Origin of the sequence: Marinovum sp. 2_MG-2023, assembly GCF_030548265.1 — a bacterium.
In the GTDB taxonomy this organism is placed as follows: domain Bacteria; phylum Pseudomonadota; class Alphaproteobacteria; order Rhodobacterales; family Rhodobacteraceae; genus Marinovum.
In genome coordinates this window covers 1-57106 of record NZ_JAUOSD010000016.1, presented here as the reverse complement: position 1 = coordinate 57106, position 57106 = coordinate 1, and the positions used below count along the sequence as shown (strand labels likewise).

Sequence of the window (57106 nt, the reverse complement as noted above, 5' to 3'; positions counted from 1 at the left end):
ACGCGGGCGGATGCGTTGCCGGCGATCGGGTCGCAGAAACTCTGGCTTGATGTGAATGGCACCCGCCGACAGGAGGCCGTCCTGGATGACATGATCCACGGCGTGGCGGGAATCATCACGCATTTGTCGGGCTATTATCATCTGGGGCCGGGGGATGTGATTCTGACCGGGACACCGGCCGGTGTCGGCCCGGTGGTGGCCGGTGATGTTCTCGACGGCGGGATCGAGGGGCTTGCCCCGGTGCATCTGACGGTCGCGCCCGCGCAATAGATCCGATCTGGATCTTGGGGGCAGGCCCGGCATCATATGTGCCGGGCCTGTCTCTAACGTATTGATATTTCATATAACTATTTGACGCAGGTCTGCCGGATACTTGGGAATTGCCGCTTGTTAGTTACAAAAGCGACTGCCAGACTGGCTGCCAAGACATAACAAACGGTCGATCCATGTTCCTTGGAGAGGGGAAAACATTCGCTGGACGGAGTTAGTTATGATGTATATCTATTTGAGCAAGACACGGCGACCGCACAGAGGAGAGCGGGCAGCCGCGGCGTGAATGATGCGCTCTGGGGGGCGGGTTTTTGATCGGACCATGGTCTTGGCCAAGAATCCGAACAGCTGAATTGTTTTGCTGTGAATCCCACATTGCGACAGAGTTGCGCCAAAAAGAACGCGATTGATCAACGGGAGGAAACTATGATCAACAAGCAAAAACTGACCAAACTTGCCAGCGGAACTGCGCTGGCGATTGTGCTGGCTTCGGGGGCGGCAGTGGCCCAGGAGGTGACACTGCGGATGCATTCATTCCTGCCAGAGCAGGCCAATGTGCCCCAGAACCTTTTGATCCCCTGGGCCGAAAAGGTTGAGGCAGAGTCGGATGGGCGGATCGACATTCAATTGTTCCACGGCATGGCCTTGGGGGGCACACCGCCGCAGCTGATGGATCAGATGATGGATGGCGTTGCGGATATCGTCTGGACGCTGCCGGGCTATACACCGGGCCGCTTTCCCCGCACCGAAGTGTTCGAATTGCCCTTCACCATGACCACCGCAGAAGCGGCCAGCCGGGCCTATTGGAAGCTGGCGGAAGAAACGATGATGGATGCCGATTTCAAGGATATCCATCCCATCGCGCTGCATGTGCATGGCCCCGGCGTGATCCATTCCAAAGACCCGGTTGAGGCTCTGGAAGATCTGAATGGTGTCAAATTGCGTGCACCGACGCGTGTCACAAACATGATGTTTGGCGCGCTGGGCGCAACGCCCATCGGGATGCCGGTTCCCGCCGTTCCCGAGGCCCTGTCCAAGGGCGTGATCGACGCAACCGTGATCCCGTGGGAGGTGACAGGCGCGCTGAAAGTGCCGGAGCTGGTGACCAACCACACCGAATTTGGCGGCGATACCGCGCTTTACACCGCCACCTTTGTCTTTGGCATGAACAAGGCCAAATATGACGCGCTGCCGGATGATCTGAAAGCGGTGATCGACGCGAATTCCGGGCTGGAAACCTCTGCCTGGTTCGGGCGTCAAATGCAGGAAGATGATGCCCCGGAGCGCGAGACCGCTCTGGATCTTGGCAACAATGTCATCACCCTGACAGATGCCCAGACAGACAGCTGGAAGGCCGCAGCCCAAGGCACGATTGATGCCTGGATCGCTGAAATGGACGAAAAAGGCCTGGATGGCACGGCTGTGCGCGCCCGCGCGCTGGAGCTTATTGCCGAAGGCGCAATGTAACGCGCATTTTCCCGGCGGCCCTGCGTCGCCGGGATTTTCGCGACGACATTCCCCTCTGGTCACATACTGGAAATTGACATGCTGAAGAACATGGACCGACTCGCCCGGTTGATGGCGATTATTGGTGGGCTGGTGATGACGTTTCTTGTGCTCTTGACCTGCGTTAGCGTGCTGGGTCGGGGCCTGAATACGCTTGGCCATTCCGGGGCCATTGGCGAGGCGCTTGGCCAGGCGCTGATCAATGCCGGGGTCGGCCCGGTGGCGGGCGATTTCGAAGTGGTCGAAGCCGGGATCGCATTCGCGATCTTTTCTTTCCTGCCGTACTGCCAGCTGCACAGTGGCCATGCCACGGTCGACATCTTTACCCAAGGATTGCCGGCAAAAACCAATCAATGGCTGATCGCTTTCTGGGAGGTGATCCTGACGCTGGCGATCTTGTTGATCACCGTGCGGCTGTTTGCCGGGACGGTCAGCAAATACCAAAACGGCGAAATCACCTTTTTGCTGCAATTTCCGGCCTGGTGGGCCTATGCGGCCAGTTTCATTGCGGCCTGTGTCGCGTCGATCATCGCGCTTTATTGCGCTTTTGGCCGTGTCGCCGGTGCCGTGACGGGCCGTCGCTATATGCCCGATACCGAAGGAGCGATCCATTGAGCTTGCTAGAACTGGGCTATCTGTCCTTTCCCGTCTTGTTGGTGATGATCTTTTTGCGGGCGCCGATCGGGCTGGCGATGTTGCTCTGTGGGATTGGCGGGCTGTGGCTGGCCACGGACGGCACCACGGTGTTCATGGCCAAACTGAAGAGCGAGACCTATTCGACCTTCTCCAGCTATTCGTTGTCGATTATCCCGTTGTTTCTGTTGATGGGGCAGTTTGCCACCCTGTCGGGCATGTCATCGGCACTGTTCAAGGCGGCAGAAAGCTTTCTCGGGCACCGCAAGGGCGGGGTGGCGATGGCATCGGTCGGGGCCTGTGCCGGGTTCGGGGCGATTTGCGGCTCGTCCCTGGCAACCGCGGCCACCATGTCACGCGTCGCTTTGCCAGAGCTGAAACGCTATGGCTATTCCGGTGGCTTTTCGACCGCGACATTGGCGGCGGGCGGCACATTGGGCATTTTGATCCCACCCAGCGTCATTCTGGTGATCTATGCCATTCTGACCGAGCAAAACATTGCGAAACTGTTCCTGGCGGCCTTTGTGCCCGGTATTCTGGCGGCGATCGGCTATATCATCACGATCTCGATCTATGTCCGGGTCAACCCGGATGCGGCGGGGGTGCGCCCGCCGGTGCCGATGGCCGAACGCATTCGCAATTTCCTTGACGTCTGGCCGGTGGTGCTGGTGTTCGGTTTGGTTGTGGGTGGCATCTATGGCGGCTGGTTCACCCCGACCGAAGGCGCGGCGGTGGGCGCGGCGGGCACCGGGATCATCGCATTTGTCGGCGGCAACATGTCCTGGGCTGTCTTCAAGGAGGCAATCCTGTCGACGGCATCCTCGACCGCAATGATCTTTTTCATCGTGTTGGGCGCGGGATTTTACAACGGCTTTCTGGCGCTCAGCCAGGTGCCGCAGGAATTGTCGTCCTGGGTTGTCGGTCAGGGTTTCAGCGCCTGGACGGTGCTGGCGATGGTCCTGGTGTTCTATCTGGTTTTTGGCTGCCTGATGGACAGCCTGTCGATGATCCTGTTGACCATTCCGATCTTCTTTCCGGTGATTTCGTCGATGGATTTCGGATTTGTCGATTTGGCGGTGATGCAGGCCGATGCCGCGCGCGATGTGCTGGCCTCTGGCGTGCCCGAAGGCATGGCCGCGGACATGTTGGAGGGCATTCGAACCGCGATGGCAACCGGGGTCGAGCTGACGCGCGAACAGATGCAGGCGCTGGGTATTCGCGTGACCGAAGGCATGGCCAACCGCATCGAAGCCGAACAGGTGGCGATCTGGTTTGGTATCCTTGTGCTGATCGTGGTCGAGGTCGGGTTGATCACCCCACCGGTCGGGATGAACCTGTTTATCATCAATACGATGGACCGAAGCACCCCGATGATCGAAACCTACAAGGCGGTGATCTGGTTTGTGACATCGGACCTGATCCGGGTTGTGTTGCTGGTGCTGTTTCCGTCAATCACCCTGTTTGTGCTCAGCCTGTGATCGCGGCTTGATCCGGCACGAAATTCAACGCCCGGCTTCCTGTATGGGGTCGGGCGTTGTGCGTTTTGCAGGGCAGGTGGGGGGCGATCCGAGGCTTGTGTGAAAAATAGATATGAGATATAACTATATTCAGGAATTGGGGGGATTCGTCTTATGAAGATCAAAGGACAGGCCGCCATTGTCACCGGCGGTGGCAGCGGGCTTGGCGCGGCAACCGCGCGCCATCTGGCGGCTTTGGGTGCGCGGGTGGCCATTCTCGATTTTGATGCGGCGCGCAGTGATGCCGTGGCTGCGGAAATCGGTGGCGCGGCGTTCAAGGTTGATGTCAGTGACGCGGCCGCAGTTGATGCGGCGATTGAACAGGCGGCCGACCAATTCGGCACGGTGGCCCGAATTGCGGTGAATTGCGCCGGTGTCGGGTTGGCCGCCAAGGTCGTGAACCGCGACGGCGCGCCGACGTTTGATGTGTTTGACAAGACGATCAAGGTCAATCTCTACGGCACCTATAACGTGATGAGCCATGCGGCGCGGCGCATGTTGACGCTTGACCCGCTGGACGACGGGGAACGTGGCGTGGTGATCAACACCGCCTCTGTCGCTTATGAAGATGGCCAGATGGGACAGGCGGCTTATGCGGCCTCCAAAGGGGCGATTGCCGCGATGAGCCTGCCGGCCGCGCGGGATTTTGCCCGCTCCGGCATTCGGGTGATGGCGGTTGCGCCGGGGCTGTTTCATACCCCGATGATGGAAGGTCTGCCCGAGGAGGTGACCGCCAAGATCACCGCCAATATCCCTTTTCCCGCGCGGCTGGGTCGCCCGGAAGAATATGCGCAGCTTGTCGGTGACATCATCGGCAATCCCTATTTGAACGGATCGGTGATCCGACTGGATGGCGCGGTGCGCCTGCCGCCCCGCTGAGGATGATGTAAATTGATGAAATTGCCGCAATATCTGAATATCGAGATCAAGGATGGCGTCGCCACTTTGACAATGAATCGCCCCGACAAACGCAATGCGATGTGCGACGCCCTTCTGGCCGAAATCGACGCGTTTTTTGCACTGCCGCCGGACGAGGTGAAGGTGGTGGTGCTGACCGGCACCGAAGGACATTTCTGTTCCGGGCTGGATCTTTCGGAACATGAACAACGCGATGCCGAAGGCACGATGCGCCATTCGCGTGGCTGGCATCAGGTGATGGACCGCATTCAATATGGCGGCCTGCCGGTGGTGTCGGCGATGTATGGTGCGGTGATCGGCGGCGGATTGGAAATTGCGGCGGCCACCCATGTGCGGATTGCCGAACCTTCGACAATCTTCCAATTGCCCGAGGGGCGGCGCGGGATCTTTGTCGGTGGCGGGGCCTCGGTTCGGATTGGCCGCATTCTGGGCGCGGATCGGATGATTGAAATGATGCTGACCGGGCGCAAATTCGGCGCAGAAGAGGGTCTCGCGCTGGGGTTGGCACATTACAGCGTTGGCACCGGCGAAGCATTGGCCAAGGCTCAGGAACTGGCCGCGCGGATCGCAACCAATGCGCCGCTGTCAAACTACATCATGATCCAGGGCCTGAGCCGGATAGAGGACATGTCGAAACAGGATGGCCTGTTTACCGAGAGCCTCTGTGCTGCCCTGACCCAGACAAGCCCGGATGCGATCGAGGGGCTGAAAGCCTTTCTCGAAAAGCGCGATCCGAAGTTCCGGTAACGCCATGGTTGATCCTGTTGAAACACGCGGCCCGGCGCAACCGCGCGCAGATGATGTGCTGAACGAGCTTCTGGGCTATCATATCAAACGCGCGCAAAGCGCCATTCAGGCCGATCTTCATGCCACGTTGAAACCGCTGGATCTGCGGATGCTGACCTTTTCGGCGCTTGCGGTTGTGGTGTCTTCGCCGGGGTTGCGTCAGGCGCAATTGGCGGATGCACTGGACATTGAACGGCCCAATCTGGTGGTCATTCTGGATGAGCTGGAACGCCGTGGGCTGATCCTGCGCGATCGGGTGCCCACCGACAAACGTGCCTATGCGCTAAAGGCGACTTTGCAGGGTGTGGCGCTTTATGATGATGCGCGCGCAAGGGTGCAGGCGCATGAGGCGCGCCTGTTCGCCGGTATTTCGCAAGAAGATCGCAACCGTATACAGACGCTGATGGGGGCGATCTGGCGTGCAGGTACGGGGGAGGCCCCATGAAACGCACGACGAATTTCAGACCACATGAGGTCACGCATCAAGTGCGTGGCGACGGTTCGATCCTCTATCGCTCGGCCTATGACCTTGGCCCGGTGGTGGCACGTACCGGCGATTGGCTGCACCAATGGGCGGATGCCACGCCGGATGCGATTTTCATTGCGGAACGCTCCGGGCCGGGATGGCGGGAAGAAAGTTACGCCAGCACGCTGGAAAAGGTGCGCGGCATCGCCAGCGCGTTGCTGGCGCGGGGCATGGACCAGACGACGCCGATCCTGATCATGTCGGGCAATGGTGTCGATCACGGGCTTTTGGCGCTGGGCGCGCAATATGCCGGTGTGCCGATTGTGCCTGTCGCCGAGCAATATTCGTTGATTGCGGGCGCACATGGCCGGTTGCGCCACGCGGTCGAACTGGTGCGGCCCAAAATGGCCTATGTGGTCAATGCCGCGCAATATGGCGCGGCGCTGGACATGGCGTGTTTTGAGGGCATCGAAGTGGTGGCCAGCCAGGTGGCGGATCGCCCCGGCGTGACCGATTTTGACAGCCTGCTCCGGGGCGACGCCTGCATTGATCTGGAGGCCGCATATGCCCAGGTCGGCCCCGATACGGTGGCCAAGATCCTGATGACATCGGGGTCGACCTCGGCCCCCAAGGGGGTGATGACCACCCATCGGATGATGTGCACCAATCAGACGATGCTGGCCGACAGCATGCCGTTCCTGAAGGACCGCAGACCGGTGGTGGTCGATTGGCTGCCCTGGAACCATGTCTTTGGCGGGTCGCATAATTTCAACATGATGCTGGCCAATGGCGGGGCGTATTACGTCGATGATGGCAAGCCGGTAAAAGGCCAGTTTGATCGCACGCTGGAAAACCTGAACCTCCAGACCGGCACGCTCAGCTTCAACGTGCCGGTGGGATATGCCATGCTGGTCAAGGCGTTGGAGGATGATGCCGACCTGCGCCACCGCTTCTTTGCCGATCTCGATCTGATGTTCTATGCCGGCGCCTCACTGCCCCAGGATGTGTGGCAGGGATTGGAAACCATGGCGTATGAGGTCAAAGGCGAAGTGCCGTTGATGACCTCGTCCTGGGGGCTGACGGAAACGGCGCCCTCTGCGATGATGCAACAGGAACCGACCGACCGCTCCGGCGTGGTGGGGGTGCCCCTGACCGGGGTGACCGTCAAACTGATCCCGGATGACGACATGCGCTGTGAGGTGCGGGTCAAGGGCGCGAATGTCATGACATCCTATTTCGAAGCGCCAGAGAAAACCCGAGACGCGTTTGACGACGAAGGGTTCTTTATCACCGGGGATGCGATGAAATTTGTCGATCCCGGAGATTACAGCCGGGGTATGCGGTTTGACGGGCGGATATCAGAAGACTTCAAGCTGCTGACGGGAACCTGGGTGCGCGCCGCGCAACTGCGGCTCGACATGTTGAGCGGTCTGTTGCCCCTGGCTGCGGATCTGGTGGTGACCGGGGCTGATCGAAACGAAATCGGTGTCATGGTTTTCCCCGCGCTGGCCGAGCTTGAGCGCGCCGGATATGGGCTGAGCGACAAGGATGGCGCATTGAATGATGCCGCGCTTTTGGCCGAGGTTCACAAACGCCTGACCGAACGGGCCGCGCAGCAGTCCGGTTCATCGACACGGGTGGCGCGGGCGATTTTGGTGGCTGAACCGGCCTCGATGCCCGCAGGCGAAATGACCGCCAAGGGCAACTTGAATTTCCGCAAGATACTGGAACGGCGCAAGGATCTGTTGGACCGGCTTTATGCCGATGATGATCCGGCGGTTGTCACGCTTTGAAACCGGCCCGCTTATCCGGCCCGCTTATCCGGCCCTGACGGCCCGTCTGCGCGCAGGGCATCCCACCGACAAGGAGACCGAATTGATTGATATTTCCAAGGTCCGTGCAATCGACATCCATACCCATGCCGAGGAACCCTGTGGCTGTCACAGCGATGATGGCTATGACGATCTGCAATCCACGATGGCGAAGTATTTTCGCGCGCCTTGGGAACATCCGCCGACGATCCCGGAAACCGCCGCGCATTTTCGCGCCCAGAACATTGCGGCGGTGATCTTTCCCGTCGATGCCGAACGTGAGACCGGCTATCGCCGGTACAGCAACGATGAAGTGGCCGAATTGGTTGCGCAGAATTCGGACGTGTTGATCCAATTCGCCAGCGTCGACCCCTGGAAGGGCAAGATGGGCGTGCGCGAGGCCCGCCGTCTTATCCGCGACTATGGTGTCAAAGGATTCAAGTTCCATCCCACCATGCAGGGGTTTTTCGCCAATGACCGCATGGCCTATCCCTTGTACGAGGTGCTTCAGGAAGAGGGCGTTGTTGCCCTGTTTCACACCGGTCAAACCGGGGTCGGATCGGGCATGCGGGGCGGCAATGGCATGCGGCTGAAATATTCCAATCCGATGTATATGGACGATGTGGCGGTTGATTTCCCGGATCTGAAAATCGTCCTCGCGCATCCATCCTTTCCCTGGCAGGAAGAGGCGCTGGCCGTCGCGCAACACAAACCCAATGTCTATATCGACCTGTCCGGTTGGTCGCCGCGCTATTTCCCGGATATCCTGGTGCGGTATTGCAATACGATCCTGCGCAAGAAGGTGCTGTTCGGGTCGGATTGGCCGATGATCACCCCGGAACGCTGGCTGTCTGATTTCGAAGGTATCGCGATCAAGGACGCGTTGCGGGAAGACATCACCAAGAACAATGCCGCGCGCTTGCTTGGGTTGATGTAGGGGCATTCGTTCCGGGGGGGGTGCGAATTTGCCGCTGATTTCCCCGGACGGATTTGCCCAGACGAATTTGCCAGCCTGCGGCGGGCCGTGGGGTTGGCCGGAATATGTAGATAAAAGCGGTGGATTTGCCCGTGACCCCCTTCAAAGCACCATTGGATGACATCCTTTTCAGCCTGAACCATGTTGCCATGGCGGGATCGGTCACCGGATTTGACCCGACCCTGACCGCAGAGATCGCCCACCATTTTGCGGCCTTCGCCGAGGGCGAGATCGCGCCACTGGATGCCCCCGGTGATGCACAGGGATGCCGGTTGGAAAACGGGCGTGTCCACATGCCGGAAGGTTTTGCCGCGGTCTATCGGGCCTATGCCGATCAGGGCTGGCCGGGGTTGACCGTGCCTGAGGAATACGGCGGTCAAGGCATGGATGCGCTGTTGCTGGCGGTCACTTCCGAGGTGTTTTCCGGCGCAAACCACAGCCTGCAAATGATTACCGGTCTGGTGCCCGGCGCGGCTGGTGTGTTGAACCGGTTCGGCACCGAGGCCCAAAAGGCAAAATATCTGCCCGAATTGGCCTCTGGGGCGGCGCTGGCCACGATGGCATTGACGGAACCGGGGGCCGGGTCGGATTTGTCGCGCATCCGGTGTCGTGCACATGATGAGGGCGGTTGGCACATCAGCGGTGAGAAGAGCTTTATCTCGGGCGGGGATCAGGATCTGAGCGCAGAGATCCTGCATCTGGTTCTGGCACGGACATCAGACGCTGGCGTCAAGGGGTTGTCGCTGTTTCTATGTCCCAGCACCCGAAGTGATGGTAGCCGAAATGGGGTACAGGTCAGCCGGATCGAGGAAAAGATGGGGCTTCATGCCTCGCCGACCTGCCACGTGGTCTTTGATGGGGCGGAGGCAGAGTTGATTGGGGGTGAGGGCCAGGGGCTGGCGGCGATGTTTACCATGATGAACCATGCGCGTTGTGACGTCGCGCTTCAGGGGGTCGCCCATGCGGCCCGTGCCTGGGATATTGCGCGCCGCTATGGCGACGAGCGCACACAGGGGCGTCGCGCGGATGGCGGGGCTGCGGTCCTGTCTGATCATGCCGATGTGGCCCGGATGATTGATGGGATGGATGCCATGGCTCTGGGCGGTCGGGGCATTGCCCATTTGTGTTTCGTGGCCATGACGCGCGGCGACACCTCCGATCTGGTGGCGTTCCTGACGCCCGTGGCCAAGGTGCATTGCACCGAGGCCGGGGTGCGGGCGGCGGAACTGGGGATGCAGGTTTTGGGGGGCTACGGGTATTTGACGGAATACCGAGTTGAACAGACCTATCGCGATGCCCGCATCACGCAGATCTATGAAGGGGCAAATGGCATACATGAGCGGGCCCTGGTCACGCGGTTGCTTGGTGGCGCGCCGGGGGCGGCGTTTGAGGCGTTTCTGACCCAAGAAGGCGTGGATGGAACGCTTTGGCAGATGTCGCGTGCCACGGTTTTGGACGCGTTCGATCCGTCCCCCCTGGCGCATGATTTCATGTGTCTGACGCGCGAGATCCTGTTGCAGGTGGTGTGGGGCCGCGTGCTGGCGGGGGCGGAATATCATGGAGACCCGGAGCGGATCCGGCGCGTTGCGGGATGGGCGCGTCAGGAATCCGACGTGCACATGAAGGCCGCAGCGGCGCTTCTGGCCCTGCGGGCCGGGAAGTAAGAGCGCCACCCGGCGCATGTCCTGCATTGCGGCGGGCGATAATGGGGGCTTTGCCCCCAAACCCCCAGGATATTTGTGAACAGAAGAAGACGGGGGGGCTTTGGCGGGGCGGTTAGGGTCCTGACCTTAGCCTGCCTTGGGGTGCGCCCGGTCATAGACTTCGAGCAGGCGTGCGGTATCAATTCCGGTGTAGCCTTGGGTTGTGGAAAGCGACGCATGGCCGAGCAATTCCTGGATCGCGCGCAGATCACCGCCGGCGTTCAGCAGATGGGTTGCGAAACTGTGGCGCATGGCGTGTGGCGTGGCGGTGGCAGGAAGGCCGAGTTGCATCCGCGCCTGTTCCATCGCCTTTTGGACCAGCCGCGCATTCAGCCGTTTGCCGCGCGCCCCGAGAAACAGCGGCGTATCGCCATCGCCTGCAAAGGGGCAGAGCGCCAGATAGCTGTCTACGGCGCGGGCGGCGGCCGGGATCACCGGGACAATGCGTTCCTTGTCGCCCTTGCCGAAAATCCGCAGGCTGTCGCCCAATGGCGCGGCACGGCGGTTGAGGCCAAGCGCCTCGGAAATGCGCAAGCCGCAGCCGTACAGCAGGGTCACCACGGCGGCATCGCGGGCCGCTATCCAATTGGTCTGGCTTTGTAATTCCACCGTGTCGATCATCGCCCGCGCGGCATCTTCGGCAAGGGGGCGGGGCAGTTTGCGGGTGTATTTCGGCGCGCGGGTCGACAGAACGGCGGTGGGTTCAAACCCTTCGCGTTCGGCCAGCCAGCGGTAAAAGCTTTTGACGGCGGAAAGCTTGCGCGCCATGCTGCGCGAGCCGACATCGGGGCTGCGTGTGGCGGCCATCCAGGCGCGCATGTCACGCAATCCGATGCGGCTGAGCGGGGTCAACCCCTGAGCGCCCCCATGGTAGTTGGTCATGAAGGCGAGAAATCCCAGTACGTCGGCACGATAGGCGTCTATCGTGGCCTCGGCCTGACCACTGAGCGCGCGGCAATGCGTCAGCCAGGTTTCCAGCGCATCACGCGCTGCGGGGGAAATGAATGTCGTGCTGGCGCTCACGCCAGCCAGCGGCGCATGGTGCGTTCGAAAACGCCCCCGAAAAACGCCATCAAGTCAGTGCCTTGCTGCGGGGTGAACAAATGCGGGTCTTCTGCGCCGAGGACCAGCATGCCGGGCAGGCGTTTTTCGCCAAAGTTCAGGGCCAAACAGGCCTCGGAACGGATGTCGTCGGCTTTGTCCCCGAAAATGGCCCTGTCCCCGGCCGCCAGTTGGCGCAGGGTTACCGGGCGCAGACCGCCCATGCGCCCCTCGGTCAGGTATTGCGACACATATCCGGGTTCCGCGACCATAAGCACATCGCCAAGTTTGCGGATCGCCGGATCGTCATCCGCGCGTTCGTTGCTTTCCAGCACCAGCCGCACGCTGTCGACACGCAGGATATCGGCCACTTCGCCGCCCAGTCCGTGCAGGAAATCCTCAAAATTCAGCGGGTCCAGCATGCGCATGATCGCGCGGTGCACCTGATTTGTGCCCGCTAGATTTTCATAAGCGGCCGCAATCACGCTGCGGTGGGTGTCTTCTAGCCGGTCCAGACGGCGTTCCAGCCGTTCCATCGCAATGCCGCGCAGATCAACGATATTGGTGCCCATCGCCTTTTCATTGGCAGCGATCAGGGCGTGCATCACGTCCTTATCGTCGAGAATGACAGAAGGGCGCGAAATGATGCGGGCGCGGAGGTCGTCGTCGATCTTGAGGCTGGAGGTCATGCGATTCCCTTTGATTTCGGCCAGACTTTAGCAGGTCACCAAGCTCATTTCGTCAATTTATTGAGCATGTTTCGCGTGTTTCTTTAAGTTGTGCCTCAGAGTCAACAATTCAGTTATCCACAGGGGCTGGGGCCGCGGAAGGTGCGCAGATCGTTCCAATCTTAAGCAAATTTTAACTTTGGATGGAATGGGGATAAACCTGTTGATAAAGTGTCTGGGCCGTATCCCGGAAAATAACACATTGAAATCAAAAGAATTTGATTGAAATTCAATGGAATGTCGCGGCCTGTCCTGGCCATCTGTCATGTCGGTTTTGTGCGCGCTGTTTTTGAAGGCCGCTGCCATCTTGGCTTTTGTTTGGCGCTGACATACCTCAGGTTGGATCGGGATCGGATCAGGCAAAGGGATGGGTCACACCAAAATGAGTCGCAGCTATTTTGATGAGGGCGACCGTCTTGGGGTCCTGATTACTCAGGCGATGGGCGACCGCTCTGGTGTGTTGGATTACCTCGCGCCGGAAGGCGGGTGCCATCTGGGCGCCTTTGTCGAGGTGCCTTTGGGGCCGCGGCGGATGCTGGGCGTGGTCTGGGGCGAAGGTGAGGGCAGCTTTGATCGTGCCAAACTGCGTCAGGTGCAGCGTGTGCTGGACAGCGCGCCGATGCGTGCCGGGATGCGCGATTTTCTGACCCGCGCCGGGGCCTATACGCTGACACCGTTGCCCGCGATGTTGCGGCTGGCGACACGTGCGCCGGGGTTGGGGGACACGCCCGGCATGCGCAAGATCTATCGCCGGGGTGTGGGGCTGCCGGATCGCGACACCAAGGCGCGCCGGGCCGTATTGGCCACGCTGGAGGAATACGGCGATCTGGCCTTCACGCTCAAGGAACTGGCGGAAATGGCCGGGGTCTCGACCTCGGTCATCAAGGGGCTGGCGACACAGGGGGTGGTGCGCGAAGAAGAAGCGCCGCGCGACGTGGCATATCGCACTTTGGACCCGGAGATGTCGGGAGAATCCCTGACCGATGATCAGGCCAAAGCGGCGGCGCATCTGCAACAGGCCGGCGACAAAGGCTATTCCACCACGCTTCTGCGCGGGGTCACCGGATCGGGCAAGACCGAAGTCTATCTGGAGGCGGTGGCCGATACCCTGCGCCGGGGGCGACAGGCGCTGGTGCTTTTGCCAGAGATCGCCCTGACCCAGGAATTTCTGACCCGGGTCGAGGCGCGGTTTGGTGCGAAACCTGCTGAATGGCATTCCGGCATCACCCAGACCGAACGGCGGCGCTGTTGGAAAATGGTGGGCGAGGGCGGTGCACAGATGGTTGTCGGCGCGCGGTCGTCGCTGTTCCTGCCGTTCCGCGACCTTGGTCTGATCGTGGTCGATGAGGAACATGATACCTCCTACAAACAGGGCGATGGCGTGCTCTATAATGCGCGCGACATGGCGGTTTTGCGGGCTTCGATCGAAGGCGCGCAGGTGGTGCTGGCCTCTGCCACACCCAGTCTGGAAAGCTGGGCCAATGCCGAGGCGGGCAAATATACCCGGCTGGAGCTGACATCGCGATTTGGCGCGGCGGTCCTGCCAGAGATGCGCGCCATCGACATGCGCAACGAAACCCTGCCGTCGCATCGCTGGATCTCGCCAAGCTTGCAATCGGCGGTCACGGCCCGGCTGGCCCGTGGCGAGCAATCGCTGTTGTTCATCAACCGGCGTGGCTATGCGCCGATCACATTGTGCCGCGCCTGTGGCAGCCAGATTGAATGTGACCAATGTGATGCCCGCATGGTCGAGCACCGGTTCCTCAAGCGGCTGGTTTGCCATCAATGCGGCGAGACCAAGCCAATGCCGACGGTCTGCCCGTCCTGCCAGGCCGAAGATCGACTGGCCGCTGTTGGCCCGGGGGTAGAGCGGCTGACGGAAGAAGCGGTGGCGCTGTTCCCCGATGCGCGGGTGGCGACATTGTCGTCGGACATGTACGGGTCTGCCCGCGCGCTGAAGGATCAGATCGCGGCCATTGCCGGGGGCGAGGCTGATATCATCATCGGCACCCAATTGGTGGCCAAGGGCCATAACTTTCCACTGCTGACGCTTGTCGGGGTGATCGACGCCGATCTGGGCCTGCATGGGTCCGATCTTCGCGCGGCAGAGCGGACCTTTCAATTGGTGCGTCAGGTGGCCGGTCGGGCAGGGCGATCCGACAAACCGGGCATGGCCTTGATCCAGACGCATCAACCCGAGCACCCGGTGATCCGCGCGATTCTGGCCGGGGATGAAGAAGACTTCTGGCGCGCCGAGGCGGATCAACGGCGTCAGGCCGGCGTGCCCCCCTATGGCCGGCTGGCGGGCATCATCCTGTCGTCCACCGACGCCCAGGAGGTGTTTGACCTTGGCAATGCGTTGGCGCGCAATGATGCGCCGCTGCGCCGGGTCGGGGCCCAGGTCTTTGGCCCGGCGCCGGCCCCCATCGCACGGGTCCGGGGGCGGCATCGCGTGCGGCTGTTGGTCAAGGCAGACAAAAGCGTGGCGTTGCAAGGGGCACTGGCACAATGGGTGGCGCAATTCCCGTTAAAAGGAAATCTGCGGCTGGCGGTCGATATAGATCCGCAGAGCTTTTATTGACCCCATCATCGCCGTCACCGGCCGCATGCGCAGGCCCACGGGGCCGGTGACATGCGCCGTTGTGCTGCCGTGATCCTTTGAACTTTGACGCGTAAAAGCCTAAGCTGCTGTCATTCCTTGATTCCACGTGGGCCATTGATATGTCATTTTTTCGCGTCTTGCTTTGTTCGATCCCGGCCATAGGGTTTGCAGCCGCCGTTGCGGCGCAATCGGTGATCACCTTGGATGATTTTGATCTGGGGGGACCGACCGAGGCGCCGCAAGCGTCCGAAACTGTGGGCGGTGGTGCGATGGAACGTTGTCTGCGCGACCGGGCCAATTGCCCGGAGAACGGCGGTGTCGACTTTACCATCGACGATGTGGTGAACTTGGGCATTGTTGATCGCGAAGACGTCGATGTCACACCGGCCTCGGTGACCGGCGACGATACATCCGCTGCGGCAGAACCTTTGCCCTCTGTCGATCTGGAGGTTTTGTTCGACTATAATTCCTCGGATATCCGTCCCGATCAAATGCGCCAGCTTCTGGATCTGGCCAATGTGCTGCGCAGCGATGATTTTTCGCGCTACATCCTTATTTTCATGGGCCATTCCGATGCCAAAGGGGCGGCGGAATATAATGAACGTCTGTCACTGTCGCGCGCGCAGAGCGTTGCCAATTTCGTGGCCGCCGCCGCCGATGTCCCTGCCTCGCGGATCGAAGCTGTCGGGTTTGGTTTCCAGCGGTTGGCGGATCCCGCCAACCCGCTAAGCGCGCGCAACCGGCGGGTCCAACTGGTACTTGCCCCGGCGTCTTAACGTTTCGCAATCGCCTGATCCCAAAGATCCATAGGCAGCTGACAGAGTTACGTGCCCCGGCGTTCAAAGCCCCCGCAGGCCCGATCAAAGCGCCGTTCAGATACCCGCGCCAGCACCCCCGAGGGCGCTGCGCCAAAAGGGCGTCATGAATGCGCTCCTGCGGCGCGCCTATTCGATCTCAAACGGGCGGATCTGGAACCGGGCGCTGGCCCCCATCGCGCTGACTTCGCCGTCTTCAACGCCGTTCTGCGCCGCCTGAACACCCTCACGCAGCAGCGCCTTGAGCACCGTCTGATCCGTGCCGGACGGTGGTTCGCACATATAGCCAATCAGGTTGGTGCCCTTTTCGTCCTCCGGCAAAACCTTGAGCCCATAGCGTGAGCCCGGCGAAATCTCGTACCGGGTCTGACCCGAGGCCAGCGCGAAGGTCCGAAAGAACTTGCGCGGGATGGGCGTAAACTTCGCCGAAGGGGACAGCGCGAAAAAGAACGGTGTGCAGGCGGCCGGAAGATCGGCGATCATCGCGACCTCGTCGTCGACGGCCACCCGCAGTGGATACACCGACAGGATCGGATCGGGCGTATTGAGCCGTGGCGCCGGATCATCCGCCGCGCCATTGAAATAGAATTCGCGTTGCATCTGGCTCAGCTGCTGTGGGCGCTGGGTGCCATCGGTCTCCTGCATGACATCGGCGGTGACCCGCTTCATCATCACCGAAACCTCGACGTCAGGGGTCGAGATATGGCGGGCAAGGGCGCGGGCAAAAGGCGAATTGCCAGCGGTGCCATCGCTGGCCACGGTGTCGGGCAGGGTGGCAAAGGCCACCAATTGATCGCCCTCCGCCTGCACCACCGCCAACCCCCGGCTGACGGCTGCGCTGCGCCCTTCGGCGCGGGCCTGGGCCAAAAGCTGCTCGGCAAAGGGGTTGTTGCGACATGCATCCAGAAAGATCAGCGACACCGGCACCGGTGTCAGCGCCTGCATGATCTGATCCAGCGACAGGCCCTCGCGCGGGATGGCGGCAGCGCTGCGCAGATTGGCATCCACCGGCATCAAATAATTCACCCGCTGATATTGCACACCGTGCCCCGCAAAATAGACCGCCGCCACATCCGCGCTTTGCGCGTCTTCGGCAAATCGATCCAGCGCCAGCCCCATTGCATCTTCGTCCAGATCGGTCAGCACCGTCACGTCAAAGCCGGTCGCGCGCAAACTATCGGAAATCAGCCGGGCATCATGGGTGGCATTGGCCAACTTGCCTATCCGCGCATAGTCGGAATTGCCAATCACCAGTGCAATCCGGTTTTCGGCCCAGACGGGCAGGGCCCAGAAGATCAGCGCAATCAGGGATATGAGACGCATTTTGTTCAGCTTTCCTATCATGATCTTGCCGCCATGGTGGCGTGAAACAGCCCCATAGGCAAGCCGCGGGGCAAGTGTGAACATGACCTGAAAAGCGCTGCCTTGCCCTTCATCTGACCCAAAATATCCCGGGGGTGAGGCCAAAGGCCGAGGGGGCTGGCCCCCTTTTTTTTACGCAGACGGCGTGGCGGTCAGGGGCTATTTGCCGAACAAATCGCTCTGCCCCGGCGCGCGCGGCGGGGCAATTCCCAGATGCGTCCAGGCCTTTTGCGCCAGCATGCGCCCGCGTGGGGTGCGTTGGATCAATCCCTGTTGCAACAAAAAGGGTTCGATCACCTCTTCCAGCGCATCCCGGCTTTCGCTGAGAGCGGCAGACAGCGTTTCAATCCCCACGGGTCCGCCGGCATAATTTTCGGCGATCAGGCCCAGATACCGGCGGTCCGCGCCATCCAGCCCCAGATGATCTACCCCCAACCGGGTCAGCGCATTGTCCGCCAGCGCGCGGGTGATATGGCCGTTGCCTTCGACCACGGCAAAATCAACAACCCGGCGCAGCAACCGTCCGGCGATCCGGGGGGTGCCACGGGCGCGCCGGGCAATTTCGCGCGCACCGTCGCTGTCGGCGGGCACGCCCAGTTTGGTGGCGTTGCGGCTGACAATTTCATGCAACTCATCAACAGTATAGAACTGCAACCGTGTCGGAATGCCAAAACGATCCCGCAACGGCGTGGTCAAAAGCCCCAACCGCGTGGTCGCCCCAACCAGGGTAAACGGCTGCAATTCGATCCGCACCGTGCGCGCCGCCGGGCCTTCGCCAATCACCAGATCCAGTTCGAAATCTTCCAGCGCGGGATACAAAATCTCCTCGACCACCGGGTTCAGCCGGTGAATTTCGTCGATGAACAGCACATCCCGTGCCTCTAGATTGGTCAGGATCGCCGCAAGATCACCCGCCTTGGCCAGAACCGGGCCCGAGGTCATGCGAAAATTGACCCCCAATTCGCGCGCCATGATCTGGGCCAGCGTGGTTTTGCCCAGCCCCGGCGGGCCATGAAACAGCGTGTGATCCATGGCTTCGCCGCGTTGGCGGGCGGATTGAATGAAAATACGCAGATTGGCCCGGGCTGCGGCCTGACCGATGAAATCCGACAATTGCTGCGGCCGCAGCGCGCGGTCGGCATCCTCGGGGCGCGGTTCGGGGCGCAGGGTGGGGTCCGGTTCGCTCATCCCGTGTTCACCCTATCCCTTTGGGGCCAGAAGTTTCAGCGCCGCGCGGATCAGCGCCGCCGTGTCGGCCTCTGGCGTCTCGCCGGCGGCCTGGGCCACCGCGCCGGCGGCCTCGCCGGGGGCATAGCCAAGATTGCCAAGCGCCGAAAGCGCCTCGGCCTGGGCGTTGTTGGCTTTGGGCGCCGGTTTGGCCGCTGATTTGGCTGCGGGGCGGGGCTCCGGCACCGGGGTCGCGTCCTCAATGACCGAGTCGTCGACCTCTGCGGCCTGTGCGCCGCCCATGGCCATCACCGCCGGGGCTTTGTCCTTCAACTCGTGCACCACACGTTGTGCCGTCTTCGGGCCGATACCCTTGGCCGCTTTGATTGCGTTGATGTCGCCCAGGGCAATTGCCCGGCTGACGCCATCCGGGCCAAGTGTGCCCTGAATCGCCAGGGCGGCTTTTGCGCCGATACCCTGCACCGTCAGCAACAGGCGGTGCCATTCCTTTTCCACCAGCGACGGAAAGCCATAGAGCTGCAAGAGATCTTCGCGCACCGTCAGATCGGTATAAAGCGCCACGGCCTCGCCAACGGCGGGCAGGCCGGCCAGCGTTCGGTCCGAGCAATAGACGACATAGCCAACACCACGCACATCCAGCAGGATGTGATCCTCGCCCCGGTAATCAATCCGCCCCGAAAGCTTGCCAATCATTGTGCCCGCACCTCTCGCAATGCGCGCCCGGATGCTGCCCCGGGTGCGCGCACATAAAACGCATGTGTCATGGCAATCGCCAGCGCATCCGCCGCATCCGGCCCGGCCAATACGACCCCCGGCAATTGCATCTTCACCATATGTGCGATCTGGGTCTTGTCGGCATGTCCGACGCCGACCACACATTTCTTTACCTTGTTGGGGGCATATTCGCCAACAGTCAAACCCGCCTGCGCCGGAACAAGCAAGGCAATGCCGCGCGCCTGACCCAGTTTCAGGGTGGCGACCGCATCTTTGTTGACAAAGGTTTGTTCCACCGCCGCGGTGGTGGGGGCATAGCGTTGCAGGACATCGGTCAACTGCCGGTGCAGCGACATCAGCCGCAGCGCGAGGTCCGTCCCCTCTGAATGGCAGATCCCATTGGCCACATGGCGCAATTTGCTGCCTGAAACGTCGATCACGCCCCACCCGAGGTTGCGCAAACCCGGATCGATGCCCAGAACCCGCATGACTGCCCTGACTTTGTTGCTTTTTTGTTTCGCTAGCACGAAACGAGAACAAACGCCAAGAGAAACCTTTGGGGCGCTGCAATGAGTCGGTTTTGCCTTGTCAAGTCGTCGACCTGCGGCGGAATGGCCTGTGCCGTGGGCCGCAGGATTTGTGTTTCGGTAATTTATTAATCTAAATCAGTGGCTTAGTGGCGGTCTGAGCAATGACGGGAATGCAAGGGGGCTATGCAGAGACTGCACTTGTTTGCGGCGCTGTTGCCCATTAATTGCGCGGTATGAAAACTTGCGCCCGAATGGCGCCGTAGCCAGGAGTGCCCGAGATGGCCGTTTATGAAGAAAATTCCGCCCAAATCGCAGTTGCCGGATTTGGGGATCGCATTGGTCGCAGCGTGTCGATCATGATCAACCGCATCCAGGAATGGAAAGATGCACGTGCGACCCGCACCTTGCTCTCCAGCCTCAGCGACGCCGAGTTGAACGATATTGGTCTGTCGCGCGCCGACATCGACCGCGTTGCACGGCAACCAAACTTCTAAGACTTCTTTAAAGTCGAAAAAAAGGCCGCGACCTGGCAACAGGCGCGGTCTTTTTGCATGGGGCGATTGGCTGTGGGTTTCGGCCGGGTCCGCCTTTTGGCTTGGGGAAGCGGCGGACCCGGAACCACCTGAGGCGTTTGGCGACCTCAGGTGAAAGGCTCAGACAATGGCGCTTAGCAGGCCTGCGAACCACATGGCCACAGGGTCGACCTGCATGACCCAAGCGGCGCCTTGTTCGAAAATGCTACCGGCCGCCAGCAGGTCAAGCCGGTCTTCGTATTGCACAACGCCCTGATGGGCGATCAGCAAACCTTTGAATGCAAAGAAACAAAACGCGATGATCATCAACCCGCGAATGGGCAGGGCGGTCAGTTTGCGCGTGGGACGCTGGCGGATCACGCCGGTGCCGTCGATGAAATTCGTATGACCGCGCGCCAGTTTGCGATTTTTCTTGGCAATCCGCCTGACGCGCTTGTCGAAATGGAACAATGTCTCCGACATGGCAGCCTCTACATCTAATCCGGCCCCCACCAGATATGGCACCCTTTTTGGGCGTCAAATGTGGCAATTCCGGGGCAGATGTCGAAATTTAGCGGCAAATGCCGCTAAAATCAGAGAGCTTTTTGCAGGGTCAGGGTGGTCCATTCAACAATCTCTTCGCGGTGAAGGAGATTGATGCCATTGGCGGCATAAACGGCGATCACTTCGTCCGCCTGTTCATTCAGAATACCAGAGAGAATCGCATATCCACCCGGTTGCAAATGGCGGGCCATGTCCGGTGCAAGTGAAATGAGCGGCGCTTTCAAGATATTGGCAAACACCAAATCAAACGGGGCCATCGCCGCAATGTCGCTATGGTCGAACCCCATCGCCACACGACAGGCCACACGCCCGTCCAATCCATTGGCGCGGACATTGGCCTCGGCGACCTCGACGGCGACCTCGTCAATGTCAGAGGCCAGTACAGTTTCGGGCCAGATCCGGGCTGCACCCATCGCCAGAACCGCCGTGCCACAGCCGATGTCGGCAACCGATTTGCCATGAAATCCGCCCGTCGCCAGCCGGTCAAGCGCCCGCAGACAGCCAAGTGTGGTGCCGTGGTGGCCGGTGCCAAAGGCCATGGCGGCCTCGATCAACAGGGGTTCGCAATCGGCGGGCACCTTGTCGGCATCATGGCTGCCATAGACAAAGAAACGCCCCGCCGCCACCGGCGACAATTCGCGTTTCACCTTGGCCACCCAATCTGTTTCCGGCAGTTCGGAAATCGCAAACTCCTTGGCGCCAAATGCCGCCGCAAGGACCGCAAGGGCGGCTTCGTCCGGGGCTTCGGTGAAATAGCCGCCGATTTCCCACAGGCCAGAGCCATCCTCCATCTCGAACACGCCGACGCCGGTTGGTTCGGGCACCAGATGTTCCATGGCCGCGCCAAGCGTTTCAGCCTGAGGCTTGCCGGGCAGGGTGGTGAGGGCGGTGAATGTGGGCATGTGTGGCACTCTCTGACGGTTTCACGTCTCTTAGGACCTTTGCGGCGGGTTTGAAACCTCTGCCCGTCACATTGGGTCATCACCCGGCGGTTTTGCGCGGCGTTCCACGCAGAAACATCACATCTCCACTATGCGCAGATCGCGGCTATTCCGCAGGGGCGGGGACAATCGGGCGTTGAAACACGGTTTCATATCCCGGCACCGGATGGCGGGGGATCAGCAAGGCCAGCACAAATGATGCGGTCGCAATACCGGCTGCGGCAAAAAACACCGATCCGGGCGAAACCAGCCAGAGATACCCCAGGCCCGCAGGCAGAAACACCGCCGCGATATGGTTGATGGTAAAGGCCACCGCCGCCGTCGGGGCGATGTCGCCGGGATCGGCAATTTTCTGGAAATAGGTTTTCAGCGCCAGTGCGAGGCCAAAGAACAGGTGATCAATCAGATAAAGCGCCGCCGCGATCACCACTCCCCAGCCAAAGAAATAGATCCCGCCATAGGCCAGAAACACCATGATCAGACCGGCATATTCAAACAGCAGTGTCGCGCGTTCGCCAAAGCGGGCAACGGCGCGGCCCATGAGCGGGGCAAACAGCATATTGGCCACCAGATTGGCGAGGAACAGCGCCGTAACCTCGTGCACTGCGAAGCCAAACCGTTCGACCATCATGAAACCGGCAAACACCACAAAGATCTGGCGGCGCGCACCGGCCAGAAATTGCAGCACATAATAGAGCCAGTAACGCCGCCGCAGGATCAGCTTCTTGACCTGCGGGTTGGGCGCGTCGAACCGGGGATAGGCCAGCATGGAAAACACCGCCAGCACAGCGGTGACGCCGCCCGCTATCAGGTAGACATGGGTATAGCTCAGCCCCAAAGTCTCCCATGTCAGGACAATCGCGCCATAGGCCAGCAGCGTGGCCGCCGATCCCGCCGCCATCAACAGGCCCAGCACCTGCGGCGCGCGGTCCTTGGGCAGCCATTGCAGCTGAAGCGATTGGTTCACGGTTTCGAAATAGTGGAACCCGATAGAGGACAGCATCGTGATCGTCAAAATCCCCGCCATGTCGGGGAAATAGGCGGTCACCGCCGTCGCCACGCCCAACAACAACAATGCGATCAGCGCCAGAACCTGTTCGTGCATGAAAACGATCAAGGCAATCACGCCCACCGCCAGAAATCCGGGGATCTCGCGCACCGTGTGCAACCAGCCAATGTCAGACCCGTCGAACCCCGCGACCTCGATCACGAAATTGTTCAGCAGGGCGGTCCAAGTGGCAAAGGCGATGGGCATCGCCGCTGCCATCACAAACAGCAATGTTGTCGGGCGGCGCCAGACCGGCAGATCGCGCGCAAGCGCCAGGGGCAGGGTTTTGCTCATGCTTGCGATGTACGGCGGTTGCAAAAAAAAGGCGAGTATACTTTTTGCGCAGTCACCCCTGCACAGATGCACATTCCATCGCATCGGCTGTGGAATTGTGTTGAAATAGCACCTTGTGGCATCACTGCCCCGGGTTGGCCGGCAGGATTTGACCGCAGTCTTTGATTTTGGCTTTGATTTCGGGCAGCGTCGGGACAGGGCCGGTATGTGTGATGTGTTGTAGGAAACGAGAGATGAACGCCATTGAAATCGAACCGCTTTTTACCCGTTCTGACGGGGCGTATCACTTTGCCCGGTGGGGGCGTCCGATTGCGCCGATTGTCTTTGGCGTGACCGAAGGCACCTTGCCGGTGATCAAAGGCGCGCTGGAGGCCGTGGTCGCAATGGCCGGTCACCATATCGCCGAAACCGACCCGGAATTGGGCAGCAATTGCATGTTCTTTTTCTTTCGGGATTGGGACGAACTGCCGGACGTGCCTGATCTGGACAAGCTTGTGCCGGATTTGGTGGCCCTGGTCGGGCGGTTGAAATCGGCAGATGCCAATCAATACCGGGTGTTCCGGTTTGACGATGCGGGCGCGATCAAAGCCTGTTTCGTGTTCCTGCGCATGGACGACGCGCTTGGCGCGATGCCGGCCGAAACATTGGCGTTGGGCCAGATCGTCAGGGTGATGTTGCTGTGGTCTGATGCGGCATTTGCCGAGGTGTCGCCGCTGGCGATTGCCGGCGACCAGACAATTCTGCGCCCCGAGATCGGTGCCGTGATCCGGGCCGGGTATGATCCGGTGATGCCGGCCGTGTCACAGGATCCGGTCCACGCCATGCGACTGGCGGCGCGGGTTGGCCTGGCGCAATAGGCCTGACTTTCTGAACGCATATGCACCGGTATCGGCCTGCGTGCCGCATCTTCTGGTGTTTGCGCTATATCAATGTCGGTTTCTGCGCGCGGTCTATCATGGTGTCATCCAGAGGAGGCAACCATGTACAATCATATCCTGATCCCGGTCGCTCCGGGCCACTACGAAGAATACACCAACGCGCTGACCGTGACGCGGAAACTGTCCAATACGGGGGCAAAGGTTTCGATCCTCTCAGTGGTTGAGGACGTCCCGATATATGTCGAAACCTATTTGCCAAACGATCAGGTCGAACAGGCCAAGGTGGAAATCGCAAACGAATTGAAAGCCCAATTTGCCAAGGACGAGGTCGAGATCCATGTGATTGATGCCCATCCAGCCAATGGTATTCTGGATTGGGCGACGCAAAACGCGGTCGATTGTATCGTTGTGACCTCACATCGACCGGGGATCTCGGACTATTTTATCGGCTCGACCGCCGCCCGCGTTGTGCGTCACGCACAATGTCCGGTTGTTGTCCTGCGCTAGGGCGACTTGGCCGCGGGGCCCAAAAATTGCCCCGCCAAAGCCCTGGCAAGAGCGGTGGTCGCTTTGCCGCCGCTCAAACCGGTCGATGCGCGCCAGACCGTCAGATCAGGTCGTCAGATCGGGCCGTCAGATCAGGCCGTCAGGCCGGTCGGTGCCTGAAGCCCATTTGCCCGGCTGCACGCGGTTACGGTATTGGCCAGCAGACAGGCGATTGTCATCGGGCCGACACCGCCCGGCACCGGGGTGATCGCCCCGGCGACCGCGGCGCAGCTTTCGAAATCGCAATCGCCAACCAACCGGGTCTTGCCCTCACCCTTTTCGGGCGCGGGAATGCGGTTGATGCCCACATCAATGACCGTCGCGCCGGGTTTGATCCAATCGCCCGGCACCATTTCGGGCCGGCCCACCGCCGCAACAACGATGTCGGCACGACGCACGACATCGGCAATGTCCTTGGTGCGGGAATGGGCAATGGTGACAGTACAGCTGTCACCCAGCAGCAATTGCGCCATTGGTTTGCCGACAATATTGGACCGGCCAATCACCACGGCATTCAGCCCGGACAACGATCCATGGTGGTCGCGCAGCATCATCAGACAGCCCAGCGGCGTGCAGGGCACCATCGACTTTTGACCCGTGCCCAACAGGCCGACATTGGAAATGTGGAACCCATCGACATCCTTGTCGGGGCTGATCGCATTGATCACCAGATCTTCGTCAAGATGATCGGGCAGGGGCAGTTGCACCAGAATACCATGTACCAGCGGATCATTGTTCAGCTGGTCAATCAGCGCCAGCAGCTCATCCTGGGAAATCGTGGCGTCGCGTTTGAATTCATAGGAATTCATGCCGACCTCAACCGTCTGTTTGCCCTTGGACCGGACATAGACCTGGCTTGCCGGATCTTCGCCCACCAAAACCACCGCAAGGCCCGGTGTGATGTCATGCTCTTCCTTGAGCCGGGCCACGTGGGTCGCCACCTCGGCGCGTACCTTGGCGGCAAAGGCCTTGCCGTCGATGATCTGGGCTGTCATGTCTTGTCCCTTTCGTCGGGTGTCGTGGTCAGTCGCGGTCGATATGGCGCGCCTCGCGCGTGATCGACCATTCTATCAATTCGCGCCAAAGCGCCTCGGCCAGATCCGGGTCCAGACCACGCCTGGCGGCGCCTGCGCGGGTCTTGTTCACCACATCCTCGACGCGGGACGGGATATTGGCCGGCCAGCCCAGCGCGGTTTTCAATTCAACCGCCCGATCGATGTATCCGGCACGGGCCGCCAGAAGGTCAATCAGCTTTCCGTCCAACATGTCAATCTGACGGCGCAATTCTGCCATATCCGCACAATTTTCCGGCGGGGTCAGATCGGTCATATTGTCTCTCCTGCGGGCAAGGGCACTTGTGCCCGCAGAAATCGCAAATTCGTGCCTAGAACAACCCTTCTATTTGGCCATCGGCGTTCATTCGGATGTTTTCCGACGCAGGTTTTGAGGGCAGGCCCGGCATGGTCATGATCTCGCCGCAGATCACCACCACAAATCCGGCCCCCGCCGCCAGTCGCACCTCGCGCACTGGCACCGAATGGCCCAACGGTGCGCCGCGCAGATTGGGGTCGGTGGAAAACGAATATTGTGTCTTGGCCATACAGACGGGCAGGTGGCCATATCCCGCATTCTCCCATTCGCGCAGCTGGTTGCGGATCTTGCCATCGGCCAGCACCTCATCCGCGCGATAGATCGACTTGGCAATGGTTTCGATTTTCTCAAACAGCGGCAGGTCATCATCGTAAAGCGGGGCGAATTGCGCCTGTCCGCTGTCGGCAATCGCCGCGACGCGGGTTGCCAGCGCCTCGGTGCCTTCGGAGCCTTTTTCCCAATGCTGGCACAGGATTGCCTCAGACCCCTGGGTCTCGACATAGGCCTTGACCGCCGCGACCTCGTCTTCGGTGTCCGTGACAAAATGGTTGATCGCGACCACCACCGGCACGCCAAAGCTTTTGACGTTCTGGATGTGGCGGCCCAGATTTGCACAGCCCTTGTTGATGGCGGCGACGTTTTCCGCACCAAGATCGGATTTCGCCACGCCGCCATTCATCTTCATCGCGCGACAGGTGGCCACCAACACCACGCAATCGGGGGCCAGGCCCGCCTTGCGGCATTTGATGTTCATGAATTTTTCGGCCCCGAGGTCGGCACCAAAGCCGGCTTCTGTCACCACATAATCCGCCACTTTCAACGCGGTAGAGGTCGCCATGACCGAATTGCACCCATGGGCGATATTGGCAAAGGGGCCGCCATGCACAAAGGCCGGGTTGTTTTCCAGCGTTTGCACCAGATTGGGCTGCATCGCATCTTTCAACAAAACGGTCATCGCGCCATCCGCCTGAATATCGCGGCAGGTGATCGGCCTGCGGTCGCGGGTATAGGCCACGATGATGTCACCCAAACGGCGTTCCAGATCCGCAAGCGAGGTCGCAAGGCACAGGATCGCCATGACCTCTGATGCGACGGTGATGTCGAACCCGGTCTGGCGGGGAAAGCCATTGGCCACGCCGCCAAGCGAGGTCACAACGTCCCGCAAGGCCCGGTCGTTCATGTCCATCACCCGGCGCCAGACCACGCGGCGCGGATCAATCTCCAGCGCGTTTCCCCAATAGATATGGTTGTCGATCATCGCCGACAGCAGGTTGTGTGCGGTGGTGATGGCGTGGAAATCGCCGGTGAAGTGGAGGTTCATGTCCTCCATCGGCACCACCTGGGCATAGCCGCCCCCCGCCGCGCCGCCCTTCATGCCGAAATTCGGCCCGAGGCTGGCCTCGCGGATACAGATCGCGGCCTTCTTGCCGATACGGTTCAACCCGTCGCCAAGGCCCACGGTTGTCGTGGTCTTGCCTTCGCCCGCCGGGGTCGGGTTGATCGCGGTGACAAGGATCAGCTTGCCATTTTTGTTGCCCTGGACGCTGTTGATGAAATCCTGGCTGACTTTGGCCTTGTCGTGGCCAAAAGGCACCAGATGTTGAGGGCTGATACCCAGCTTGGCGCCGATCTCCTGGATTGGTTTCTTGTCAGCCTCGCGGGCGATTTCGATGTCGGAAAGATATGACATTGGGCCACTCCTGTCGGGGTTTTCCCAATTGATACCGCGCCAGACAAGCATTGATCACGGCGTTTCCGACATTTTGTCGAATGTGAGCGGCGGGATGGGCACGGTGTTTCGTCGATCGGAAACCAGAAGCGTGCAAAAAGGCGGGGGATCGTCCCGGACCTGCTCCGGGACTTCACCGGGGATTGGTCGGGCGCAGTTGGGGCAGATAAAGAGGCCCCGGATCACGTCCGGGGCGCGATATCGCCCGACGGCCAAGCAGCGAACAACCAAACACTGAACAGCCAAGCACCGAACAGCCAAGCACTGGGCAAAGAAAAACCCCCGAAGTCCGCGACCTCGGGGGCTTAAATCACTTCCGGTTTGGTTTCGGCTTATGCCGAAGGTTCCGGTTCCAAGTCACTCGATGGTTTGTTCTTGGGCTTGGTCTTTGGGATCGCGGTGACCGAAGGTGCATTGCCGGCATCTGGCGTGTCGTCTTCGTCATCGCCGATTTGCGGCGGATCACCTTTCATCACACGCTTGATTTCTTCGCCGGTCAGGGTCTCATATTCCAGCAATCCCTGTGCCAGACGTTCCCATTCCTCATTCTTGTCGGTCAGGATCTGGAACGCACGGTCATAGGCTTCCTGAATGAAGCGTTTGACCTCGGCTTCGATCAATTCCTTGGTATTGGCCGACACCGAAAGACCCGCAGTCTTGCCGTTATAGCCTTCATGCGCTTCGGAATAGTCGATATTGCCAACCTTGTCCGACATCCCCCAGCGCAGCACCATCGCACGCGCCAGCGCGCTGGCCTGTTGAATGTCGCCAGAGGGGCCGTTGGACACATTGTCCGCGCCGTATTTGATGATCTCGGCCGCTTTGCCCGCCATGGTCATCGCCAGGTTTTCTTCGCATTCCGACCGGTGCCAATTCAGGCGGTCAATCTCTGGCAGCGACACAACCATGCCCAAGGCGCCGCCGCGCGGAATGATCGTGGCCTTATAGACCGGGTCACATTTCGGCAGGGTCAGCCCGACCACAGCATGGCCAGCTTCGTGATAGGCGGTTTTTTCCTTCTGCTCTTCGGTCAGCACCATCGAGCGGCGTTCCGCGCCCATCATCACCTTGTCCTTGGCGCTTTCGAAATCCTGCATCGTCACGAATCGGCGGCCGATACGCGCGGCGGTCAATGCCGCTTCGTTCACCAGGTTCGCCAGATCAGCGCCGGAAAAGCCCGGTGTCCCCCGCGCGATGATGCGCATGTCGGAATCGGGGCCAAGCGGGATCTTGCGTGCATGCACGTTGAGGATCTTTTCGCGGCCCTTGATGTCGGGGTTCATCACGGTGACCTGACGGTCGAACCGACCGGGACGCAGCAACGCGGGGTCCAGCACATCCTTGCGGTTGGTGGCGGCGATGATGATCACGCCTTCGTTGGCCTCAAAGCCATCCATTTCCACCAGCAACTGGTTCAGCGTCTGTTCGCGTTCGTCATTGCCACCGCCATAACCGGCACCACGGGCGCGGCCCACGGCGTCAATTTCGTCGATGAACACAATGCAAGGCGCGTTTTTCTTGGCCTGTTCGAACATGTCGCGCACACGCGATGCACCAACACCCACAAACATCTCGACAAAGTCGGAACCCGAGATGGTAAAGAACGGCACACCAGCCTCGCCCGCAATCGCACGCGCCAAAAGCGTCTTACCGGTGCCCGGAGGGCCCACCAGAAGCGCACCTTTGGGGATCTGCCCACCAAGACGCGAGAATTTCTGCGGGTTGCGCAGGAATTCAACGATTTCTTCCAGCTCTTCTTTGGCCTCATCAATGCCTGCCACGTCATCAAACGTCACACGGCCCGATTTTTCGGTCAACATCTTGGCCTTGGATTTGCCAAAGCCCATGGCGCCGCCTTTGCCGCCACCCTGCATCCGGTTCATGAAATAGATCCAGACACCGATCAGCAGCAAGAATGGCAACAGGCTGAGGATGAATGACTGAAACCCGGATTGCTCCTGGCTTTCGGCATTCACATTCACATCATTGTCCAGCAAAAGCTGGGTCACTTCGGCATCGTCGGGCTTCACTGTGACATAGTCGCGGCCATCCTTGCCCTTGAAGCGGATGGTTTCACCGTCAATGGTGACCGTGGCGACCTTGTCCTCTTCGACCAGCTGGACGAAGTCGGAATAGGGCGTGCCCTGGCTTTGCAGCGTATTGCCGCCGCCCGAAAACAGATTGAAAAGCGTCAGGATCAGTACAAAAAGTACGACCCAAAAGGCGATATTACGCAGATTGCCCAAGTAAATTCTCCCGGAAGTTGGGTTTGGTCCGCTCTATAGCGTGCCCTTGCAGTGAAAAATAGGGGTTTCGCGGGCAAATTCAATGCATCCGGATGAAGTTGGGAAAACTGCCCTGGCCCGCGAAATAGTCGGTTGTATGGGCCGGACCATATCCCGCCGGGGCAAAGGCATGCAATCGGTCGCGTTCAAACACCGCCGGCTGGGCGATCAGGCTTTGATAGGGCAGGCCGGCTGGGCGTTGATCAAGCTGCGCGGCCCCCTCGGCCCCAAGCGCCCGCACCGTCATACCCGCGATCTTTGGCCCCTGGATTCGCACCCTTTGGTCCCAGATGTCGCCGACCTGCGCGGTTGTTGCGGCCACGGCGCGGTATTCACGGCAGATCCGAATATCGGTCTTTTCCGCGCGGATCATGCAGCCGTGCAATGTCCCGTGGCCGCCAGAGAGCACGCGCTCTGCCGTCGCCTCCAATGCCTGCGCGCGCGGGCGATAGGGCTGGACCGCCACATATTGCAGCCCGACCGCCAGAAGCCGCAGCCGGGTTTCGGCATCCAGCGCCGCCAAAGCGTCGCGATCATACAGCAAATCACCATATTGGGCCCGCACCAGATCCGCCGCCGCGTCCTGGGCCCAGCGTTGCAATCCGTCGCGCGCGCGTGCCATGCGCGTGGCGGTCTGCGCCAGCGTCGGCACGTCCAGCCCAAGCGGTTGCAACAGATCCATTGCCTGGCGCATGCGCACCCGGTCGTATTTCGGATCGTCATTCGACGGATCGTCGACCCAGGTGCCTTTGAGAACCGTCAAATAATGCCGCAAATCGGCGCGCCGCGCGTTCAGAAGCGGCCGGATCAGCCAAAACCCGCTGTCGGCCGCGTCCCGATCTGCGGCCTGTGGCCCGGAGGGCACAAACCGTTTTTCTGGAATCGATGCCAAACCGTCAACACCCGACCCCCGCGCCAAGCGCATCAAGAATGTTTCGGCCTGATCATCTGCCGTATGGGCCATCAGCACATGGCGCAGCGACCCGCGCCAATCCTCGATCAGGGACAATCGCGCCGCGCGCGCCGCGTCTTGCAGGTTGCCGTGACCATCCCAACCCGGCCCCGAAGGGCCTTGCCAGCGCAATGTGCTATGTGAATGTCCCAGCTCGGCGCAGGTGCGGGCGACAAACTCTGCCTCATCGGCACTTTCCGCCCGCAACCCGTGATCCACCGTCACAACCCGCAAGGTGACACCATATTGATGGGTCCAATTATGGGCGAGTGTCAGCATCGCCATGCTGTCACCACCGCCAGACACGGCCAAACCAATCGTGTCCGGAAAATCCGGGCCCAGAAGCGCCCCCATGGCATCGGCAAAATGGCTCTGCAGACAAAACCCGGTCATGCCCTTGGCCTTCTTCTGTTCAAAAATATCCCGGGGGAGGCCGCCTTTGGCGGGCGGGGGCAGCGCCCCCAACTGTCTGTCACCGCCAGGACGACAACCCGATTGACCGAACCGAAATCAGGTGCAATTCAGGTTTTGCATTTCTGCCTGTGCGTCCTGAACCTGCGTGGCAGCGGGGAATCGTGTTTCAATTTCACCCAAGGTCTGACAGGCTGCGGCCATCTGCCCCAGCGCGCCAAGCGCACGGCCAAGATGCACCAGCGCGGTCGCGGCATCCGGGCCTTCGGTATCTACAGAATAGGCGTTCAGATAGGCCCGGGCCGCTTCGCGCAAGTCGCCAAGACCTTCCAACGCCTGACCCCGCCCCAGACTGGCCTTGGTGGCTAACGGTCCGCCCGGATAGGTCTCATTAAAGGTCGCAAAGAGGTCCGCGGCGCTGCGAAAGTCACCTGTGGCGAGCGCCTCCCCGGCTCGCCGAAAGTCTTCTTCTTCGCTCAGCGCCAGCGCCGGTCCATCACCAGATGCAGGTGGGGCAGGGGCCACCGGAGCGGCAGGCAATTCCTCGGTCGTGCCGCCACCAAGGGTGGTGGTGTCGCCCAATTGGCCGACATCGCCGCCTTCGAGTTCGACAAGACGAAATTCCAGATCTCCGATCCGTTTGGTGCCATCGGTGACCACCTGATTGATGCGGAATTCCAGCTGTTCGGTCTTGCCGGTCAGCCGCGTCAGTTCCGCTTCAATCACCTGAACCCGGTCCAGAAGCGTCCCGCCGCCACCCGCTGCAGTGCTGCCGCCAGTGGTCGACAGCTCACGTTTCAGGCGCTGCACCTCGACATTCAGCAACGTCAGATCCTGGCGGATGTCCGCCAATGTCTGTTCACGATCCTGGGCAAGGCCCGCAATCGGCAGACCCGCAACCAGGCCGAAAATCAACAGAAATCGCATATTTCTACCCCTCCGCAAGGGCGCTGGATCAGCTTGTCAGACCGCCGGCAATGACCGTGACCGCGCGGCGGTTCTTGGCGTAACAGGATTCTTCCGAACAGATCTCGATCGGGCGTTCTTTGCCAAAAGTCACGAATTTGAGTCGCGATGCCGAAACCCCCTGAGAAATCAGGTATTCACGTACCGCATTGGCCCGCCGTCCGCCAAGGGCAAGGTTGTATTCCCGCGTGCCTTGTTCGTCGGCATGACCTTCGATCACCGCAACATAGTCGGAATTGGTGATCAGCCATTGTGCCTGGGCGTTGAGGATGGATTGCGCTTCGCTGGTCAGCGAAGATTGATCAACCACAAACAGCACCCGATCGCCAATCGCCTGTTGGAAATAGGTCGGGCTGGTCGGATCGCCCAGACCGCCACCAGTGCCCGCACCAGCACCGGCATCAAAGTCGCTGCCACCAACGCCGCTGTCTGCGCTGTCAAACCGGCCCGCACCGGTGCAGGCCGACACGGCCAAAGCGCCCATCAAAAGCACGATCTTGCTCATATGTTTCATTGTCTTGTCCTGCTCCGCCATCTGGCATTGTGCCATTGTTAAGTCCGAGTCTATCACAGCCCCGCCGCGCAATACATATCTATTGCAAATCCACCACAGCGCCTATTGCAACGGACCCCAGCTGGGGTCCGACGCCGCACCGGGCGTGCGCACCCGTTTCAGATTTCGGCCCGACACATCCACCGAATACAGGTTGGATTGTCCGCTGGCGCCCTGTGTTTCGCGGGTGAACATGATCACCCGGCCATTGGGTGCCCAGGTCGGTCCCTCGTCGAGGAACGATGCGGTCAGCAACCGCTCTTCGCTGCCATCGGTGCGCATCACGCCGATGTGGAACCGGCCCTTGTGCTGTTTGGTAAAGGCAATCAAATCGCCGCGCGGCGACCAGACCGGCGTGCCATAACGCCCCTGACCAAAGGAAATGCGCTGCGCTTCGCCGCCATTTGCCGACATGATATAGAGCTGCTGGCTGCCCGACCGGTCGCTTTCAAACACGATCCGCCCCCCGTCCGGGCTATAGGACGGCGCGGTTTCGATCGCGGGGGTATTGGTCAACCGGCTGGATTGGCCCGACGCCAGATCCATGGTGAAGATGTCGGTATTCGACCCTTCGCTGAGGGAATAAACCGCAGTGACGCCATTGGGGGCAAAGCGCGGCGCAAAGGACATCTTGTCCGATTGGGTTTCAAGAATTCGGCTGCGGGTGTCACCCACATCCAGCACGTGAATGCGCGGGAACCCGGTCGCATAAGAGGTATAGAGCACCCGGTCGCCGGTGGGCGAAAACCGCGGCGCCAGCACAATCGACGAGCTGTCGGTCAGATACTGCACATTTGCGCCGTCGTAATCCATGATCCCCAGCCGCTTCTTGCGTTCGTTCTTGGGGCCGGTTTCGGACACAAACACCACGCGGCTGTCGAAATAGCCGGTTTCGCCCGTGATCCGGCTATAGACCGCATCCGCCACCTTGTGCGCCATGCGCCGCCATCCATCCGTGGTGCCCTGAAATTGCAATCCACGGCCCAGTTCGCTGTCGGAAAACACGTCATAGACCCGGAATTTGACCGTCAGCTGGCCATCCCCCGACACGGTGACCGCCCCCATGATCAGCGCCTGGGCATTGATCGCCTTCCAGTCGGCATATTGCACCGGCGCGGCAAAGCTGGTCGGGCGCGAAATAAAGGCCTCTTCGTTGATCTGGTCAAAAAGCCCGGTGCCGATCAAATCATCGGCCACCACCTGGGCCAGCTTGGCCCCCCATTCCGCCGCCCCGCTGTTTTCAGCGATGAAGCCCGGCACAGCAAAGGGCAGCGGTTCAACCACGCCTTCGGTGATTTCGATCCGGAGTGGCGCGGCCTGGGCCGTGGCCGTCAATGTCAGGGCCAGAGCGGCCAAAACGGCACAGAGCATTTCTCGCATTCGATAAAGCATGGTCATCTCCCAACATTTTCGGGATTGAAGGTCATTTCAATATCCCGCCACTGGTCGTATTTCTCTTGCGGCAGGTCAAAGCCGTCTTTCTGGCACCGCAGAATGGCACGCCGCGCCGCATCAAAGGCAACCCGCGCAGCCGCGTCGTCACCCCCGGTGGCCGAGACCATCCGCAAAGAGCTGGTCACGACACGCCCGGTTTCTTCCATTTTCATGCCCACAACCACGGTGACCCGCGACGCAACAGAGCCGACATCGACAACCCAGCATTGTTGCACGGCGACGCGCAGGTCTTCGCGTTCGCCGGCGGTCAACGGTGGGCCTGCGGGGGCGGCGGACGTGGTGGTGCCACCCAGGGCCTCGGCCAATGCGTCGTTGACCGCATCTGCGGTCGTCTCACGGGCCGTTGGCGCGGGGGTGGCAGGGGTGGTTGTGTCCGCCGGTTGTGTTGCAGGTTGTGGTGCCGGCGTCTGCGGCGTTGCCGGCGCGGCCGCGGCAAGATTGCTGGGCCTGCTGCGCGGGCGGATGGTTCTTTCCGGCGCACCAGAGGGGGCTTCATCCGCTTCGGTCACGATTTTGCTGGTCGCTTCTTCCTGGGCGGTGGCGTCCTGTTCTTCCTGAGGCGGGGCCGTGGTTTCGCTCTCGTCGGGCACAACCGCCTCCTGAGACTCTTCTGCGATCTGCACATCCGGTTCCGGCGGCGCAACCGGTTCCGGCGCAACCCGTGGGGCGGGGCGCGGCCGGGGGCGGGGCGACACTTCGGGCAGGGCAATTTCCACATCTTCCGCCGCCGGCGGGGCCGGTTCTGCGGGGGGCGAGACTTCGGGCGGGCTGACCGGGGCGGGCAGCGGCGGCGGAGTTTCGGGCAGGGCCTCGGGGGCCAGCGGGGCTGGCGCGGTTTCGACCGGTGCGGGACTTGGTTCGGGCGCGGGTGGCTCCGGCGTGGGCACCGCTGGGGCCGGGTCTTCGGCGGCCGGCGGTGCCACCGGCTCTGCCGGGGCCTCGGCAATCACCGGTGCGCTGTCCGGCGTGGCGGTTTCGCTTTCTGATCCGGGCGGCGTTGCGGCCCCAACCAGAGCTGCATATTCGGCCTCGGAAATCGTGGTGACGCTGGTGACGTCAAACGGCAATGGCTCGACCTCAAACAGCGGGCCAATCAACAGCCAGCCGATCAGGCCGACATGCGCCGCGCCCGATACGTAATGGCCGACATGGGCGCGATGGCCCAGGAAAGTCATATTTGGAAGCATTTGCACCAAAGCGCCCCGGATTACCCGCCGTCGCGATCATTGCCGCTGGCGGAATCGCGGCCATCCAGACGTGGACCACCAACTTCCGTGACCAGACCGATGTTGCTGAACCCGCCGGCGTTAAGCGCCCCCATGACTTGCATCACCTCGGCATAGGGCACGGCCCCATCGGCGCGCAGGAACACCCGGTCGCTTGTGCGTTCTGCCGCAATGGCGCGCAACTTGCCCACCAGATCCTCGGCCCCGGTTTCCGTGGTCTGGATCAGAATGCGGTTGTCGGCGGTCAAGGTTATGGTCAGCGGTTCCTCGGCCTCGCTGCTCAGGGCGCTGGCCGCAGATTTCGGCAATTCCACCGGCACCCCGACGGTCAGCAACGGGGCCGACACCATGAAAATGATCAGCAGAACCAACATTACGTCGACAAAGGGCGTGACGTTGATTTCGGCCATCGGGCGTGCGCCGCCCCGGCGACGACGGCCCCGACCTGAGTTGCCTTCAGACTTTATGACACCCGCAGCCATGGCTCAGCTGTCCAGCTGACGGCTGAGGATGGTGGCGAATTCATCGGCGAAACTTTCATACCCCGACAGGATCCGATCCGCATCCGCGCTCAGCTTGTTATAGAAAATCACCGCCGGAATCGCGGCCAACAGCCCCAAACCGGTCGCCATCAGCGCCTCGGCAATGCCGGGGGCCACAACCGCAAGCGAGGTGTTCTGCTGTTCGGCAATCTCGATAAAGGCATTCATGATGCCCCAGACCGTGCCGAACAAACCCACAAACGGCGCGGTAGAGCCAACAGTGGCCAGCACGCTCAGACCGCGCTGCATGTCATCACTGACCGCGGCAATCGCCACATTCATCGACCGGTCGATGCGCGCCTGTGCGCCGGGGATCAACCCGCCATCTTCGCGGTGCGAACGCCGCCATTCCAACATGCCGGCGGCAAATACTTTTTGCGACCTGCCTTTGGGCTCGGGGCCCATCTGTTCGAACAATTCGTCCAGGGGCTCACCGGACCAGAAATCGCGATCAAACCGCTTTGCCTCTCGCCGCGCACCGCGATAGGCGATCAGGTTGTAGACGATGATCGACCATGACCAGAAACTTGCCACGATCAACGCCACCATCACCAGTTTTACGGTCAGTGTCGCACGTGCAAAAAGCCCCCACATAGAGAAGTCTATCTCCTGTGCGAGCGCTAGGGTCTCTGTTTCCATCTGCCTGCTCTTTGTTGTGGCGACTTTATCTGTCGTCCTATGTGGTCGTGACGGTCGCGTGACTGCTTTGGGGCCGGTTCTGTGCGGCCAATTGATCCGATTATTAACGGAAATGAAGGGGGAAAGCCAACACGAAGGCGTCAATTGACCCTGTTTGTCACCTTTTGCCCGTTGGGTTGGCGGATATTTGCCGGAAGGCTGAAACATGCCGAAGGATGGCGGGGGGCACTGCATTTCGCCCTTGTCTTTGCACCGCGAAAAACCGGCAAGAATCCGGCGCCATAAGCAATGGATCGGCCTCGCCCTTTCATCTGACCAAAAATATCCCGGGGGTCGGGGGGCTGGCCCCCCGTCGGTTCGGGCGGCCAGTTCCTGACGGGTCTGGCGGGATCAATGCAATTGCTGGCGCAAAGCGCCCGGCAATCGCATCGGCTGACCTGCGGCACCGATCACCACCAGTGTCACCTTGGCATCAAACAGGATGTCATCGCCCCGCCGGACCACTTGATGCAGCACCATGCGCGCGCCGGTGACCTGTGCCGGGCTGGTATCAACCCTGAGATCGTCGCCATAATACGCGGGCATCAGGTAGTCACATTCGATCCGACGCACGACAAACACCTGTCCGTCGCGATCTTTCATTTCGCGTTGATCAATCCCAAGCGCAGCCACCCATTCGCTGCGCGCGCGTTCAATGAATTTGAGGAAATTGGCGTGATACACGATCCCCGCCATGTCGGTGTCTTCATAATAAACCCGGCAGGTGAACTGATGTGGCATGGTGGCTCCTGATGTTGGTACGAGACAAACCAGCAACCGGCCAGCGGTGCAAGCCCGCTGTGAGGGGCAAGACTCGTGCCAGGTGGCGGCAATCTGAAATCGCTTGCTTCAGCCGCCGCTCGCATGCGGATCTGACCGCCCGGCACGGCGCGCGGGGCTGAAAGCATGGCGTTCCCATCTTGTCCGGCGGCCAAGGTGGTTTCAGGGCTCGCCCCAAGCAAAGCGAAGAGGCGTCTTTATGATAAAACAGATCGCGCCATCACGGGCCAGATGGGGGGACATTGCCAAATGACTACCCTGCGTTGATGGTGAGTTGACGTTAATTGCTGATTTGCGCGTCAACCCCATTTTTAAGGGGACAATTGCGTCAAATTCCCGTAGCTAGAACCTTTAATTGTCGCATTATGGTTACCAGTAACATTACGATCAAGATATTATGAATTCAGGGAAAAAACTTTAGCATGGGGCAAAGGACAGGACGGGACGGACCCGGTACCGCAATCAAGGCGCGGTTGCGCATGACCGTGAATTCACGGTTTGTGTTGGCTCTTTTTCTGGGACTGACAATGGTGGCGGTTGTCGCCGAACCGTTTCACACCAAAGGGGTGCTGACGGTTCCGGTGCGCATGATCTACTGGTCCGTCATTATTGCGGTGTCGATGGTGGCGGGGGGCGTCTTTGACGAGATCGGGATCTGGCTCGCCGGTCCATCTGCCCCGGTTTGGCGTGCGCCTGTTCTGGGGGCCACGATGATGAGTGTCGTCTTTACCCCGTTTGTCGTTATATGGTCCCAGCTGTTCGTCGCCTTTGGCGCGGCGCTTGACCCGGCGATGGGGAAAATCTTTCTGTCTGTGCTGGTGCCGACAATTGCGGTTTTTGCGGCGGTACACGCCCAGAAATCCAAACGTGCGGTCGGGGCGCATCTGGCCGATGCACCCGATGCCACCGAAGAAGAGACGACCCCGCCGCCCAATGCACAGCTCGCCTACCGCCTGACCACACCACAGGCCACCATCTTTCGTGTCTCTGCCAATGATCACCTGACCGAAGTGGCCACCGACCAAGGGATCGAACTCATTCGGATGCGGTTTTCCGATGCGGTCCGAGAGATGGATCCTGTGCCGGGCTGCAATATCCATCGCTCTCATTGGGTGGCCTTGTCATCGGTCAATGGGTTGGAGCGGCGTCAAGGCAAGATGTTCATCAAACTGGCCAATGGTGATGAACTGCCGGTCAGCCGCACCTACCGCCCGGAGCTTCAGGCGCTTTTGCCCGATCTGTTCTGAGGCATCGGTATCACCAGAACCTGTCGCCCGGTCAAAACGGCGCGGGCGTCCGGTGCCATCAACCGGGCAAAGGCGGGATCGTCACAGCGCAACCCGCCGGTATAGGTGCCAAGGGCGGGCAGGATGACCCGCGTCCTGTCCAGCAGAAAACAGGGGCGCGACGCCGCCTTCATCCGGGCCTTCGGATGGTAATGCCCCGATATTTCCCCGGTGTCCGCCGGTTCGGCAATATGGCGAAAGGTGACGCCCAGATGCTGAAACCTCGCCAGATGTGCACCCGCCAGATTCACGGGGCCGGGATCGTGGTTGCCTTCGATCCAGATCCAGCGGCGCCCGGCCTGAAGCCGGGTGATCCAGTCGCGCGCATCACGGGGCAGATCATCCAGCGCCTGAAGGTCGTCGAAACTGTCGCCGAGGCAAATCACGATGTCCGGATTCGTGGCCTCGATCTCGGCCGCCAGCCGTGCCAGCGTATCGGTCACATCATAGGGCGGCAATTGCACCGCGTTGCGCCGGGCCTGCCTTGCCGATTTCCCAAGGTGCAGGTCCGATACCGTCAAAATCCCGGCTTCTGGCCAATGTAACGCGCCCGTGGCCCGGGCGACCATCCGGTGGCCGGCAAAAGAAAACTCATAGGCGTTCATGCTATGTTCATGGCTGACTTGGGGGCGGGGCGCAAGCGCTTACAAGTTCCCTAATCCCGCCGCCGTCATCAACGTCTCGGCCTCCTGTTGCAAGAGCCGCTCTCGGCCGGCGCCTTCGATCGGCACTTTGCCCACCTCCAGCAACAACGGTGCCGCCAGCGGTGTCACCCGGTCCAGTCTGCGCAGGTCGATCCGCCCCTGCACCCGTTCTGCCATCTCTCGGATTCGGGCAAAATCCACCAGCCCGCGCATCGCCTCGGTCCGGGTGATCCGCATCAGCAAGTGATCGGGGTCGTACTTCAGCAATGTGTCATAGAGGATGTCACTGGAAAACGTCGCTTGCCGCCCGGATTTCCGGCTGCCCGGCATGTTGCGATTGATCAGCCCGGCAATGGTGGCACTGGCGCGAAAGGTGCGTTTCATCACCGCATTCCCGGCCAACCATCCCTCCAATCCGGCCTCCAGCGCGGCAATATCAAACAGCGGCGCGGGATCGGTCAATGGCTGTAACCCCCAGATCAGCGTGGCATAATCCGTCGCAACAAACCCCAATGGATCCAGCCCCAGATCCTCTAACCGTTTGGTCAGCAAAAGCCCAAGGGTCTGCTGGGCATTGCGGCCCGCAAAGCCATAGATGCAGGCATGTTCACGTCCGTCATGCGCAAAGCTCTCGATCAACAGCCGCCCCTGTTTCGGCAATTCACTGACCTGGCGTTGCAGGTCAAGCCAATCGCGGGTGTGTTCCGGCAGATAGGGCCAATCATCGGCGGCAAACATCGCCAGAATGCGCTGGCTTAGCTGTGTCGAAGTGGCGAATTTGGTGCCGGAAAAGACCGCGACTTTGGGCTTTTTGCGGGCATCGCGTGTCACCTCGACCACCATATCGCGCAATCCCTGATAGGCGACGATCTGGCCACCAATCAAAAAGGTATCGCCAGGCGTCAGGCTGGCGGCAAAGCTTTCTTCGACCTCGCCCAATGGTTTGCCGCCGCGACCCTTGAACCGCACCTTCAACAGGTCGGCATCCTGGATCGTGCCAATGTTCATTCGGATCAATTGCGTCGCACGCGGGTCGCGCAAATGCCAAAGCCCATCTTCGTGTTGTTTCAACCGCTGCCATTGATCATAGGCGCGCAGCGCATAACCACCGGTGGCGCAAAACGCCAGACAATCGTCAAACTGCGCCCGGCTGAGGGTCGCATATGGCCCGGCGCGCGTCATTTCGGCAAAAAGCAGATCCGCATCAATCGGCTCGGCGCAGGCGGTGATCAGGATATGTTGGCAGAGCACATCCAACGGTCCCGGCCCGCGTGGATCACCATCCAGATCATGCGCTTTTGCGGCTTGCAGCGCGGCATGGCATTCCACCACCTCAAACCGGTTGGCGGGCACCAGCCGCGCCTTGGACGGCGCATTGTAGCGATGGTTGGCGCGGCCAATCCGTTGGATCAGCCGTTTGACATTCTTCGGCGCGCCGACCTGAATCACCAGATCGACATCACCCCAGTCGATCCCCAGATCGAGACTGCCGGTACAGACAATGGCGCGCAAATCGCCCCGCACCATCGCGGCCTCGACCCGCTCGCGCTGGGCGCGGTCCAGCGATCCGTGGTGAATGCCGATGGGCAGGCTTTCGTCATTGGCCAACCACATGTTGTGAAAGAAAATCTCGGCCTGGGCGCGGGTATTGTGGAAAATCAGCGTCGTCCTGTGCGCTTTCACCGCCGCCATCACCTGGGGAATGGCAAAACTGGCCCCGCCACCGGACCACGGCGGCGCATCGGGCAAGTCCAACATGGCAATATCCGGGTCCGGGCCCGGATCGGCCTGAACAATCGTACAAGGATCGGGATGGCACGCGAGAAAATGCGCGATCGCGCCCGGATCTTCCACCGTTGCGGACAGGCCAACCCGGCGCAGGTCGGGGCACATTGTCTGCAACCGCGCCAGCGACAACATCAACTGATCGCCGCGCTTGCTCTCGGCCAGCGCATGGATCTCGTCGACAACAACCCGCTGCAATCCCTCGAAGATCCTCGGCGCATCCTCATAGGAAATCAGCAGCGCCAAACTCTCTGGCGTGGTGAGCAGAATATGCGGCGGGTCGGCGCGCTGGCGCCGTTTCTGCGTATAAGACGTGTCGCCGGTGCGGTCCTCGATCCGAATGGGCAATCCCATTTCGGCCACAGGCGTGCTCAGATTTCGTTTGATATCCGCCGCCAGCGCCTTGAGCGGCGAAACATACAAGGTGTGCAACCCCTGATGCAGACCATCGGCCAATTCGGCCAGAGACGGCAAAAACCCCGCTATGGTCTTGCCGCCCCCCGTCGGGGCAATCAGCAACAATGCAGGTTCTGACGCCCGATCCACCATCTCTTGTTGATGGGGATGCACGCGCCAATTGCGGGCGGAAAACCATGTCAAAAGGGCAGGAGGTAAAGGTGCGGCGGGCAAATCGGTCATAGGCCAAACGTATCGCCCGCCGGTGCGGTTCGAAACCGCTAAGGTCTTCTTCTGTTCACAAATATCCCGGGGGTTCGGGGGCTGGCCCCCGATCCGCAATCTGCCTATTTCACGATCTTTTCGTCTTTGACGAACATATTGGCCCAGGCGCGGTCAATATATTCCGGCGTCATTTGCGGCGCGACGCCCTCGAATGCACAGATCGACAGGATTTGATCAATCAGAAATACCGGTTGGTAATTGGCGTACACATTCTGGATCGTCGGGTATTTGCTTTGCAACAGGTGGATCAGGCTCGCTTCATCCAACGGCAGCTTCTTCTTCTTCGCCACCAACGCAAAGATTTTCAGAAAATCTTTCTGATCCGGCCCGTCGATTTTGATCTTGAAGAAGATCCGCCGCAATGCCGCCTGGTCGAAGATTTCGTTCGGATGAAAGTTGGTGGAAAACACCACCAGCGTGTCAAACGGGACTTCGAATTTCTCACCCGATTGCAGGGCCAGGATGTCGCGGTTTTCCTCCAGCGGGACAATCCAGCGGTTGACCAGCGCCTGGGGCGGTTCTTCCTGACGGCCAAGGTCATCAACGATGAAAATCCCGCCGGCGCTCTTCAATTGCAGGGGCGCCTGATAGGTGCGGGCGGTTGGATTATAGACCAGATCCAGCATTTTCAGCGAAAGTTCACCACCTGTCACCACCGTCGGGCGTTCACAGCGCACATAGCGCGTGTCATAGCGGTTGCCGGATCGGCGCAGCTGATTGGGATCATCTTCCTGGGTTTCCGCCGCGGAATGGACAATCGGGTCATAGACCGTGATCACCTGACCGGCATATTCGATCGCGCGCGGGACAAAGATCTTGTCGCCCATCGCCTTGCGAATCCCGTTCGAGATCGAGGATTTCCCGTTGCCCGGTGGGCCATACATCAGGATCGACCGCCCGGCGCTCACGGCGGGGCCCAATTGGTCCATCAAACTGGTGGGCAGGATCAGGTCGCCCATGGCCGCCGTCAGCTGGTCGCGGGTGATTTGCAGGTTGCGGATCGACTGGCGTTTGATCTGTTCCTGATAAACCGCCAGCGGCACCGGCATCGCGCCGAAATATTCCGATTGCGTCAGCGCATCCAACGCCCGCGCCTTGCCCGCATCGGTCAGCTCGTATCCCATTTCATTGCCGGAATTGGCGTTCAGCGTGCCGGTCGCCTGCAAAAACTTCTGGCTGCGCGCCAGATCCACCAGCTCTTGTGTGACCGGGATCGGCAGACAGATGTTGCGGGCAATCTCTGTCACCATATCGAGGTTCGACCGGAACATGGTTTTCAACAAAATGTCCCGCATCATCACAATCGGCAGGCGCATTTCCTCCAACCGCTTGGGGGCGGGGGGGGCTGTGACATTTCCGGCGGCCATGTTCATGGCAATTTCCTCATAAAAGACGGGCGCAGTCTGGGGATCAGGGGTTCAGAAACGGTAAAGTCGTTCACGATCACCCCCCGAATACCGCACCCAACATCAGATAAAGCGCCAATGTGCCCCCCAGCGCCAGACCCATCGGAAAGTCGCTTCCGCTGTCCCAGCTGTCCCAGTTCGGGGCCAAACGGCGCAGACCGGAATGTTTTGCCAACCGATGGGCGCCAAAGGCCCCCAGAAGCGTGGCGGCCAGCAGCATCAGCAGAAATGCCAGATCCGCCGGGTCGACAAAGGGCGCGGCGGCGGCGGCAAACTTTGCGTCACCCGCCCCGACAAGACCGGTGGCATTCATCAAAATCCCCAGCGCCAGCACAATGGCCAACTGCAAGAACCGCCAAGGGTATTCCGCCAAAGGCAGGGCAATCAATCCAACCACCGCAAAGACCGCGACCAGCGCCAGAACGGCCTTGTTCGGGATCTTCATCATCCGCATGTCGGACCAGCAGACATAAATGCAGATTGGCACCACAAATGGCAGAAACCAAAGCGCCGACCACATGGTGATATCCAGCGACATGGATCAGTTCGCCGCGTTGTTTTCCAGCGCGCTCAGGGAACGCACTGCGGCCTCGAAATATTGTGGATGGGTTTCGATGGCATCGCGGAACAACCCTTTGCCGGTCTCGACATCCCCGCGTTTCACCGCCGAAAGCCCAAGGGTATACAGCAGCTGCGCGCGCTCCCCCTGGCTCATCGGGACCACGGGCAGGGTGTAATTGCCCTGGGCGCCACGGGCCAGAACCAGGTTGTTCTTGGCCGTGAACAGATCGCTGTCCTGGCGGATGGCCTGAACAAACAGCTTTTCCGCACCGGCATAATCGCCACGCGACAGTTTCGAATAACCCCAGTTGTTCATCACACCCGATGGCGTGGTTGTCAGGCCCACTGCCGTTTCATAGAAACTGTCCGCTTTTTGCCATTGCTGTTTGCCATCGGCGATCATCGCCTCAAGCCGATAGCGGCGGAAGGTCTCATGCGTTGGCGGCACGGAATGCAGGGTTTCTTCGGCCTTGTCCCATTGGTCGTTGCGGATATAGGCATCGGCCAGTTCGACCTTGTCAGCCGGGGCTGCCTCGTCCATCTCCAGCACGCGTTTCCAGGCAGAGACCGCTTCGGTCGGGCGTTTGGCCCGGATCAGCGACACGGCCAAGCCGCGTTGCAGGTCAATCCGGTCCGGTTTTGACGCCGTGGCGCGCCGAAAGTAATTCACCGATTCATTTGGATCGGAATTGGACAGCATGACCTCGTTCAGGTCACTTTCGTCAATGACATTGATGTCTTGCAGTTTGCGATCAACGGCGTCTTTGTCGATGCCTTTTTCACAAGCGGTCAGGGCCAGCACAACAGCCAGGCAGCTGACCAGTCTTGCGGGTACACGAATAGGGTGGCGCATTTTTCTGCGTCCTTTGCTGCTCTTGCCTCTACGGTGTGGATTGGATCAGATAATCTGAACTGCCCCGCCGCACCAATTTGTATTCTTGTTGTTGCTCAATATCGTACTGCACATTGTCAAGTTTTGCGAGTGCTTTACGCAGATTGTCGCGGATCGCGTCGCTTTCGCCATTGTCCAGCGCATAGGCCTTGCGGAAGACTTGGGATGCTTCGGCGGTCTTGCCGCGTTCCATCAGGACAACCCCAAGATTGTTCCAGACCTCGGGCCAGCCGTCTTCTTTCTTGACCGCGCGACGCAGCAGATCCTCGGACTGATTAAGCCGCCCCATGGCCAGATTGACCGTGCCCAGCGCCGACAGAACCTCGCCATCCAGCCCGCGTTCCAGCGCGGCCCGGTTGAAGGCCGCCAGCGCCAGTTCGTTTTCCTTGGCAGCCAGAAGCCGATGCCCGACCAAAAGCTGATCGACCGCTTCGGCGCGGCGATTGACCTCGGGGGCGTAGGGGCTGTTTTTGTCACGCGAAAAGCCGCCATCGGAACAGGCGGCAAGACTGGCGACAATTGCCATCGCAAAGGGGAGTCTGAAAAGGGGCACCTTTTGTCTGCTTTCGAACGGCCTCGGTCATGCCGGTGTCACGCCAATCTGGCGGCCCGGCTTTTGACCAACCCTAACCCAGCATCGCGGGTCTGCGGAAATCATCTGTTAACGAATTGGCGAAAAAGAACGCATACGTTGCGGATTTGCCAAGGATGGCACGGTCATGGCCCGGCGCCATCCCCGACGACGGCCCCTTATTGCCCCAGGGTGCCCAATCGCATGATGCCCATGGCCGAAGGCCCCACCAGGATGATCAGCAACGGCGGCACGGTCAGACCCATGGTCACCAGCGTCATTTTGGTCGGCAGTTTGTTGGCCTTTTCTTCGGCCCGCATCACGCGTTTGTCGCGCATTTCGGCGGCATAGACCCGCAGGGCCTCTGCAATGGATGTGCCGAACACCTGGGCCTGGATCAAAACGGTCACAAAGGACGAAATATCCTGCACACCACAGCGTTCGCCCATGTCATTCAGGACCGAGGTCTTGTCCTTGCCGGCCTTGATTTCATGGCTGACCACCTGAAATTCATAGGCCAATTCCTTGTAAGAGGATTGGATTTCATTGCTGACCCGCAGGATGGATTGATCCAGGGATTGCCCGGCCTCGACGCAAACCAGCATCATGTCCAGAGCATCGGGAAACCCGTCTTCGATTTCCTCGTGTCGGGCAGCGGCGCGGCGGGTGATCCAGTATTTCGGAACGTAATATCCGGCGGCGCCGGGGCCGAGGATATACATGATCATCTGCTGCGTGGTGGCGTTCTCTGGCCCAAGCACCAGATAATAATAGCCAAGACCACAGCCCAGTGCCAGCACGCCCAGAATGACCTGCGCCGCATGGAACATGCGCACCGCATCCTTGCCGCGATACCCCGCCTGCATCAGCTTCTTGGCGATCTCGGAATATTGTTCTTCGTCTTGTGGTTCAAGAAACGCGCCGTATTTGTCGAGCTTCTCGTTGCGTGTGCCGCCGGTGCGCAGGGCTTCGCTCTTGCGGGTTTTTTGTCCCTTGGCCTGTGCGGCCAGTTTATCCATCGGGTCGGGGCGCTGTTTGATCAGCATCGACACCGCAAGAAGAAGCAGAACAATCCCCAAACCACCGACAAGCACAACCGGTGCCATCGGGCCGAGCAATTCGTAGAAAACGCCACCAGGTTGAAACATCAGCTGCCTCTCAGACTTTGATATTGACCAGCATCCGCATGACGATCAGGTTCGCCACAAGGAAGCCGAAGACCACGAAACAGGCCGGAATGAAGTAGGGGTGATCAATCACGTCGTCGTAGTAATGCGGATCGGTCAGTTGGATGAACACCAGACAGGCAATCGGGAAACCGGAAAGGAATTTGCCGGACCATTTTGCCTCGGCGGTGATGGCCCTGACCCGGCGGAACAGCCGGAACCGGGCGCGGATCACCTTGGACAGACCGGCCAGAACCTCGGCCAGGTTACCGCCTGATTGCTGCTGGATGGACACGGCCACCGCCAGAAAGTTCAAATCCTGCATTTCCAGCCGCGCGGCCATTTCCTTTAGCGCCTCGCCGACATCGCGGCCATAGGCGCTTTCATCGGCGATCACACCCAATTCCGCGGCCAGCGGATCTTTGACCTCTTTTGCGACGATGGAAATCGCCGAGGAAAAGGGGTGGCCGACGCGCAGGCTGCGCACGATCAATTCGATGGCATCCGGCAGCTGTTCTTCCAGCAGACCCATCCGTTTGGTGGCCTTCATGTTGACCCAGGTGTAAACCCCGCCAATGCCCATCGACAGCGCCCCGGCAATGCGCACCGCCAATCCGGTTTCGGTGCCCAGCGTCAACCCGACAAAGGCCATGAACGACACCGCCGCCATGAGCAGCATCAATTGTGTCGGCGTAAAGGCGATGGCCGCTTTCTGTGCCTTGGCGGCGAGCAGGGAATAGAGCGGGATTTTGCGCGACTTGACGTGTTGGGTCATCTCCTTGCGGAGCTTTTCCAACACCTCGTCACGGCGCACGCCCTTGTCCATCATTTCCAACCGGCGATTGACCCGGTTGTTCAGGCTGATGGATTTGCCAAATACCGTCAGATAGACACCTTCGACCAGCGCCAGAACGCCGATGAAGATCAGACCATAGATAATCGGTTCGGCGGTCAGTTCCATGATCTACTCCGCAGCAAAAGGTTCAAAGATGGCAGCCGGCAGGTCATATCCCCAGAGCTTGAACCGCTCGGAGTAATGGCTGCGCACGCCGGTGGCGGTGAAATGGCCGATGATCTTGTTGTCGGGGGTCAGGCCGACACGCTGATATCGGAACACCTCCTGCATCGAGATCACTTCGCCCTCCATGCCGGTCACTTCGGTGATCGACACCATGCGGCGCGACCCGTCCTGAAGACGGCTGGCCTGCACAATCAGGTTCACAGCCGAGGAAATCTGGCTGCGCACCGCTTTCAGCGGCATTTCGATCCCGGCCATCGCAATCATGTTTTCCAGACGGCTGACGCCATCGCGGGCGCTGTTGGCGTGGATTGTGGTCATTGATCCGTCGTGGCCGGTGTTCATCGCCTGCAACATGTCGATGACTTCTTCGCCCCGCGTCTCACCCACGATGATGCGGTCGGGCCGCATCCGCAGCGCGTTGCGCAGACAGTCGCGCTGCGAGACCGCGCCTTTGCCTTCGACGTTGGGCGGGCGGCTTTCCATCCGGCCGACGTGGGTCTGTTGCAGCTGAAGTTCGGCGGTGTCTTCGATGGTCAGGATGCGTTCGCTGTCATCAATGAAAGACGAAAGCGCGTTCAGCGTGGTGGTTTTACCGGAACCTGTCCCGCCGGAGACAATCACATTCAGACGACAGGCGACAGCGGCCTGAAGATAGGCGGCCATTTCTTCGGTAAAGGCGCCAAAGTTGACAAGATCATCAACCGCCAGCTTTTCCTTTTTGAATTTCCGAATGGACACCAGCGACCCATCGACCGCAATCGGCGGCACCATGGCGTTGAACCGCGATCCATCCGCCAGACGGGCGTCGACATAGGGGTTGCTTTCATCGACCCGGCGGCCAACGGCCGAAACGATCTTGTCGATGATCCGCAGCAGGTGCTTTTCATCCTTGAAGGTAACGTCGCTCAATTCCAGCTTGCCGGCGCGTTCCACAAAGATCTGTTGCGGGCCATTGACCAGAATATCGTTGATCGATTCATCTTGCAGCAGGGGTTCCAACGGGCCGAGGCCCTTGACCTCGTTATACAATTCCTGAATCAGCGTGCTGCGGTCCTCGCGGTTCAGCACAAGGCCTTTTTCGTTCAGGAATTCCTGCCCGATATCGCCGATTTCCGATTTCAGATCACTTTCCGACGCATGTTCCAACGCGGCCAGGTTCAGGTTGTCCAACAGCGCGCGGTGCAATTCGATCTTCAGATCGCCCAGACGTTCCTTGCGCTTTTGTTCCTTGTCGCTGGCCTGGGGGCGGGCGGCGGATTTCTTGATCGAGGGGCGCCGCATCGTCACCGGTTTGGCGGGGGCTTCGGCCTCGGATTTGACTGGCAGCTTGGCCACGTTGTCGGCCTTGGCGGCCTTGGGTTTGGCTGGGGTGTCGGTTTTGCGGTACTTGGAAAACATGTCTGACTATCCTCAGGCGGCTTCGGCGTCATCTTTGCCGATCTCATGCAAAGACTTTGCCAGCTTGGCAATTTCACGGCGCAATGGGTTCTTTCCTGCGGCGGCGGCCAAGGGCAGGCCGTGATCACAGGCCTGCACCACCGGTTTGCCGCCATCGGGGAATTGCACATCCATCGCAATTCCCAGGCTCTCGGCCATCCGCTTGACCCGGCTCTTGCCGGTCAGATCGGTGAATTTCGGCGCGCGGTTGAGCAGAAACCGCAGCTTTTCAAACGGCAGATCTTCGGATTGCAGGGCGCGTTTCAGCCGCAGGGCGTTCTGGGCGGACCGCATGTCGATTTCCAGCATCGCGAAATAGACATGTGCCATGTTCAAAATGGTTTCCGACCATTGCACCAGCGTCGCGGGCATGTCGATAATGACATAGTCGAAATGCGCGGCGGCCGTTTCGAACAGTTTTTCGATGTCCTGCGGTTGCAGGAAATCCAGCGGCAAAACGTCGGCGGGGGCGGTCAGGACCTGCATCTTTTCTTCATATTCCATCAGCGCCTGGCCAAAGCTGTCTTCGTCCATGCTTTCGATGTCGGACAACAGTTCGAACACCGCTTCGCGGCGCGGCAGATCCAGATAGGTCGCGACAGAGCCGAATTGCAGATCCAGATCCAGCAGGCAGACCTTGGGCGGATTGGCTTTGTCTATGATAGCCAGTTCCCAAGCCAAATTGGTGGCAAAGGTGGTCGCACCGACACCGCCGGCCAGGCCTTGGACCGCGATCAACACACCGTCGCGCGTCGCGCCCTTGCGCAGTTTGACCTTTTTCTCGATCGCCGGTTCTTCTGTTTCTGGTGCTTCCGAAACGGGCGCTTCTGCGGCGGGCTCTTGTTGCGGCGGTTCAGGCGTTGTCGCCTCGTCGGGCACAGGTTCCGAGGGGTCGGCATCCGCCACCGCCGCTTCGGGTGCTGGCGGCTCGGCTGCCTCCGGCGCGTCCGCGACGGGCAGGTTGTCATCCGTACCGTCTTCAAGGCGGTCATCAACAGACAAATCAGCCGTGGCAGGGCCGGTGTCTTGTGCGGGTTCTTCTGCGACTTGTGGCTCTATTTCTGCTTTGGGCGCGCGCGCCTTTGGCGCCTCTGGAACCTCATCATTCAGCCAATCAATGTCATCCATATCATCCCCGGCCGGGTCGTGTGGTCCGTCCGGCTGGGTGCGGTTTGACATTGCGGTTTTGGGCTCGGGGCTGCGGACCCGGTCGATGACCTCTTGCAGCGCGCCTTCGGGCAGGGGGTAGGGGACAAATTCATCTGCACCCTTGCGCATCAGGCGATGCAATGCGGCTGGTGACATATTCTCGGTGATCAGGATCACCCGAATGTCGCGATCGCGGGCCGCGCCGATGACATCGGACAGCAGTGGCAAATCGGCTTCGTCTTCGGCATCCATCGCGATGGCGATGAATTCCAGCGATTCTGCATCTTCCTGGGCAAAGAACGGGATTGCCTCTTCGAATCCCAAATCGCCCCATTGTTCCCCAAGGGCGGTTTCCATGTCTTCGATCAATAGTTCGAATTCCTGCACATTGCGGCTTATGGTGCAGGCGACGATTGGCAGAATGCCCATCTCAAACGCTGTTTCGTCGGTCATGGCCTTTATCCTTTACCCAAAATCCCCGGCTGGCGTCCTGCGGCCCAACAAGGCGCATTTCGGCACCTGGCCAGCGGATGAACCGGAACTACGCCGCCCGGAATCCCCCCGGTAGACGCATTACACTGGCCCTAAAGTGGCCAATAATTCAGGCGAGATTGCGGCTAAAAAAACGTCTTTTCGCGGAGTCGCGTTGATCATGGCGATGTTTGCGAAATTGTTCACCCGGCGAATGCAGAAGATTTATCGCAACTGTGGGCGCAGTGGCGCAGGCGCCGATGGCGGAAAATGCGCAGACCCCAAACAGGAAAAGGGGCGGTGACCCGCCCCTTAGTACCTGCCGATTTACGAGGTCGTCTAGGTAGTTTAACTGGTCCCCTTGGAAAAGGGGCTATGGTTATTGGGCGTCTTCGGACGACGCCTGTTCGCCGGTAATCTGTGTGGTTTGCGGTTCACCAGAGGTGACATATTCGCGGTAAACCACCGCAGCATAGTTACCATCCAACAGATGCGGATGACCCGTGACAAAGCCTGTCACCTCGGTCACGGTGCGCCGGTTGCGTCGTTCGCGGCCTTCGGTCACGATCAGCGGCTGGGCCTCGCCATAGCTGACAACCGCCTCAAGCCGCGAGCGTGAAATGCCCTGACCGACCAGGAAGTTCACCACCGCATCGGCGCGTCGTTGCCCCAAGGTCTGGTTATAGCCATCGGAACCGACCTTGTCGGTATGGCCATACACCCGGAACCGCACTTCGGGGAACCGTTTGATCCAGGCCGCCTGTTCGCGCAGCGTGTCGTAAGCGCCTGCATCCAACTGCGAAGAGTTGAAGGCGAAATTGACCGTGGTCAGGACTTCGCTGGCGAAACGCTGGGCCATATTATAGGTCCATTGCTTTTCGCCGGTCATATAGGCCCGATTGTTCATCGTTGCGGTGCCAAATTCACCGGTGTCAATCAAGGCCCCGGATTCACGAAAGAAAGAGCTCTCAACCGGCCCCCTGTGGGGCGAACATCCGGCGAGGACACCCAGGGTGGCGGCGGAGGCGAGGAGATATGTCAAGCGCACCTGCATCCGATCAATCCATTACATAGCCATAGGACCCGGTGAAATCCTGTTTGGCAACCTCGGCAACGGGGCCCTTTGTCCTTGCCGTGTCGCTGGCCACGCGGCCAAAGAGGAACAGGTCTTTTTCGGTCGGTGGGCGCACCCGGTCCGTCGGCAGGGCCAGCGCCTCGCCACGGGTCGGGGTCACAAGATGCGGGGTGACGATGATCACCAGTTCGGATTGCTCACGCTGATATTCTGCCGAACGGAACAGCGCGCCAAGCACCGGCACATCGCCGAGCCACGGCACCTGACCATTCAGGTCGGTGAAATCATCCTTGAGCAAACCTGCAATCGCAAAGCTTTCGCCGTCGCGCATTTCGACCGTGGTCGATGCTTCGCGGCGGGTAAAGGCATCAATCTGGAAGTCGTTGTTTACAAACCCGTTTGTCGGATCAATTGCGCTGACCGCGGTTTTCAGTTCCAAATTGATCAGATCGCCATCCACCACACGCGGAATGAACGACAGTTCGATGCCGAAGGGTTTGAATTCAATCTTGATCAGGTCGGATTCAGCCGACACCGGGACCGGATATTCACCACCGGCCAGGAAATTCGCCTCTTGCCCCGAAAGCGCCGTCAGGTTGGGTTCCGCCAACATGCGCACCATGCCCTTGCTTTCCAGGGCCTCAAGCAGCAGCGCGACCTCGACCGCGCCAAGGTTGAACCCGATGGAAGACGACAGTTCGTTCGAGGTCGAACCGGGGATCACCCCGTCCAGAATACCCTGAAGGCCCGAGTTGCGCGCAGCCTGACCAGAGCCAAAGCGCACACCGGCGTCACCGCCGAAAATATCGCCGCCAAGCGCCAGCGAAGAGGCCAGCTTCTTGGACACACTGCGCGACATTTCGGCAAACCGCACCTTCAACATCACCTGTTGCACGCCGCCGACCGACATCAAGTTCGACACCCGGTCCGGGGCATAGCGCTGGGCAAGATCCAGTGCGCGTTGCATTTTCTGCATTGAACTGGCGACACCGGACAGGACGATCCCGTCATCGGCGCTGCGCACTTCAATCTTTTCGCCCGGCATGATCTGGCGCAGGCGTTCCTTGAATTCGGTCAGATCGAATGTGACATGCACATCGACATTGGTGATCAGACGCCCCGAGGCATCCAAAAGTGTCAGCGTGGTTGTCCCGGTTCCTTTGCCCAGCACATAGATCGTCCGGTCAGAGAGCGAGGAAATATCGGCAATCGCCGGATTGGCGATGCTGAGCTCTGCAAAGGGAACGTCGCTTTCGACCACCACGGCGCGGTTGATCGGTACGGATAATTTCGAAGAGGTCCCCTGACGCACCACACGCAGAGTTTCGGCTTGGGCAAATGTTGCCACCGGGCCACCAACCATGACAGCGCCCAAAAGGGCCGCCCGTAGGAGTGTCTTGATTTTCATGTGACCTGCCTTTCCGATCACGCCTCGTTTTCGCAGGTCTTTTTGCCTGCATTTTGGCGTACCTTGCGGGAAAATCATTTTTTTTGCAATAATCAATGGCTTCCGACCTGCACTTTATGTGGGTATCTCGCAACAGGCGGAAAAAAATAAACGCCGCATAACGAGATGCGGCGTTTTTTGATTTCGGACCTACCCGATATAGCGGTGGTGGCTCAATTGGTGCAGGGAATCGGAATCTCGACCATTTCCCCGCCCTTGCGGGTGCGAATGGTGCAGATCTGTTCGCGCTCGACCTCTACCACTTCTTGCGGGACCGGGGCTGTCAGGCCAAGAAGGCTCATCTGGTCGACTTCGACCGGGCCAACCTCGCTGGTGTCGCCGGCGCCAACCAGTGCCAGGGACAGACGCCCGGTGGATTGCGCCTGGGCCAAGGCGGCCACCTGTTGCGGACGGGCGGATACGGTCACGGTGCGGGCGATGGTGGTGGATGCCTTGTCGCCATAAGCGGATTGGTCGACGGCGATCAGTTTGACACCGGATTCAATCAGCTTGGTCACATCATTTGATCCGCGTGCGCTTTCATCGGCAAAGGAGGACACCCGCCCGGTCCAATAGACCGCGATACGATCGCCCGGACGCAGGAACCCGGACACGCCAGAGGCCACATCGACCTTGATCGAAAACGCCTGCATGCCATCGCCAAGCCGCGAGGTGATGCCGGCATCCTGACCCGGTTCGGTCACTTTGCTGGCGATGATGGCCTCGCCTTTTTCAATGCTGCGCAGCACATAGCGTTCTTCGCCAGTGTCGGGGAAAAGATCGGGAATGTCCTTGATCCGAAGACCGTCGCGCTTGGGGCGATATTGCGCCGTGGCCAGGGTTTTCAAATGCTCCTGGGTGTCTTCGTCCAGCTCATCCCAGGGTTTGGAATAGGGGGCGGCGCTGCCACGTTCCAGGAATGTACCCTCGGGCACCGCTGCGCGGGGAAATTTCACCACGCGCACTTTGGATTTTTCCAGCCGATCGCCGTAGTTCAGCCGCTCTGTGGCGACAAAAACCTCGATTGTCGCAACAGATTCAGAGCTTTGCGCCTTGGCCAGTGCCACCCGATAGGAATTTACATACCCATTGGCAAGATACACCGCGAACCCGGCCAGTCCGATGCCAAGAAGCAGCACCAATCCGAAAACCATACGCATTTCTTACCCTTTCACTGTCACAACCTGCCGGGTTTTATGCCTGGCAAATGTGGTAAAACTAAGCCGAGACCCCGATTGGCGCGGCTGTTGTAGATGACTTTTTCGCGATCAAAACCGATCCGCGCCGACCGGTCGAATGCGGCGGCCCGACCGCCCGATGACAGGGGCCAGTCGCGTTGGAACCGGCCCGCTTTCAGGCCCGCATTCAAAGCCGATGTCACCCGGTTGCTTTTGGCGTTTCTGCCGGATCAGAAATCGTTCTGACCACCGATGGCACCGCCAACCGCAGTCGACAGAGTGTTGGTGTTGGCTTCAATCGACACATAGGCAACCATGGCAAGCCCAACGATGGCTGCGGTCAGGATCACCCAGTCAACGGTGACGGCCCCGTCTTCGCGTTTGCAAAACGATATGAGCTGCTGTTTCATTGCCGATGTCACCAATTTTCATACTCTCCAAAAGGACAGGTCCCCTTTCGGGTTCAACTGTCTGAAAATACCGCTTGCCTGGTGCAAAGACGCATGTGCTGGAAAAAACCGCCGCCCTGGTCACCGGTCAAAAAAAAGCCTCCACAGTGTCATTCCCGTGAACGCCCCAAAAAGCGGAGCACAGGAAAGAACAGGGAGGTGAGGCAGATACCCGAGCGCGAAATTTGGGTATCTGCCGATTGCGGATCTTTGCAATGCTTAGAAGTCGTTTTCACCAACGATTGCGCCGGCTGTGGCGTTGAACAATGTGGTGGTGTTGGTTTCGATCGCGCCATAGGCGGCGATGGCCAGGCCAACAATCGCTGCGGTCAGAACGACCCAGTCAACTGTTACGGCGCCGTCTTCGTCTTTGCGGAAGTTTTTGATAAACTTGGTCATAGTTATTCTCCTGTTAGGGTTCACTGTACATGTCTGATTGGCTGTCCTTGCCCGAGGCATTCCAGGGGCAAGGACATCGTCATTCTGTTAAGCTGTCAGGCGCAGCTTAGAAGTCGTTTTCACCAACGATTGCGCCGGCTGTGGCGTTGAACAATGTGGTGGTGTTGGTTTCAATCGCGCCATAGGCGGCGATGGCCAGACCAACAATCGCTGCGGTCAGAACGACCCAGTCAACTGTTACGGCGCCGTCTTCGTCTTTGCGGAAGTTCTGAATGAATTTGATCATGGTGTTGTCTCCGTAGGTCGATTTGCGTTTTCCACTACCTTGCCGGGGTGCCACAGGCCTGCCTCTCACCTCAGGACTGTTCGACTTGGTATCGCCTTAATAAGCCTTTGGATTGGGGCGGCAGTTTGGCAGCAACCGCGCGTTTTTCGAAACCGCAAAAGTTTTTGGCGAAAACCGGGCTAAGGTGCTGAAAACATGACAAAGAAATTTCAAAAAATTTGAATATTTTCGATTTTGATCACGACAGGCTGTGCAAATATGGCGCGGCTGCCGCTTTTGAATTGAACAAAACTGGCCAAGCGCGTGTTTTTTTGCCACCTTGGCAACAATAATAATCCCGAAAACGTGGATGAGCAGGTCAAAAAAATGAAACAGGTCGCCAAGGCACTGGCGTTGGGTCTTTGTGTGGGCGCGGTTACGTTGGGTCCGCTTCTGGCCGAGACGCCAGCCCCCTTTCCCGATTTTAAAGCCAAGCGGGTCAAACCGCCAAAAGCGGGTGCCAAGAAACGCATTCTGGTACAGATCACCGCACCGGCGCCCAAGCGGGTGAAACCGCCGACGGCCGCCACCGCCGACAAATCCGCCCCGGCCAGCAATCCCGGCTCTTATGGCTGGTTCTGGGATGTCGTTTCCCCCAAGGTCGCAGCCAAGAGTGGCGGGCGGCTGGATGAGGCCCTGGCGGCCTTGTCGACCCCGCCGTCAGGGCAGGGGGTGTCGGCACCCCGGCTGAGCGATATGCAGAGTCTCGCGACCGCCCATGGCGTCGAGATCCTGAAATCCACCATTGGCACCCAGGTGTCCCCGGCGCTGGCGCTGGCGGTGATTTCGGTCGAAAGCGGCGGGCGGGTTGATGCGGTGTCGTCGGCCGGCGCACAGGGGTTGATGCAATTGATGCCCGCCACCGCAGAACGCTTTGGCGTGACCAACGCCGCGCTGGCGGCGGACAACATCAAGGGCGGGGTGGCGTTCCTTGACTTTCTGATCCGCAAATTCGACGGCGACCCGATTTTCGTGCTGGCGGGGTATAATGCCGGCGAAAATTCCATTGGCACCCACGGTGGCGTGCCGCCCTATGCCGAAACCCGGGATTACGTGCCCAAGGTGCTCTCGGCGTGGAAAGTGGCGCAGGGGCTGTGCAAAACGCCGCCGATGCTGATTTCCGACGGCTGCGTGTTTGTCACGATGCACTAAACCTGAAAGACATCCGCCCAATCGGGATGTTTGCGCCGTTGTGCATTCACAAACGGACAGAGCGGAATGATGCGAAAGCCCTCGGCGCGGGCATCGGCCACCAGACGTTCGGCCAGCGCCAATCCCGCCCCGGTGCCGCGCAGGGCGTCATCCACTTCGGTATGATCGGCGATCACCTGGGTCGCGCCGAGACGGGAATAGGTCAATTCGGCCCTATGCCCGTCCCGTTCAAGGCTATAGCGGCCTTTGCTGCCGCTTTCCTCACGCGTGATGGAAAAATCAGACAATAGTCGCTTCTGTTGCGGCGCGCAGGTCTGCTTCTGTGACGCCATCGGCGCATTCGACGATTTTGAGCCCACCCTCGACCACGTCCAGCACGCCGAGGTTGGTGATGATCCGGTCAACGACGCTGCGCCCGGTCAGCGGCAGGGTGCAGGCCTTCAACACTTTGGAATCGCCATGTTTGTTCTGGTGGTCCATCACCACGATCACCCGGCCGACACCGGCCACAAGATCCATCGCGCCGCCCATGCCTTTGACCAGCTTGCCGGGAATCATCCAATTCGCCAGGTCGCCGTTTTCCGCCACTTCCATCGCGCCCAGGATCGCGGCTGCGATCTTGCCGCCGCGGATCATGCCAAAGCTGGTGGCGCTGTCGAAATAGGACGTCCGCGCCAGTTCGGTGATCGTCTGCTTGCCCGCATTGATCAGGTC

Annotated in this window: 56 protein-coding genes (1 of these 56 cut by a window edge); 17 read left to right on the top strand and 39 right to left on the bottom strand. The window is 60.0% G+C overall.

What is annotated here, in order from left to right:
• The 10 genes from Q4577_RS16890 to Q4577_RS16845 all read left to right on the top strand — a co-directional run.
• Positions 1-270 carry the 3' end of a fumarylacetoacetate hydrolase family protein gene (locus Q4577_RS16890; RefSeq protein WP_303470906.1) on the top strand. It extends 429 nt beyond the left edge of the window, so 270 of the gene's 699 nt are visible here — the last part of the coding sequence; its start codon lies beyond the left edge, outside the window; the stop codon is at positions 268-270.
• A gap of 426 nt (positions 271-696) precedes the next feature.
• The gene (locus tag Q4577_RS16885; RefSeq protein ID WP_303470904.1) at positions 697-1737 is read left to right on the top strand and encodes a TRAP transporter substrate-binding protein; all 1041 of its coding nucleotides are present in this window, start codon (positions 697-699) and stop codon (positions 1735-1737) included.
• A gap of 78 nt (positions 1738-1815) precedes the next feature.
• On the top strand, positions 1816-2391 hold the full coding sequence (locus Q4577_RS16880) for a TRAP transporter small permease (protein WP_303470902.1): 576 nt from the start codon (positions 1816-1818) through the stop codon (positions 2389-2391).
• On the top strand, positions 2388-3887 hold the full coding sequence (locus Q4577_RS16875) for a TRAP transporter large permease (protein WP_303470900.1): 1500 nt from the start codon (positions 2388-2390) through the stop codon (positions 3885-3887). The genes Q4577_RS16880 and Q4577_RS16875 overlap by 4 nt, the downstream gene beginning before the upstream one ends.
• A 153-nt stretch (positions 3888-4040) precedes the next feature.
• Positions 4041-4805 (top strand): SDR family NAD(P)-dependent oxidoreductase, encoded by a 765-nt coding sequence (locus tag Q4577_RS16870; RefSeq protein WP_303470898.1) that lies wholly within the window; start codon positions 4041-4043, stop codon positions 4803-4805.
• A 15-nt stretch (positions 4806-4820) separates the two neighbouring features.
• Complete coding sequence (locus tag Q4577_RS16865) at positions 4821-5591, top strand: crotonase/enoyl-CoA hydratase family protein (protein ID WP_303470896.1); 771 nt, start codon at positions 4821-4823, stop codon at positions 5589-5591.
• A 4-nt stretch (positions 5592-5595) separates the two neighbouring features.
• Positions 5596-6075, top strand: a complete 480-nt coding sequence (locus Q4577_RS16860) for a MarR family winged helix-turn-helix transcriptional regulator (RefSeq protein WP_303470894.1) — start codon at positions 5596-5598, stop codon at positions 6073-6075.
• Positions 6072-7889 carry a feruloyl-CoA synthase gene (locus Q4577_RS16855; RefSeq protein ID WP_303470892.1) on the top strand — a complete coding sequence of 606 codons (1818 nt, stop codon included), beginning with the start codon at positions 6072-6074 and terminating at the stop codon, positions 7887-7889. Before Q4577_RS16860 ends, Q4577_RS16855 begins: the two co-directional genes overlap by 4 nt.
• 82 nt (positions 7890-7971) lie before the next feature.
• Complete coding sequence (locus tag Q4577_RS16850; RefSeq protein WP_244688931.1) at positions 7972-8844, top strand: amidohydrolase family protein; 873 nt, start codon at positions 7972-7974, stop codon at positions 8842-8844.
• Between the two features lie 131 nt (positions 8845-8975).
• A complete protein-coding gene (locus Q4577_RS16845; RefSeq protein WP_303470890.1) occupies positions 8976-10547 on the top strand; it encodes an acyl-CoA dehydrogenase family protein in 1572 nt (523 codons plus the stop codon).
• 126 nt (positions 10548-10673) lie between these two features.
• On the opposite strand, the gene Q4577_RS16840 is transcribed toward Q4577_RS16845, so the two are convergent.
• Together Q4577_RS16840 and Q4577_RS16835 are read right to left on the bottom strand one after the other, a co-directional pair.
• Positions 10674-11618 (bottom strand): tyrosine recombinase XerC, encoded by a 945-nt coding sequence (locus Q4577_RS16840; RefSeq protein WP_303471037.1) that lies wholly within the window; start codon positions 11616-11618, stop codon positions 10674-10676.
• Positions 11606-12316 (bottom strand): DUF484 family protein, encoded by a 711-nt coding sequence (locus tag Q4577_RS16835; protein ID WP_244688650.1) that lies wholly within the window; start codon positions 12314-12316, stop codon positions 11606-11608. Before Q4577_RS16835 ends, Q4577_RS16840 begins: the two co-directional genes overlap by 13 nt.
• Before the next feature lie 421 nt (positions 12317-12737).
• Between Q4577_RS16835 and Q4577_RS16830 the strand changes: the two genes are divergently transcribed.
• Complete coding sequence (locus tag Q4577_RS16830; protein WP_303470888.1) at positions 12738-14936, top strand: primosomal protein N'; 2199 nt, start codon at positions 12738-12740, stop codon at positions 14934-14936.
• A 140-nt stretch (positions 14937-15076) separates the two neighbouring features.
• Positions 15077-15733 carry an OmpA family protein gene (locus Q4577_RS16825; protein ID WP_244688653.1) on the top strand — a complete coding sequence of 219 codons (657 nt, stop codon included), beginning with the start codon at positions 15077-15079 and terminating at the stop codon, positions 15731-15733.
• 168 nt (positions 15734-15901) lie between these two features.
• Here the strand turns inward: Q4577_RS16825 and Q4577_RS16820 are convergent, their stop codons facing one another.
• From Q4577_RS16820 to ruvC, 4 genes are all read right to left on the bottom strand, one after another.
• Positions 15902-17095 carry a caspase family protein gene (locus Q4577_RS16820; RefSeq protein WP_303470885.1) on the bottom strand — a complete coding sequence of 398 codons (1194 nt, stop codon included), beginning with the start codon at positions 17093-17095 and terminating at the stop codon, positions 15902-15904.
• Positions 17096-17293: 198 nt separating this feature from the next.
• The gene (gene ruvB, locus Q4577_RS16815) at positions 17294-18322 is read right to left on the bottom strand and encodes a Holliday junction branch migration DNA helicase RuvB (RefSeq protein WP_303470883.1); all 1029 of its coding nucleotides are present in this window, start codon (positions 18320-18322) and stop codon (positions 17294-17296) included.
• 12 nt (positions 18323-18334) lie between these two features.
• Complete coding sequence (gene ruvA, locus Q4577_RS16810) at positions 18335-19015, bottom strand: Holliday junction branch migration protein RuvA (protein ID WP_303470881.1); 681 nt, start codon at positions 19013-19015, stop codon at positions 18335-18337.
• The gene (gene ruvC / locus Q4577_RS16805; RefSeq protein WP_244688660.1) at positions 19012-19524 is read right to left on the bottom strand and encodes a crossover junction endodeoxyribonuclease RuvC; all 513 of its coding nucleotides are present in this window, start codon (positions 19522-19524) and stop codon (positions 19012-19014) included. The genes ruvA and ruvC overlap by 4 nt, the downstream gene beginning before the upstream one ends.
• Before the next feature lie 320 nt (positions 19525-19844).
• On the opposite strand from ruvC, the gene Q4577_RS16800 reads away from it, so the two are divergent.
• Positions 19845-20060, top strand: a complete 216-nt coding sequence (locus tag Q4577_RS16800; protein ID WP_303470878.1) for a DUF1127 domain-containing protein — start codon at positions 19845-19847, stop codon at positions 20058-20060.
• Between the two features lie 159 nt (positions 20061-20219).
• Here the strand turns inward: Q4577_RS16800 and Q4577_RS16795 are convergent, their stop codons facing one another.
• The 3 genes from Q4577_RS16795 to Q4577_RS16785 all read right to left on the bottom strand — a co-directional run bounded on the left by Q4577_RS16795 (position 20220) and on the right by Q4577_RS16785 (position 22925).
• Positions 20220-20561 (bottom strand): hypothetical protein, encoded by a 342-nt coding sequence (locus Q4577_RS16795; protein WP_244688664.1) that lies wholly within the window; start codon positions 20559-20561, stop codon positions 20220-20222.
• A gap of 110 nt (positions 20562-20671) precedes the next feature.
• Positions 20672-21544 (bottom strand): 50S ribosomal protein L11 methyltransferase, encoded by an 873-nt coding sequence (locus Q4577_RS16790; protein ID WP_303470875.1) that lies wholly within the window; start codon positions 21542-21544, stop codon positions 20672-20674.
• A 145-nt stretch (positions 21545-21689) separates the two neighbouring features.
• On the bottom strand, positions 21690-22925 hold the full coding sequence (locus tag Q4577_RS16785; protein ID WP_303470873.1) for an MFS transporter: 1236 nt from the start codon (positions 22923-22925) through the stop codon (positions 21690-21692).
• Positions 22926-23158: 233 nt separating this feature from the next.
• Here Q4577_RS16785 and Q4577_RS16780 point away from each other — a divergent pair, with 233 nt between their 5' ends.
• Positions 23159-23782 (top strand): hypothetical protein, encoded by a 624-nt coding sequence (locus tag Q4577_RS16780; protein WP_303470871.1) that lies wholly within the window; start codon positions 23159-23161, stop codon positions 23780-23782.
• A gap of 123 nt (positions 23783-23905) precedes the next feature.
• On the top strand, positions 23906-24310 hold the full coding sequence (locus tag Q4577_RS16775) for a universal stress protein (RefSeq protein WP_303470869.1): 405 nt from the start codon (positions 23906-23908) through the stop codon (positions 24308-24310).
• A gap of 131 nt (positions 24311-24441) precedes the next feature.
• Here the strand turns inward: Q4577_RS16775 and folD are convergent, their stop codons facing one another.
• The 12 genes from folD to ybgC form a co-directional block, all read right to left on the bottom strand.
• Complete coding sequence (gene folD / locus Q4577_RS16770) at positions 24442-25344, bottom strand: bifunctional methylenetetrahydrofolate dehydrogenase/methenyltetrahydrofolate cyclohydrolase FolD (RefSeq protein WP_303470867.1); 903 nt, start codon at positions 25342-25344, stop codon at positions 24442-24444.
• Between the two features lie 28 nt (positions 25345-25372).
• A complete protein-coding gene (locus Q4577_RS16765; protein ID WP_303470865.1) occupies positions 25373-25678 on the bottom strand; it encodes a chorismate mutase in 306 nt (101 codons plus the stop codon).
• A gap of 55 nt (positions 25679-25733) precedes the next feature.
• Complete coding sequence (locus Q4577_RS16760) at positions 25734-27410, bottom strand: formate--tetrahydrofolate ligase (protein WP_303470863.1); 1677 nt, start codon at positions 27408-27410, stop codon at positions 25734-25736.
• Between the two features lie 371 nt (positions 27411-27781).
• Entirely contained in the window at positions 27782-29695 is a 1914-nt protein-coding gene (ftsH, locus tag Q4577_RS16755; protein ID WP_303470861.1) for an ATP-dependent zinc metalloprotease FtsH, read from the bottom strand.
• Positions 29696-29774: 79 nt separating this feature from the next.
• Positions 29775-31079, bottom strand: coding sequence for a tRNA lysidine(34) synthetase TilS (gene tilS / locus Q4577_RS16750; RefSeq protein WP_303470859.1), 1305 nt, complete (start codon positions 31077-31079; stop codon positions 29775-29777).
• Between the two features lie 117 nt (positions 31080-31196).
• Positions 31197-32024 (bottom strand): tetratricopeptide repeat protein, encoded by an 828-nt coding sequence (locus tag Q4577_RS16745; protein ID WP_303470857.1) that lies wholly within the window; start codon positions 32022-32024, stop codon positions 31197-31199.
• 28 nt (positions 32025-32052) lie between these two features.
• Entirely contained in the window at positions 32053-32577 is a 525-nt protein-coding gene (gene pal, locus Q4577_RS16740) for a peptidoglycan-associated lipoprotein Pal (protein ID WP_244688685.1), read from the bottom strand.
• A 102-nt stretch (positions 32578-32679) separates the two neighbouring features.
• A complete protein-coding gene (gene tolB, locus Q4577_RS16735; RefSeq protein ID WP_303471036.1) occupies positions 32680-33996 on the bottom strand; it encodes a Tol-Pal system beta propeller repeat protein TolB in 1317 nt (438 codons plus the stop codon).
• Between the two features lie 14 nt (positions 33997-34010).
• A complete protein-coding gene (locus Q4577_RS16730; protein WP_303471034.1) occupies positions 34011-35258 on the bottom strand; it encodes a cell envelope biogenesis protein TolA in 1248 nt (415 codons plus the stop codon).
• A gap of 20 nt (positions 35259-35278) precedes the next feature.
• Positions 35279-35779, bottom strand: a complete 501-nt coding sequence (gene tolR, locus Q4577_RS16725) for a protein TolR (protein ID WP_303470854.1) — start codon at positions 35777-35779, stop codon at positions 35279-35281.
• A 3-nt stretch (positions 35780-35782) separates the two neighbouring features.
• A complete protein-coding gene (gene tolQ, locus Q4577_RS16720) occupies positions 35783-36478 on the bottom strand; it encodes a protein TolQ (RefSeq protein WP_244688689.1) in 696 nt (231 codons plus the stop codon).
• A gap of 390 nt (positions 36479-36868) precedes the next feature.
• The gene (ybgC, locus tag Q4577_RS16715) at positions 36869-37258 is read right to left on the bottom strand and encodes a tol-pal system-associated acyl-CoA thioesterase (RefSeq protein WP_244688691.1); all 390 of its coding nucleotides are present in this window, start codon (positions 37256-37258) and stop codon (positions 36869-36871) included.
• 518 nt (positions 37259-37776) lie between these two features.
• Here ybgC and Q4577_RS16710 point away from each other — a divergent pair.
• Positions 37777-38544: a LytTR family DNA-binding domain-containing protein gene (locus Q4577_RS16710; RefSeq protein ID WP_303470851.1), complete on the top strand. Its 768-nt coding sequence runs from the start codon at positions 37777-37779 to the stop codon at positions 38542-38544.
• Here Q4577_RS16710 and pdeM read toward each other — a convergent pair.
• The 16 genes from pdeM to Q4577_RS16630 form a co-directional block, all read right to left on the bottom strand.
• Positions 38517-39188 (bottom strand): ligase-associated DNA damage response endonuclease PdeM, encoded by a 672-nt coding sequence (gene pdeM, locus Q4577_RS16705; RefSeq protein ID WP_303470849.1) that lies wholly within the window; start codon positions 39186-39188, stop codon positions 38517-38519. The two genes, Q4577_RS16710 and pdeM, sit on opposite strands and share 28 nt — an antisense overlap.
• A 39-nt stretch (positions 39189-39227) precedes the next feature.
• Positions 39228-41651 carry a ligase-associated DNA damage response DEXH box helicase gene (locus tag Q4577_RS16700; RefSeq protein WP_303470848.1) on the bottom strand — a complete coding sequence of 808 codons (2424 nt, stop codon included), beginning with the start codon at positions 41649-41651 and terminating at the stop codon, positions 39228-39230.
• A 104-nt stretch (positions 41652-41755) separates the two neighbouring features.
• Positions 41756-43066: an ATPase gene (locus Q4577_RS16695; RefSeq protein WP_303470847.1), complete on the bottom strand. Its 1311-nt coding sequence runs from the start codon at positions 43064-43066 to the stop codon at positions 41756-41758.
• A 70-nt stretch (positions 43067-43136) separates the two neighbouring features.
• Positions 43137-43637 carry a prepilin peptidase gene (locus Q4577_RS16690; RefSeq protein ID WP_244688701.1) on the bottom strand — a complete coding sequence of 167 codons (501 nt, stop codon included), beginning with the start codon at positions 43635-43637 and terminating at the stop codon, positions 43137-43139.
• Between the two features lie 3 nt (positions 43638-43640).
• Positions 43641-44513: a lipopolysaccharide assembly protein LapB gene (locus Q4577_RS16685; RefSeq protein WP_303470846.1), complete on the bottom strand. Its 873-nt coding sequence runs from the start codon at positions 44511-44513 to the stop codon at positions 43641-43643.
• A 28-nt stretch (positions 44514-44541) separates the two neighbouring features.
• Positions 44542-45078, bottom strand: a complete 537-nt coding sequence (locus Q4577_RS16680) for a tetratricopeptide repeat protein (protein WP_244688935.1) — start codon at positions 45076-45078, stop codon at positions 44542-44544.
• A gap of 224 nt (positions 45079-45302) precedes the next feature.
• A complete protein-coding gene (locus Q4577_RS16675; protein WP_303470844.1) occupies positions 45303-46271 on the bottom strand; it encodes a type II secretion system F family protein in 969 nt (322 codons plus the stop codon).
• Between the two features lie 10 nt (positions 46272-46281).
• Entirely contained in the window at positions 46282-47250 is a 969-nt protein-coding gene (locus tag Q4577_RS16670; protein ID WP_244688706.1) for a type II secretion system F family protein, read from the bottom strand.
• Positions 47251-47253: 3 nt separating this feature from the next.
• A complete protein-coding gene (locus Q4577_RS16665) occupies positions 47254-48708 on the bottom strand; it encodes a CpaF family protein (RefSeq protein ID WP_244688708.1) in 1455 nt (484 codons plus the stop codon).
• A 12-nt stretch (positions 48709-48720) separates the two neighbouring features.
• Positions 48721-50349: an AAA family ATPase gene (locus Q4577_RS16660; protein ID WP_303470841.1), complete on the bottom strand. Its 1629-nt coding sequence runs from the start codon at positions 50347-50349 to the stop codon at positions 48721-48723.
• A 397-nt stretch (positions 50350-50746) separates the two neighbouring features.
• Positions 50747-51409, bottom strand: coding sequence for an OmpA family protein (locus tag Q4577_RS16655; RefSeq protein WP_303470838.1), 663 nt, complete (start codon positions 51407-51409; stop codon positions 50747-50749).
• 16 nt (positions 51410-51425) lie between these two features.
• The gene (locus Q4577_RS16650) at positions 51426-52850 is read right to left on the bottom strand and encodes a type II and III secretion system protein family protein (protein ID WP_244688715.1); all 1425 of its coding nucleotides are present in this window, start codon (positions 52848-52850) and stop codon (positions 51426-51428) included.
• Positions 52851-53062: 212 nt separating this feature from the next.
• On the bottom strand, positions 53063-54049 hold the full coding sequence (gene cpaB / locus Q4577_RS16645) for a Flp pilus assembly protein CpaB (protein WP_244688717.1): 987 nt from the start codon (positions 54047-54049) through the stop codon (positions 53063-53065).
• A gap of 248 nt (positions 54050-54297) precedes the next feature.
• Positions 54298-54477: a hypothetical protein gene (locus tag Q4577_RS16640; protein WP_303470833.1), complete on the bottom strand. Its 180-nt coding sequence runs from the start codon at positions 54475-54477 to the stop codon at positions 54298-54300.
• Between the two features lie 258 nt (positions 54478-54735).
• On the bottom strand, positions 54736-54915 hold the full coding sequence (locus Q4577_RS16635; RefSeq protein WP_244688721.1) for a Flp family type IVb pilin: 180 nt from the start codon (positions 54913-54915) through the stop codon (positions 54736-54738).
• Between the two features lie 106 nt (positions 54916-55021).
• On the bottom strand, positions 55022-55201 hold the full coding sequence (locus Q4577_RS16630) for a Flp family type IVb pilin (protein WP_244688724.1): 180 nt from the start codon (positions 55199-55201) through the stop codon (positions 55022-55024).
• Between the two features lie 366 nt (positions 55202-55567).
• On the opposite strand from Q4577_RS16630, the gene Q4577_RS16625 reads away from it, so the two are divergent.
• On the top strand, positions 55568-56392 hold the full coding sequence (locus Q4577_RS16625) for a lytic transglycosylase domain-containing protein (protein WP_303470830.1): 825 nt from the start codon (positions 55568-55570) through the stop codon (positions 56390-56392).
• Here Q4577_RS16625 and Q4577_RS16620 read toward each other — a convergent pair.
• Both Q4577_RS16620 and Q4577_RS16615 read right to left on the bottom strand, forming a co-directional pair.
• On the bottom strand, positions 56389-56679 hold the full coding sequence (locus tag Q4577_RS16620) for a GNAT family N-acetyltransferase (protein ID WP_303470828.1): 291 nt from the start codon (positions 56677-56679) through the stop codon (positions 56389-56391). The two genes, Q4577_RS16625 and Q4577_RS16620, sit on opposite strands and share 4 nt — an antisense overlap.
• Positions 56672-57106: CoA-transferase (locus Q4577_RS16615; RefSeq protein WP_303470826.1), on the bottom strand; the 435-nt coding region annotated here is incomplete at its 5' end. The genes Q4577_RS16620 and Q4577_RS16615, both read right to left, overlap by 8 nt.

Coding starts and splice junctions, on each gene's coding strand:
- Q4577_RS16625 (WP_303470830.1), top strand. CDS start 55,568: ATGAAACAGGTCGCCAAGGCACTGGCGTTGGGTCTTTGTGTGGGCGCG.
- Q4577_RS16690 (WP_244688701.1), bottom strand. CDS start 43,637: ATGTCGCTGGATATCACCATGTGGTCGGCGCTTTGGTTTCTGCCATTT.
- Q4577_RS16635 (WP_244688721.1), bottom strand. CDS start 54,915: ATGACCAAGTTTATCAAAAACTTCCGCAAAGACGAAGACGGCGCCGTA.
- Q4577_RS16870 (WP_303470898.1), top strand. CDS start 4,041: ATGAAGATCAAAGGACAGGCCGCCATTGTCACCGGCGGTGGCAGCGGG.
- Q4577_RS16665 (WP_244688708.1), bottom strand. CDS start 48,708: ATGTTTTCCAAGTACCGCAAAACCGACACCCCAGCCAAACCCAAGGCC.
- pal (WP_244688685.1), bottom strand. CDS start 32,577: ATGAAACATATGAGCAAGATCGTGCTTTTGATGGGCGCTTTGGCCGTG.
- Q4577_RS16885 (WP_303470904.1), top strand. CDS start 697: ATGATCAACAAGCAAAAACTGACCAAACTTGCCAGCGGAACTGCGCTG.
- Q4577_RS16640 (WP_303470833.1), bottom strand. CDS start 54,477: ATGAAACAGCAGCTCATATCGTTTTGCAAACGCGAAGACGGGGCCGTC.
- folD (WP_303470867.1), bottom strand. CDS start 25,344: ATGACAGCCCAGATCATCGACGGCAAGGCCTTTGCCGCCAAGGTACGC.
- Q4577_RS16760 (WP_303470863.1), bottom strand. CDS start 27,410: ATGTCATATCTTTCCGACATCGAAATCGCCCGCGAGGCTGACAAGAAA.
- Q4577_RS16730 (WP_303471034.1), bottom strand. CDS start 35,258: ATGCTTCCAAATATGACTTTCCTGGGCCATCGCGCCCATGTCGGCCAT.
- tilS (WP_303470859.1), bottom strand. CDS start 31,079: ATGACCGGGTTTTGTCTGCAGAGCCATTTTGCCGATGCCATGGGGGCG.
- Q4577_RS16650 (WP_244688715.1), bottom strand. CDS start 52,850: ATGAAAATCAAGACACTCCTACGGGCGGCCCTTTTGGGCGCTGTCATG.
- Q4577_RS16675 (WP_303470844.1), bottom strand. CDS start 46,271: ATGTTTCAACCTGGTGGCGTTTTCTACGAATTGCTCGGCCCGATGGCA.
- ybgC (WP_244688691.1), bottom strand. CDS start 37,258: ATGCCACATCAGTTCACCTGCCGGGTTTATTATGAAGACACCGACATG.
- Q4577_RS16630 (WP_244688724.1), bottom strand. CDS start 55,201: ATGATCAAATTCATTCAGAACTTCCGCAAAGACGAAGACGGCGCCGTA.
- Q4577_RS16745 (WP_303470857.1), bottom strand. CDS start 32,024: ATGCGATTTCTGTTGATTTTCGGCCTGGTTGCGGGTCTGCCGATTGCG.
- ruvA (WP_303470881.1), bottom strand. CDS start 19,015: ATGATTGGCAAGCTTTCGGGGCGGATTGATTACCGGGGCGAGGATCAC.
- Q4577_RS16765 (WP_303470865.1), bottom strand. CDS start 25,678: ATGACCGATCTGACCCCGCCGGAAAATTGTGCGGATATGGCAGAATTG.
- Q4577_RS16660 (WP_303470841.1), bottom strand. CDS start 50,349: ATGACCGACGAAACAGCGTTTGAGATGGGCATTCTGCCAATCGTCGCC.
- Q4577_RS16830 (WP_303470888.1), top strand. CDS start 12,738: ATGAGTCGCAGCTATTTTGATGAGGGCGACCGTCTTGGGGTCCTGATT.
- Q4577_RS16680 (WP_244688935.1), bottom strand. CDS start 45,078: ATGGCAATTGTCGCCAGTCTTGCCGCCTGTTCCGATGGCGGCTTTTCG.
- ruvB (WP_303470883.1), bottom strand. CDS start 18,322: ATGAGCGAACCGGACCCCACCCTGCGCCCCGAACCGCGCCCCGAGGAT.
- Q4577_RS16780 (WP_303470871.1), top strand. CDS start 23,159: ATGAACGCCATTGAAATCGAACCGCTTTTTACCCGTTCTGACGGGGCG.
- cpaB (WP_244688717.1), bottom strand. CDS start 54,049: ATGCGTATGGTTTTCGGATTGGTGCTGCTTCTTGGCATCGGACTGGCC.
- Q4577_RS16670 (WP_244688706.1), bottom strand. CDS start 47,250: ATGGAACTGACCGCCGAACCGATTATCTATGGTCTGATCTTCATCGGC.
- Q4577_RS16865 (WP_303470896.1), top strand. CDS start 4,821: ATGAAATTGCCGCAATATCTGAATATCGAGATCAAGGATGGCGTCGCC.
- Q4577_RS16710 (WP_303470851.1), top strand. CDS start 37,777: ATGACCGTGAATTCACGGTTTGTGTTGGCTCTTTTTCTGGGACTGACA.
- ruvC (WP_244688660.1), bottom strand. CDS start 19,524: ATGCGGGTTCTGGGCATCGATCCGGGTTTGCGCAACCTCGGGTGGGGC.
- Q4577_RS16800 (WP_303470878.1), top strand. CDS start 19,845: ATGGCCGTTTATGAAGAAAATTCCGCCCAAATCGCAGTTGCCGGATTT.
- pdeM (WP_303470849.1), bottom strand. CDS start 39,188: ATGAACGCCTATGAGTTTTCTTTTGCCGGCCACCGGATGGTCGCCCGG.
- Q4577_RS16880 (WP_303470902.1), top strand. CDS start 1,816: ATGCTGAAGAACATGGACCGACTCGCCCGGTTGATGGCGATTATTGGT.
- Q4577_RS16820 (WP_303470885.1), bottom strand. CDS start 17,095: ATGCGTCTCATATCCCTGATTGCGCTGATCTTCTGGGCCCTGCCCGTC.
- tolB (WP_303471036.1), bottom strand. CDS start 33,996: ATGCGAGAAATGCTCTGTGCCGTTTTGGCCGCTCTGGCCCTGACATTG.
- tolQ (WP_244688689.1), bottom strand. CDS start 36,478: ATGGAAACAGAGACCCTAGCGCTCGCACAGGAGATAGACTTCTCTATG.
- Q4577_RS16795 (WP_244688664.1), bottom strand. CDS start 20,561: ATGTCGGAGACATTGTTCCATTTCGACAAGCGCGTCAGGCGGATTGCC.
- Q4577_RS16775 (WP_303470869.1), top strand. CDS start 23,906: ATGTACAATCATATCCTGATCCCGGTCGCTCCGGGCCACTACGAAGAA.
- Q4577_RS16685 (WP_303470846.1), bottom strand. CDS start 44,513: ATGCGCCACCCTATTCGTGTACCCGCAAGACTGGTCAGCTGCCTGGCT.
- tolR (WP_303470854.1), bottom strand. CDS start 35,779: ATGGCTGCGGGTGTCATAAAGTCTGAAGGCAACTCAGGTCGGGGCCGT.
- Q4577_RS16700 (WP_303470848.1), bottom strand. CDS start 41,651: ATGACCGATTTGCCCGCCGCACCTTTACCTCCTGCCCTTTTGACATGG.
- Q4577_RS16835 (WP_244688650.1), bottom strand. CDS start 12,316: ATGACCTCCAGCCTCAAGATCGACGACGACCTCCGCGCCCGCATCATT.
- Q4577_RS16695 (WP_303470847.1), bottom strand. CDS start 43,066: ATGAACATGGCCGCCGGAAATGTCACAGCCCCCCCCGCCCCCAAGCGG.
- Q4577_RS16825 (WP_244688653.1), top strand. CDS start 15,077: ATGTCATTTTTTCGCGTCTTGCTTTGTTCGATCCCGGCCATAGGGTTT.
- Q4577_RS16785 (WP_303470873.1), bottom strand. CDS start 22,925: ATGAGCAAAACCCTGCCCCTGGCGCTTGCGCGCGATCTGCCGGTCTGG.
- Q4577_RS16860 (WP_303470894.1), top strand. CDS start 5,596: ATGGTTGATCCTGTTGAAACACGCGGCCCGGCGCAACCGCGCGCAGAT.
- Q4577_RS16790 (WP_303470875.1), bottom strand. CDS start 21,544: ATGCCCACATTCACCGCCCTCACCACCCTGCCCGGCAAGCCTCAGGCT.
- Q4577_RS16855 (WP_303470892.1), top strand. CDS start 6,072: ATGAAACGCACGACGAATTTCAGACCACATGAGGTCACGCATCAAGTG.